Raw genomic sequence first — 57,671 nt, 5'->3', positions numbered from 1 at the left:
TTGGGAAGATCTTCGAACAACTTTATCCTAACTCAGAGCTATATACTCAGGGAAGGGAAGCAATCAAAGACCTGTACAAGATTCAGGCAAATGACACACTCACCTGGGAGTTTGCCAAAGTAGAGGGAGTGATCAAAGTAGGGGAGAGCCATGCCGCTATTCCAGCTTTGCGCAAGCGGTTGATCTTTTGGGATGTTTTGAAACCGTACGACGCAATGGAATCGACAAGGTTTGATTCCACGATGTTTGAAGGACTTCAAAAGTATCAAGAATCCAACGGAATGAATCCCGATGGGGTTATCGGTTCTTTGGTGGCCGAGTCACTGAATAATTCCCCGCAAAATCTGATAGATATCGCATCGATCAACATGGAGCGACTGAGATGGATGCCGGTGATGGATTGGAATCAGGAGATGGTATTGGTCAATATTGCAAACTACCAGTTGGACTATGTGCAGAGGGGGGATACGGCTTTTACGGCTAAGGTTATTGTGGGAAAGGAATACAGCGAATCCCCGGCTTTCACAGCACCGATGAGCTACATTGTGTTTAGCCCTTATTGGAATATTCCGCCGTCAATTACTCTAGATGAAATCATTCCAGCTGTGCAGAAAAACCCTGATTACCTTACACAGAAGAATATGGAAGTCGTCAATAGTCAAGGAGAGCCCGTGAACGCATCGAAGGTCAAATGGTCAGAAGAAAAGAATTATCGAGTTCGTCAAAAGCCGGGAGGTGATAATTCTTTGGGCTTGGTGAAATTCATGTTTCCCAATGAATACAACATCTACATCCATGATACGCCGGCCAGAAGTCTTTTTGCTAAGGAAACAAGAGCGCTGAGTCACGGCTGTATCCGAATTCAAAACCCGGATCAGTTCGCAAAAATATTATTGGATGATGAGGTATGGGATGACGACAAAATTCAGGAAGCCATGCACCAAGAAAAGGAAGAGACAGTGAAACTAGATCGCGAGATTCCGGTAGTACTACTTTACATGACTTTCTGGGCTGATAAAGACGGGAAAGCCAACTTCAGATCGGATGTTTACAATCGGGATATCGCGCTTTTAAAAGCGCTGCGAAAAACAAAATCAGGCCTTGATCAGGCTTGATTTTTCAAGATAGTTTGGGTCATTTCCAAAGATGAACAGCAAAGATCCATCTTTGATTAGGTCAATAGCTTCTGCAGAAAGTTCACTTGGCAGGGCTGGGCAGCCCAAGCTTCTACCCAGTCTTCCTACTGACGCGGCGAATTCTTCCCGCGCATAATCTGCGCCGTGAATGACGATGGCGCGATTCCTTGCCTGATCGTTGAAACCTTTTTCCAATCCATCCAATCTCAGCGAGTAGCCATGTTTTCCCGAGTAAGTTTCGGCAGTTGTATAGAAACCGAGACTGCTTTTAAAAGATTCTGGCTGATTGGAAAAGGATTTTGCCATTAGTTCTCCCGAATTTCTACCGTGAGACACCACGGAATTGAGCAGAATAAGGCCGTTTTCGGGATCGATGATCCACATCCGTTTTGCCGTGGAAGGAAGACTGAAATCAATCACAGTCAGTACTTTAGATTTGAGTTTGCCCTTCATCTTGGACCAACCCTGGATGGCCATTGTGAAGACTTCCTTGGACGGAAGTGCGTCACCGCTTCCATGCAATCCGCCGTAAATCAGGGTGACTGGATCAGTGGATTTCAGGGTGTTTGGACTGTTTTCTTTGAAATTTGCATTAGAGAAAGTTCCTATAAACAATAGGATGGTAAGCGCAATGGTTTGGGTAAGCATAAGCGTTTCGGTGAACGTGCAAAGTTAAGGTGATATCCTAAGAGTACAAACGTCCTTTCCTTCAGTATCTTATGAATTGTCGCTAAAAAAAAGTGAAAATATCTGGGGAACCTTCGCAGGGCCAATGTTCGTTGGGATGAATGCACGAGTATCGGATGTGATTTTAATACCAATAGATTATTCTGTAATTTCGCGTTTCGAAAATAATTCCACGGTAGGCGACGGTACTTCGAGTGCTGGATCACGTTAAAGTGAAAACTATTCGAACAAATTTGCAAACCCGCTGTTTTAGCATTTCATGAGAGTATCAGTTTATAGAAAAGAGCATTTCAACGCAGCTCACCGTTTGTTTAACCAAAACTGGTCCGACGAAAAAAATGAGCAGGTGTTTGGCAAGTGCAACAATCCCAGTTTTCATGGGCACAATTACGAATTGATTGTACAGCTAAAAGGCGAAATAGACCCGGAAACAGGGTATGTTTACGATATGAAGGTGCTGAGCGAGCTGATCAAAAAGCACGTTTTGAATAAGTTTGACCATAGAAATTTAAATCTGGATACCGATGAATTCAAGAATCTCAACCCGTCCGCTGAAAACATTGCAGTGGTTATTTGGAATATTTTGAGGGAAAAAATTGATCGACGATTCGAATTAACGATTCGACTTTATGAAACGGAAAGAAACTTTGTTGAATACGATGGGAATTAATATCGCCCGGGCATCTTTTGAGGATATCGGAGATGAACACGTAGGAACTTCCCTGGAAACACCCCTTCGCGAGGACGCTTTCGAGATGGAGGACACCCTGAAGATCGAGCTGATCGAGAAGCACTTTCGCGAAATCATGCATATCATGGGCTTGGATCTCACAGATGACAGTCTCAAAGGCACCCCCCATCGTGTGGCAAAGATGTATGTGAAGGAAGTTTTTAGCGGATTGGATCCGAAGAACAAGCCGATCGCAAAGCTTTTTGAAAACAAATACAAGTACAATGAAATGCTCGTGGAAAAGAATATCACCTTCTTTTCGCATTGCGAGCATCACTTCGTGCCGATTCATGGCAAAGCGCATGTTGCTTACATTTCCAACGGAAATGTGATCGGACTGTCCAAAATCAACCGTATCGTCCAGTATTTTTCACAGCGGCCACAAGTGCAGGAAAGACTGACGATGCAGATTGGAAACGAACTGAAAGAGGCACTGGGGACGGACGATGTAGCGGTAATCATGGACGCAGACCACATGTGTGTAAGCTCAAGAGGCGTGAAGGACACAACAAGTTCCACCCTGACGTCGTTCTATTCGGGTAAGTTTGAAAAAGACGAGCAAACTCGAATTGAGTTTATCAAATACATCAGTTTAGAGAGATGATTTGAAAGACTAAACCAACTGGAAACCGGGCTGAAAAGTCCGGTTTTTTTATTTTTACCAAAGAGACTAGGAGAGAAAAGCCAGACTACCCTGCTTTTCCCGGCGCAATATTCTCCTTTCCCATTGTCATGTAAAGAGAAATATCAGCAGAAGGCCTCCCTCGGACGAATAGCCTACTATTTTTTAACCAGCCGATACTGATCTATATAGGTATCTGAAGTGGCAGAGCGTGTGTCATGAGAAAACTCTAAAGTTTTGTCAGATTTAGTTAGATCATATTCGCCTGATAAAACCAACGTCCAATCAAAATCCGCCGTCCAAGGACATTCATTCTGAAACGTAATCTTATCTCCCTCAATAGAATAGTTGCCCCGGCATAGAGCAGGATATTTGGCGATGTTACTGGTTCCGCTCCAGCGATTGCCTTCAAAAGTAAGGGTGATGTTGGCAATGCTGTCTTCTCCCCAAACCCAATCTCTTTGAAACGTCCCTTCGTAGGTGCCGATTGGTATTCTCCGGTTAGAAAGATTACCATCTCCGCAGCCAGTTAATAAAAATAGGGAGAGGAAGTATAGTTTTAGGTTCATTGATTCTTGAAAATAGGGTCTGATTTTAAGACGCAGGTATTTTGGGCAACGCTACTGATGTCGGCTAGATTTATTGTCTCTGATGAATTAGGTAGATTTACATATGAAGCTCATTTATTCTGTTTCGGTTTTTATGGTTCTTGCGTTTTCCTGCACCAAGCCTGATTCCAATATTTCCTATTTCAACTCCGTTACAGGCGCTTTTCCAATGGATTCCATAGGTTTGACCCTGATTCACGAACATATGCTGGTGGATTTTATTGGAGCAGATTCGGTGTCTCCGGAGCGGTATGAGCGAGAGGACGTCATAGCCAAAGTCTTGCCCTATCTTCTGGATGTGAAGGAATATGGCGTGAAAACCATCTTCGATTGCACCCCTTCCTACTTGGCGAAGGATCCGATTCTGCTCAAAGAACTCAGCGAAAAGTCGGGAATCCGGATCGTGACCAACACCGGCTACTATGGGGCAGTGGGAGGGAAGTACCTGCCTGATTTTGTATTGGTCGAATCAGCGGAACAACTCGCAAATCGCTGGATTGGTGAATTCGAAAAAGGAATCGAGGGAACCGGCATCAAGCCTGGTTTCATCAAGATTTCCGTAAATGAATCGAATCCGCTTTCGGAAGTCGACGGGAAGCTGGTTCGGGCGGCGGGCGTCACATATCAAAAGACAGGTCTGAAAATTGCCTCACATACTGGAACTTGGGTTACCGCCAAGCAGGAAGTCGCCATTCTGCAAAGGATGGGGATTGCTCCGTCGGCCTTTGTCTGGGTTCATGCGCAGGCGGAGCGAGACTTTCAGAATTACCTGGAAGCTGCCAAACTCGGCGTCTGGATCAGTTTGGATGGAATCGGCTGGAGCGTGGAGGAATATGTGGAGCGTTTGGTTTTTGCGAAGCAAAATGAAATCCTGGATCAGGTGCTGATCTCTCACGATGCGGGCTGGTACGATCCTGCGAAAGCCGGAGGAGGAGAATTTGTGCCCTTCACGAATATCTTCGAAAAGCTGATCCCGGCCTTGAAAACCGGAGGATTTGATGATTCCGACTTTGAGCTTTTGTTGATTGAAAACCCAAAACAGGCATTTGGGCTCAATCAATAGCAAGTTGTTTTTTTCTCGCAGAGCCGGAAAGACGCAGAGAAGCAGTGGGAGGTTGAGATAGAGATCGCGCAGAAACTTTGCGTTTTTTCGCCGTTGTGAGTGCCACTCACGACATTTTCGGCGCTCACAAACCCCAATTAGCGAAGAGTTTTTTTCTCGCGGAGCCGGAAAGGCGTAGAGGGGAAGAATGATTTAGCATGTGTTGCAATTCAGAATTTTCTGAAATCTAAAAAAATGTGAGCGAGGGCAATCACATGGGCGACAGAAGTAGCAGTCGAGGTGTGCACAGAAACTTTGCGTCTCCTGCGTCTTGGCGAGCAATCAGAATAGGTGAGTGATACTCACAGCAGCGAATTTCCATCTATTACGTGGTAGGCAGTATTCGTTTTTCGATGAAGGGATTATAAAAGGCTAAACCTTAAATTTGCTGCCTAGGCCTATTATTTCTATTATGTCAATTTTCACAACCCAAAAACTGGCGAAACTAACCCTTGTCGTCGGACTAAGCGTCGCTACCCAGATTTCCTTTGCTCAATCCAATGATACCATTCCCGAGACCCAACTTGGCGAAGTGATGGTGACTGCGCAAAAGGAGACCGAAAACCTTCAAAAGGTGCCTTTTTCGGTATCCAATATTGATGATCGCAAGGTAGAGGAGATGAACCTTTGGCAAACCAAAGATCTTCGGGGCTACATCCCAAACCTATACACGGCTAATCCCGGCGACAACAGAAACGTGATCTCCGTCCGGGGCATCACTACCACATCCTATGAGCCGGCGGTGGCCACCTATGTGGATGGCGTGAATCAATTTGGACTGGATACCTATTTCTTTCTGCTCAATGATGTGGAGCGGATCGAAGTCCTCCGTGGTCCGCAAGGGACACTCTACGGCCGCAATGCCATGGGAGGAGTGATGAATGTCATCTCCAAACCAAAGTCAGATGAACTCTCCGGGTTTGTCCGAACAGATATAGGAAACTATGGCTTCAACCGATTGGCTGCCGGTGTGAAGACCATGTTGCTTCCGCAAAAGCTGTATTTCGGCGTTTCCGTTTTGTCTGACAGACTGGATGGATACTACACCAATTTGTATAACAACAGTGATTTTGACACACAAAAGAACTTCTTGATTGCCGGCAATATCAATTACCTTTTTGCAAAAAACTGGGAGGCAATTCTCAATGTGAAAAGTAATGCCGGAAGAAATGGCGGGCCGTTCTCCTTGGCACCAGATCCGGATTCGGCTTTGGAAAATCCTTTCGAAGTCAATCAAAATGTCATTACCGAAATGGTGGACAACAGCCAAAACATTTCTTTAGTCCTCAAGAACTCAGGGCCGAGATTTAACTTTTCGTCGCAGACGGCATACCAGAATAACTACCGCTTTTACAAGACTCCGATTGATGGGGATTTCTCGCCAATTGACGGTGTTTCTATCGTAAACGATTATGGGAAAGATTGGAATACCGTTTCCGTTTGGACGCAAGAATTTAGATTGGCTTCCGCAAATACAGGTCAAAAGCTGAATTGGCAGGTTGGTTTCTTTGGTTTCACCTCAGATGCTCCAACTAGGCAGGGCGTCTACTTTGGAGATGATGCTGAATTGGTCGGTTCGCCGATTTCCAATTTCACTACGATCAATACAAACATAGCGGAAGGATACGGCTACGCATTTTTTGGGCAAGCAACTTACAGTTTGACTCAGAAACTTAAAATGACGGTCGGCTTGAGATCCGATTATGAAAAAAAGGAATTGACTGTCGGGCAGGAGCTGGACTTCGGGCAGGGAGATCCAATCGTGACGCAGCCGGATACCTTGGGAAGGGTTGACTATACTGCCGTCTCTCCCAAAGTTGCTTTGGCTTACCAGCTCGCCAACACGAATGAAATATATGGAAGCTATAGCCGCGGTTTCCGGCCGGGAGGTTTGACGCAGATCGGCTCAGACCCCAGCAACCCGCCCTTGTTTGCCTATGAACCTGAGTTTTCCAACAACTTCGAAATCGGGAGCAAGAACTACTTTTTTGACCGAAGGATGCGAGTGAATGTATCCGCTTTCATCACGAAGATCTCGGATGTGCAGGTACCCGGATTGATCCTGCCGGATGCGATCGTAGTGACGCAGAATGCGGGTGATCTGACCAGCACAGGAGTGGAGTGGGAGATCAATACGATTCCGACGAGGAATCTGAGCATAGACTGGAGCTTTGGCTATACGCATGCGACCTTTGACAAGCTTTCCCTTCCGGGTGAAGATGGAGAAGTTGACTACGCTGGCAATAGACAGATCTTTACCCCAGATATGACCTCGATGCTTGCCGCGCAGTGGACGCCACAGTTTTTTAATTCCAAAGATCTAAGCTGGATAGTAAGAGGCGAATGGCTGTACTTCGGCGAGCAGTTTTTCAACCTGGAAAACACCATCAGTCAGGATGCGTATCAAATCGCCAATGCCAAGTTTGGGGTGGTCTCCGAGCAAATGGAATTGACCGTCTGGGCTAAAAACATCTTCGATACCACTTACATCGACTATGCGTACAGCTTTGGCCCGTCTCACTTGGGAAATCCGGCTACTTTCGGCTTGACGGCGATGTATAAGTTTTGACTAAGAAAAAACTAACGGAAGTAAAAGTAAAAAAGAGCTTGGTTGGCCAAGCTCTTTTTTTGATGCCTGGGTAGTGTCACATCTTTATATACTGGCAAAAATAGGGAGTTTACCACTCACTGTGCAGCAAGAACCAGATTTTACTTCAGCTTAAACCCGATCCGATAAGTCGCCATTAAATACCAAGGCCAATAGCCGTCGAAGGAAGACATGCTCACTACAGCGGAATTTCTGCGGTTTTCATTTTTGCTTTTCCAATCGAATGCAATTTGCTGAGTGTAACCTAATCTGGAGAATCGTTCGATACTGTAGCGATGATCAGGCTGGTCATTTTCCCCATAAACTGTGCTAACCCAATAGTTTTCACTTCCAATTTGGAACGAGGGGCCGACAGCCAAGGAAATTCTGAAATTCTTTTTGGTCTTTAACAGATCGTATTTGAAGGTTGCATTGGTGAAAAGTCCAGAAGAGTTGTCCTGCTCCAGATTTTTGTCATCGTAATTGTCAAATGATTTTATGGATTGGTAAAAGGTCAGGGACGGATTCACAGAAGTTCTCTCGCCGAGTTTAAAGCTCAGTTCATTACTGAAGTTAAGTCCGTACAAACCGATGTCCCCATCGATAGCTGGGCCTACGCCTACATAGTAGGTCAGTTTTGCGTCGCCTTGGGCAAAGGCAGTTGATTGTGCAAAGAATGTCACAAGGAAAGCGAGAGCCAGTACTGATTTTTTCATATAGTTGGATTTGAATAAGCGCGCAAAACTGTCGAAAAATCCGCAAAAAAAAACGCTTAGTTGAAAAATTGTCCTTGCTCTGCAATAGGCATCAAATTGTTGCCTAAGCTTCGTTTGGCCAGCCTCTTAGGAGATTTAGGAGTGATCTGTCGCAGAGGCGGAAAAATGGGAGGAATAAGATGGAAGACTGGTGTTTTGCAGGTTCGAACGTTTTCGGCTTATTGATAGGTCTCCAACACCTTTGCGTCAATCGCGTCTCAACAAACAATTTAACTTTACTTAGGTAGCTGCTCTTTTGCCAACTTGATCCTGGTCAATGTCTTTTCATCTCCGCTAGGAACTAAATCTTGGACGGTATCTAGTGTCTTCTGATAATAATCCAGCCAACCGTCTAGAATCTTTTGTTGGTCTTCCGCAGATCCTCCAGCCGCGATTGTCTGTTTGCTTAGCCGTCTCTCAATGGATAGGCGGTTCATCGCCTCCGCTGTCAGCATTTCGAGCATCTTTTCAGCGGTTTTTGCATCAGCATTCAGTAAGGTAAAAGCCGAAACCATCGCTGCTGTGCCCACGTTTTGCATGGTTTTTTGAGAGACCTTGTCGAGCCGGTCATTGTCCGTGTGGTAAAACTGGTCCGTAAAGTGCCAGAGTAAGAGCCCGGGAATATCCGCCTGCAGGAATGGCGTGTGATCGGAACCTCCTTCGAAGGGGTTGGTTTTCACCACCCAGTTCGCATGTTCTCCTTGCGCTTCAAAGACATCGATGATGTAATCATTCAGGTAGTGCGGTTTCATGTCCTCCAAGTTAAGTGGCTTACCGCCCCATTCGCTGTGCTTGTCCTCGCCACGTGTCCAGATCGCACTTGGATCGGGCATCTTTTCGATGAGGAAAGTGCCTCCCGTCAGGTCGGTATTTTCTCCCACCATATCCAGGGAGATGCCCCATTTGATTTCAGCTTCTCTTTTTTCTTTTTCCTCGATATAGCGACGGGTAGAGATGATCTCGTCTCCCCACAAGAAAGTCAGCGTACGCTTCAGATCCAGCTTTTTCTCCCGCATCAGTTTGGCGCTGAGCATGGCCATCTCCAGTTGGGTGCCGACTCCGGTAGCATTGTCGTTGGCTCCGGGTTCTTGGATGTGGGCGGAGAGGACGAGGCTCTCCAGCGGCAGTTCGCTGCCCTTGATATTGGCGACGACGGTCAGCTCCTCGGAGTCGTAGATCTTGGTTTGGATCTTGACTTGGACTTCCACGTTGCCTTTTTCCAGGGCTGATTTGAGTTTTTCTTTGGCTTCGAAAGACATCGCAACCGCCCAGGCTGGATGCTCCGGGTTGTATCGCAAGCCCCGAAATTGGATGGACGTGGCGTTTTTCTCAGGTTGCAGGTATTCGGGGTTGTCGTAGGTGAGCGTACCGATGGCTCCGCCTTCGCTGATCCCTTTTTCATAGGTTCGGTAGCTGCCCTCGGCAAAGATGATCTTGCCTCTGAGGTCGGTGGTTTGCAGCTCCTCTTTGTTTCGCAGAAAGACCACTTCAGCCGTCACTCCCTCAGCCGGAGTAGAGCTGGAATTCAGGTAAGTCATATTCCGGTTGGTCTCCGAAGAAAGTAAAAACTCCTCGCTTCCGACGATTTTCAGGGAAGCCGAGACGGGCTCCCAAGTCGGGCGGTCCATGGTGCGGGTTTCGATCCGATAGGTGAAGCGATCCGCAGCTTTCGCCTTTTCCTCCAGCACATAGCCCGCCGTTTCCAACTTTTCGGCGATGCGATAGACCGTTTCGTTGAAGCCTGTATTCCCGGCGATCCTCCAATATTGCTCTACAAAAGCCACTGTCTCATAGGCCACATCGCCCTTGAACTCAGGCCTGATCAGCTTGAAATAGGGATCGGTGATTTTTGCCAGCGGAGCTTTTTGGGCGAAAGAAATATAGCTCAGGCTAAATGACAAAAGGGTCAAGACTGCTTTAATTTTCATGTTGAGTCTGTGGAGATCTGCTTGGTTATCGGCTGCTAGTTAGTATTTCGCAGGGAAAATGGAAAGCTAGACTTTTGATCTTTTAAGATTAAGTGAAACACGATGCCTGCCCATCATTGACGATAGCCTACACCAAAAAAGTTGATCACTACTCGGAATGGCTGTCGGTATCTGGCTGCTATTACAGTTGCCCAGTGACACATAGTTCATTGAATAGTGCCATAGAATTCTGTTTTTTTGACCGCCAGCGACCAATCAGTCCTTTTGCGGACAGAATAGAAGATGCGCAAAAGGCCTCTGAGCTACTCCCAAACCTTTTTTTTGTGCTGGCACTTTCTATGCAACCATTCCGATAAAACCTGCATCTAAAAATTGAAGCTAAGCCAACTCTTCTTTTTCTCCTGACTTTCCCCCTTCCAACTATGCTGAAAAACCACCTCCTCATTGCGCTCCGGAATCTCAAAAAGCATAAGTTTTACTCCGCGATCAATATCCTTGGTCTCTCAGTTGGGGTGGCGGTTTGCATGATCATCTCCCTCTTTGTAGTCAATGAGATTTCGTATGACCGACACTTTGCCAATGCCGAGCGGATCTATCGGGTTCACAGTGACATCATTTTTGGTGGCAACCACTGGGATATGGTGCTCGCACCCGCACCGATGGCGGAGGTGCTGCCGGAGGATTTTCCCGAAGTGGAGGCGGCAGTGCATTTTCGCTCTCGCGGCTCTTACCTGGTCAGAAAGCAAAACGAAAGCAACAATATCAAAGAGGACGGCGTCATCTGGGCCGGAAAGGATTTTTTCAAAGTCTTTGACCTCGCTGTTCTTCAGGGTACTGCCGACGGCGCGTTGTCCGAACCCAATACTATGGCGATCAGCCAAAAAGCCGCGGACAAGTATTTTCCTGGGCAGGAAGCTGTCGGCAAATCCCTGACCTTGGATCATGACCAAGAATTCAGGATCACGGCGGTCTATGAGGATATTCCTGAAAACAGCCATTTTCATTTTGACTTTTTGCTGGCAGCAGCGGGACTCGACGAGGCCAAGCGGATCGTCTGGCTGAGCAACAATTTCCAGACCTATCTGCTTCTTCGAGAGGGGGCCAATGCTGCAGCTTTGGAGGAAAAGTTTGACCACTTGATCAAAAAACACATCGAACCGGAGATCGCCCAGCTGTTTGGAGAGGGAGCAGGGGTGAATGACTTGGTGAATGCCGGTGGCAAGCTGGAGTTCAGCCTACAGCCGCTTCTTGATATTCATTTAAAAAGCGACCTGATGGGTGAGTTTGAGCCTAATTTCAATATCACTTATGTCTATCTTTTTATAGCAATTGCCCTGTTTATCCTGGTGATCGCCTGTATTAATTTTATGAACCTGTCAACTGCCCGTTCGGCCAACCGAGCCAAGGAAGTGGGGATTCGAAAGGTAATGGGTTCCTTTAAGTTTCATCTGATCCGACAGTTTTTGATGGAGTCTATGGTGATCAGCAGCGTGGCTTTCATTCTGGCGATTCCCGCAGTTGCATTAGCTTTGCCTGTGTTTAATGAGCTGGCAGGCAGAAACCTGAGTGTGCCTTTTTCCGAAGTGGCATTCTATGGAGTTCTGCTGATGGGAGCCGTTGTGACGGGCGTTTTGGCTGGGATCTATCCGGCTTTTTACCTGTCGGGATTCAAGCCGATTGAGATTTTGAAAGGAAAAGTGTCTCTCGGAATGCGGAGTGGTATGATCCGCAGTTCGCTGGTGGTATTTCAGTTTTCTATCTCCATCATCCTGATCATCGCGACGATGATGGTGTTCAAGCAACTGGACTACATCCAAAACAAGAAAATTGGCTTCAACAAGGAGCAGGTCATCACGGTGGATGATGTCTATGCGCTGCAGGACAACAGGCAGGCGTTTAAAGACGAAGTGCTCAAGAACAGCATGATGGAGAGTGGTACGCTGACGGGCTATTTGCCGGTCTCCGGTACTTGGAGGAGCGATTCTCCTTGGTGGTCTGAAGGGAAAGACCCCAAGCAAACCGAAAATCTGGTCAGCACCCAAAACTGGGAGGTGGACTACGATTACATCAAAACCCTTGGAATGAACATCATCGAAGGCAGGGATTTTTCCCTTGAATTCCCGTCTGATTCCAATGCGGTCATCCTCAATGAAACTGCCGTTCGCAATCTGAACTTTGTGGGAAATCCCATTGGCCAAAAGATCTATTCTCTGGCAGATGGAGAGCAGTTGAACATGGATGCCACTACCGCGAAAACCGTAGTCGGCATTGTGGAGAATTTTCACTTTGAATCGCTGAAGGAAAACATCGGCGCGGTGATGATCTTTTTGAGTGAGAAACCAACGGGGATAGCCTCTTTCCGCTTCCATTCTCAGGATACGGAAGCGGTGACTGCCCATTTGGAAGCTACCTGGAATCGTTTTGCTCCCGGTCAACCGTTTAACTATTCATTTTTGGATGATCGGTTTGGGAATATGTATGCCTCAGAGGTTCGCTTGGGGAAAGTGTTCGGAATATTTGCAGGCTTTGCCATCCTGATTGCCTGCCTGGGATTGTTTGCATTGGCGGCATTTACTGCCGAGCAGCGAACCAAGGAAATCGGGATCCGAAAAGTGCTCGGTTCCAGCGTCGGCAGTATCGTGGTTTTGCTCTCCAAGGAGTTTACCAAGCTCGTGTTGATCGCCTTTGTAATCGCAAGTCCACTGGCTTGGTGGGCGGTTCAAAGTTGGCTCGCGGACTATGAGTTCAAGACCGAAATCGGCTGGGCGGTATTCCTTGGTGCAGGGCTCTTTGCCTTGGTGATCGCTTTGGCGACCATCAGTTTTCAGTCGGTGAAAGCAGCGACTTCCAATCCGGTCAATTCGCTGAAGTCGGAGTAAGAGAGTATCAAGTAGCTAGTAGCAAGAGCCAAGAATTTACGATATACGAAATACGATTTACGAGGTGAATAGGCGAGGAGACGTATGAACAAGGCTTGACGCCTGAAGTACCGATCTTTACCACTTTCCCACTTTACAACCTTCCGACTGTCCGTCACCCCAATTTTACAATTTTAGAATTTTCAAATTTTCCAATCCGTCATGCTCCAAAACTACCTGAAAATCGCGCTCCGAGGCTTTGCAAAGCATAAACTCACTTTTTTCATCAATTTGTTTGGCTTATCACTCGGCTTGTGGGCTGCGATCCTGATCGGCCTTTGGGTGGATTCCGAGCTGAAGATAAACCGAGAATTTGCGGATCTGGATCGGCTTTATCGGGTCATGGAGCATCAGAGCTACGGAGCGGATATTTTCACGACCAACTCCACTCCGGGAATTTTGGCAGAAAGCATGAAAGCGTCGCTCTCGGAGGTGGAATATGCCTCTACCTATACCTGGAGCCAAACCCAGCTTTTTATCCAAGGTGAGAAAAGGATCAGACTGGAAGGAATCTATGCCATGCCGGATCTGCTGAAGATCTACCAATTCGAGGCAGTCCAAGGAGACCCAAATCGCATGCTGACAGAAAACAATCACGTGGTGCTGACCGAAAAAGGAGCAATTTCTCTCTTTGGGCGGACGGATGTCGTGGGTGAAGATGTGGAGATCCGGCAGGGTACGGATTCCAAAAACTTCATTGTGCAGGGTGTCTTAAAGGATCTGCCCAAAAGCTCTTCGCTACAGTTCGACTACCTGCTGCCATATTCACTGTTTTTTGCGGAAAATGACTGGCTGGCAGACTGGGGAAACAACGGGCCGAGTACGATTTTGAAGTTAAGAGATGGGACTGACGGAGAGGCTTTTTCCAAAAGCATAGCCCACTATATCGCAGACAAAAATGAGGAATCCAATGTGGAGTTATTCGCCTATCCGCTGGGCGACCTGTATCTCTATGGACAATGGAAAGATGGACAAGCGGTCGAGGGCAGGATCAAGAATGTAAAGCTTTTTGCTATGATCGGGGTATTTGTTCTAATCATCGCCTGCATCAACTTCATGAACCTCAGCACGGCCAAGTCGCAGAAACGGGCAAAAGAAGTAGGGGTGAGGAAAGTGGCCGGAGCGGACAAGCAATCGCTGGTATTCCAGTTTCTGAGTGAATCCATTCTGATCAGCCTGTTTGCGGCTTTTCTTGCCGTGATTCTGGTGGCACTGACTTTGCCGATTTTCAATAGCCTAACGGGAAAGGAAATGAACGTGCCGTTTTTCTCCGGAATCTTCTGGCTTCAACTGATGGCGGTTTTGCTGGTCACGGGCTTGGTGGCGGGCAGCTATCCGGCTTTTTACCTCTCGGCGACCAAAGTTGTGTCTGTGTTTCGCTCTTTTACCAAAGCAGGAAAAGGAGTGGTCATTGCGCGTAAGACGCTCGTACTTTTCCAGTTTATCTTAGCTACTATCCTGATCGTTTCCACGCTGGTGGTCTATCAGCAGATAAGTTTTGCGATGAATCAGGACCTGGGCTACTCCAAGGATCAGCTGATTCAGATCAGGCTGGAAGGTGAGCTTCTGGACAGATTTGACATCTTCAAGACTGAGCTGGAAAAAAATGAGGACATAATCGCGGTAAGCCGATCCTCCTTTGGTTTTCAGGGGAGAAATTCCAATACCGGAGGAGTTTCTTGGGAGGGAAAAGACCCAGAAAATGCAGCGCTCTTTGAGGTTATTCGTGTGGATTACGACTTTCTGAAGGCGTCAGGAATTCAGCTGGTGAAAGGGCGGGAATTTGATCGGGCGAATGGATCAGATTCGATCACTGGTACGATCCTGAACGAAACCGCCTATCAATTGATGGAACAGGATCACGAAGGAGCTGAGTTTTTCAGGATGTGGGACGTCGAGCGCTCGATCACCGGCGTAGTTAAAGATTTTCATTTTGAGAGCTTTCGCCAAAATGTAGCTCCGGCCATCTTTCTCTTGGATCCTGAAAATACCTGGCAGGGCTATGTAAAAGTAAATACAGGTAAGATCCGCGAAACGGTCGCTTTTCTGGAGGCCACAGCCCAAAGGCTAAACCCCGAGTTTCCGTTTGACTACAGCTTTATGGACGAAAACTACGCCCGGATGTACCAGGAAGATGTGCGATTGCGGGATTTGGCGCAGTACTTTAGCATCCTGACGATCCTGATTTCCTGCCTGGGACTCTTGGGCTTGTCTGCCCATATCGCGGAGCAAAAGACCAAGGAAATCGGCATCCGCAAGGTGCTCGGCGCATCCACGCTCTCCATCCTGCAGGTGATCAACCGGGAATTTATCCTGATCGTGCTGCTGTCGGTGACGATAGGTTCGGGGATCGCCTTTTGGCTGATGCAGGATTGGCTTTCCGGCTATGAATATAAGATCAGTTTTGAGTGGTGGTTTATCCCCGCAGCCGCGCTCTTGATCCTAGGAATCGCGCTGTTGACGGTGTGCCTGCAGTCTCTGGGAGCGGCCAAATCCAATCCCGTACAGGCGATTAAGTCGGAGTAGAGGAAGTTCGGAAGGAAGTGGTCTGTGAGGACACAGACCAGGGTGATGGATGACGGTTGATTTTCACCCTGGCCTGTGTCACCACAGGCCAGTCAAATCTGCAACCTTAGTCCGTGGAAGAATGTTAGTCCGGATAGTTTTTATGGCGAATAAGAAGTGGTTTTTGAGGACACAGAACGGTGAGCAGGACTTCACCCGGGTTTGTGTCCCACAGACCCGCTACACGGCTCAGTATTCTTTCACATGTCACTGCATTGGGTTAGATATAGGATGGGGTGAAAACGAACTCGCTTTTTTAAATAGCTAGTCTATGGCAAATGGAGAATCTTTTCGCAATTCGCATATGGAGTTTGATGCCGTGTATTTTTGGACAGATACAGTTAAAGATTGGAAATGTCTGCTTGCCAGCGACAGATACAAAGAAATCGTAGTTAAGTCTTGGAGGGAATTGGTTTCAAGAGGGATGGTGATTGTCTATGGGTTTGTGATCATGCCCAACCATCTTCAGGTGATTTGGGAGATGAAGGAGCCAAATGGTAAAGAAATGCCTCACGCCAGTTTCAACAAATTTACCAGCCACATGATCGTGAAAGATTTGAAAGCGGTGAGCCAAGGGAGATTGTCGGACTTCAGGGTGGAAGAGGAGGATCGGGCGTTTCGGGTTTGGCAACGGGATCCGTTGGCGATCTTGATGGACTCGAGGGAAAAGTTGGAGCAAAAACTCAACTATCTCCACCAAAACCCGCTGCAAGCACATTGGAATCTTGCCGATAGACCCGAAAACTATCGCTGGTCTTCGGCTTTGTTCTATGAAAGGGGTATCGATGAATTCGGGTTTGTCACCCACTATATGGATAGGTTTTAATCGTTTTTTGAGAGGAATACTGGTGGTCTGTGGGGACACAGACCACGGTAGATTCGAAATCCCGAGGGCTTATCGCAGGATTTTCAATCCGCACTTAGCTTTGGTCGGATTGTAAATCCTAGAATACTGCTTCGGAATTGCAAATTCCGAAGAGCTGCGGTTCTCGAATACCTTTTCGGGATTACAAATTCCGAAGAGCGAAAATCCGACATCCGACTTCCCAAATTTTTTAAGAATCCTCCTGCAACCTTTTCCCCTGGACCAGCATCTCCTTTTCAGAAAGCTAAACCAACTTCTTTTTCCCAATCTGGATACAGCAATAACCCAACCATGGATCCCTGTGTTATCGTCCGCTGTCGGTCAAAATTGACTTTTCTCGGACAAAGTATTTGATAGAAATCCGCTTGAGATGCAGGAAAGGGGTGATTCTACCTTGGCACAATCTCTGGCACTTAATAAATCCGAAAACTAACCCAACTATTCCACATGAAAACATCTAAGATTTTCGCATTGGTTTTTGCCCTCTTCCTGATGGGATCGGCCACCATGGCCCAAAAGTCAGAAACCCGTACTCCAGGCAGGTTTACCCAAATCGAAAACAGCGGAAGCTGGGACGTGGAGATCGTCAAAGGCCCCAAGGATGAAGTGAGATTGGAGTCAAACGGCTTCGACCTAAGCAAAGTCATCACCGAAGTAGAGGGAGAGAAACTTGAAATTAAGCTCGAAAAAGGCAGCTACAAAAATGTGAATCTCAAAGTCTATATCACTGTGCGTGAACTCGAATCTGTCGGAAACGGCGGTTCAGGTCACATGAGGCTGGTTTCTGATTTTGGAGCCAATTCCTTCAACATCGGACAGTCTGGCTCCGGCAGCATTTCCGCAAAAAACATCAATACCGAAAAGCTGAATGTAGGCATGAGTGGATCCGGGAAATTGACCATTTCAGGTGGCCAAGCAGAAGAAGCGAATATCGGTCAGTCGGGTTCCGGTGACTTTGACGGAATCAACTTCACAGCAGATGCCGTGAAGATCGGTAAGTCAGGTTCCGGCTCCACTTCTATCGGGGTCAGTGAAGTGTTGACTGTCGGGGCGTCTGGTTCTGGGAATGTCTATTATCGAGGCGATCCGGAGAAGAAAAGCATCGGAGTATCTGGCTCTACTAAAGTGATTAAGCAGTAGAGGGAGTAGCGAGTAGCTAGTATCAAGTAGCTAGAATTGGGGATGTACGATTTACGAAATACGATATTCGAGGCTGTGAAGGAGTTGAGGCCGTAGTCAAAGGTAAGGTGATTGAAGCGCTGAACCTTGCCACTTTAACACTTTACCAAATTACAACAATAGCCTTCGATATCCGTGACTCTCGTCACTCCAGTGCTCAGCCTGACACCATAATTTTTCAATATTTCAATTTTCCAATTTTGAAATCTGATGCTCAAAAACTATCTGAAAATAGCCTACCGAAACCTGGTCAAAAACAAGGTCTATTCTTCGATCAATATTTTTGGATTGACGCTGGGCTTTGTCTGCTGCATCCTGATCATGCTTTTTGTGAAGGATGAATTGTCCTATGACCAATTTATCCCAAACAAGGAAAATATCCATCGGGTGGTTTTGGAGCGGATTTATCCAGATCATGTCAGCTTCTATGCGATCATTCCAGACAGCTATTCGGAGGTAATCGCCGATGAAATCAAAGGGGTGGAGGAGTCCACCCGACTTTTTGGTTTGGGAGATGGTTTTGTGATTGAGATTGGGGATGAAAAATTTGACGAACAACACGGAGCAGCCGCCGACTCCAATTTTTTTCAGGTATTCGACTTTGAGATCCTTCAGGGTGCGCCTCAGCAGCAGGCACTGGCCAAGCCCAATACACTCGTCGTAAGCCAAAGTGCCGGCAGGCGACTTTTTAAATCTGAAAACCCGGTGGGGAAGGCTGTCAAGATCTTCGGGTTGGATTTTGAGGTTTCGGCTGTGATGGCGGATCTGCCTGATAATTCCCACATGCAGCTGGATTTCCTTTTTGCCGCGGTGTCTTTTCCCGGACTGGACCAGGAAAATTTCACGGGATTCTCTGCCTATACCTATCTCAAACTAAGTCCCGGAGTAGATCCAAAACTTGTGGAAAACCAAATTCCGGCCCTGGTATCCAAGTATGCCGCCGGTCAGATAGAGCGGGACTTGGGAGTTTCCTTCGCTGACTACACGGCCGCAGGCAATGGCTACCGCTACTTTCTCCAGCCGGTGACTTCGATTCACTTGCACTCCAATCTGGAAGGTGAGATGAGGCCCAACGGAAACTCGCTTTACGTCTATATCTTCATATCCATCGCCATCTTTATCCTGGCGCTGGCTTGTATCAATTTCGTCAATCTGGCAACAGCCCGCTCGGCTGATCGCGCTCGCGAAGTGGGCGTGCGCAAGGCGATGGGTTCAGACCGCAGCCAGATCATTACCCAGTTCCTACTGGAGGCACTTGCTCTGACCTTTGTGTCCCTATTGTTGGGGATTTTACTGGTAAGTTTAGTCTTGCCCTTTTTCAATGATTTGGCAGAAAAGTCACTTACGGTTGATTTGAATTCCATCCTCTTTGCCCTGCCTGTCCTGTTGGGATTTGGCGTATTAGTCGGACTGTTAGCCGGTTATTACCCTGCTTTTCATATCTCCAAGCTCAACACCATCAGCATCCTGAAAGCGAAACTGGAAGTGAACGGCGGGGGCAATTGGCTGAGAAATGGCCTGGTCGTGTTTCAGTTTGGTATTGCAATCATGTTGATCGCCGGCACCCTGATTATCAATCGGCAGATCGATTTCATCCAGTCTACCAGTTTGGGCTTTCAGAAAGAAAATGTGCTGGTTTTGGAGCGATTTGGCAATCAGGAAAAGCGTGACATCATCAGAGATGAACTGGCCAAGATGCCCGAAGTGCTTTCTGTGGGAATTTCCAGCAGCTTGCCCGGCAAGGGTAGCAATGGAATTCAGTTCACCAAGCCTGGGCGGGGAGATGTGTTGACTACCAAGAGTTTTGCGGGAGATGACTTTTTCTTCCAAACCATCGGGATCAAACCCCTCCAAGGGCGTGTATTTGATGAGAATTTCAACGATTCACTCTCGCTGGTTCTCAATAAAGAAGCCGTCAAGGTATTCTTTGGAACAGAAGATCCCATCGGCCAAAAACTCAGGACGAATACGGACATCAATGGTCAAAATCAGGATGTTGAGCTCACCGTAATCGGGGTTGTGGATAATTTCAACTTTGAATCGCTTCATACCCCGGTCACCCCTTTGGCCATCTTTCACGTGGATAATCCCCGTGGTTTTCAAAATTTCCTGACCATCAAATTCAACTCCGGCCAACAGGAGGCTGTAGTCAAAGGGCTGGAGGCAAGATGGGCCGAGCTTTCGGACGGGACCGCTTTGTCGTTTTTCTTCCTGGACAATGATCTGGCCGAACTCTATCGCAGCGAGCAGGTGTCTGGTCAGATATTGGGAGTATTTTCCATACTGGCCATCTTGATCGCCTGCATCGGTTTGTTTGGATTGGCGGCTTACACTGCCTTTTTGAGAACAAAAGAGATCGGCGTGCGGAAAGTTCTGGGAGCAACTGTAGGCAGTATCGTATTTCTTCTCACTTTGAATTTTGCAAAATTGGTGGCAATTGCCTTCGTTTTTGCGATGCCCATCGCATGGTTTGCGATGGATTCCTGGTTGGGATCTTTTGCATTCCACACTCCTTTGGACCCCTTCATCTTTCTCTTGGCCGGGGGAATTACGCTTTTGATCGCCCTGCTGACTGTCAGCTACCAGGCCATCAGCGCAGCGATCGTCAATCCGGTGAAAAGCCTGAAAAGCGAATAGAAGTATCTAGACATTAGTATCAAGAGACTATAACCAAGAACCTAGAATTTATGATTTATGAAGTACGATTTACGAGGCTAAAAAACAGGTGAGGTTATGGTTCTAGTTTAGCCTCTGAAGTGTTGAACCTTACCACTTTGCCACTTTACAACCTTTCCACTCCCTGTCGCCCCAATTTTAAAATCTTCCAATCTTTCAATCTTCCAACCCAATAAACCATGTTCAAAAACTACTTCAAGATCGTCTTTCGCAATGCCAAAAAGCATCCGATGTATGTGCTGATCAATCTGATCGGACTTGCCATCGGTATGGCTGTGAGTATTGTGATTTTGCTTTATGTACAGTTTGAGCTGAGCTATGACAAATACCATCCGGATGCTGATCGGATCTACAGGGTTTCCCGCGCATGGTACAATCAGGATGGAGAGGAGAGTCTCCATCTCGGTCATTTGGCACCTCCGTTTGGACCGCTGATGAAAAGCGATTTTCCGGAGGAGGTAGAAGTGTCGGCCCGGCTATTCAATTTTGATGCGCTGATCAAGAATGGTGGAAATGCGATGGAGGAGAATCGGCTTTTCTTCGCTGATCCGGAAGCGTTTGATCTTTTCTCTTGGAAAATGATCGAAGGAGAGGCCCAAAAAGCGCTGACAGAAGCTGATGGAGTCATCCTGACCGCAAGTACCGCAAAGCGTTATTTTGGAAATGAGTCAGCCATCGGCAAGGAATTGCTCGCTGATCTCAACGGACAAGAGTTCACCTTCCAAGTGCGCGGCGTGATGGAGGATATGCCCGAAAACTCGCACTTCCATGTGGACTTTCTCGCTTCCATGGTTCCTGTGGTGCAGTTTTACGGAGGACAGGATGCCTTCATGTCCAACTTCGGTTCCAACAATTTCTCGACATTTATCAAGCTGGCCAAGGGAGTGGATTTCAAAAATTTTGAATCGAAGCTTCCCGGGATGATCGACCGCAGAATGGGCGAAAACCAGGCAGGAATCCCGATGTCAAAAGGCACGGCCCTCACGCTTTGGCCCATCACCGATGTCCATCTCCATTCCAATTTGGCTTCGGAGATCGAGGCTAACGGCAACATCGATTATGTCTTTGTCTATCTGGCAGTAGCCCTGTTTATACTGTTGATTGCCTGCATCAATTTCATGAATCTCTCCACGGCGAGGTCTTCCCTGCGATCGATGGAAGTGGGGCTTCGCAAAGTGATGGGTGCGGACAAGGTGATCCTGATCCGCCAGTTTATGGGGGAATCGTTCGTCATGACATTTTTTGCGATGATTATAGCCATCATCATGGTTTTCCTGTTTTTACCGGTGTTTTCTGACTTCACGGACAAGCCCCTCAGTCTCAATTTCATCACGCATCCGGAGTACCTGCTCTCGATATTCGGTCTGGCGCTTTTCGTGGGCTTGATTTCTGGAAGTTATCCAGCCCTATTTCTTTCCGGATTTATGCCTGCAAAAGTGCTGAAGGGCGCATTTAAGGCGGGTAAAGGTCACGAAAGCTTCCGCTCGCTGCTGGTGATTGGCCAGTTTGCGATCTCAGTGATGTTGATCGTGGCGGTGCTGGTGGTCGTGCGCCAGTTGGATTTTATGCAAAACAAAGACCTGGGCTTCCAAAAGGAAGATCTCATTGTCTTACCCAATAGCAATCAGATCAATGAAAATTACCTGATCATCAAAGACCGTCTGGAAAATCACCCGGGCATCCGGGAGGTGAGCATGTCAAGTCGGGTGCCTTCTGGTAGATTGTTGGATTCTCAGGGCACAACTGCCGAAGTCAACGGGGAATTGACCCAGCTGAATGTGCGAATTGCCGACATCCATGTGGCCCACAATTTCCTCGATACTTATGGGATTCCCTTGGAGGCTGGAAGGGATTTTGATTTTCAGAGGGCAAGTGATTCTACAGAGGCTTTTATACTGAATGAAGCGGCTATCCGCGCGGTGGGTTGGTCCAGTCCGGAGGATGCAGTCGGCAAGCAGTTTTTGTATGGTGGCAGACGTGGATATGTGACGGGGGTAATGAAGGACTTTCACTTCGAAAGCCTTCACCAGCCGATCGTTCCCATTGTGTTTATGATTTCCCAAGACAGAAACAATCTGGTCAGTATCAAGATCGATGCGGATCAGCGCGAGGAAGTCTTGGCATATCTGGAAGGGGAGTGGGCGCAATTGAGACCGGATTATCCGTTTGAACCCCAGTTTGTCGATGAGGGATTCAACCAGCAATATGAAGCGGAAGCGAGGGTGAAGACGATTTTCACCTTTTTCTCCGCATTGGCGATTCTCATTTCCATCCTTGGATTACTAGGCTTGGTGACGTTTGCCACCGAGCAGCGAACCCGAGAGATCGGAATCCGAAAAGTCATGGGAGCCGAAACGGGAAATATCTTGGTGCTGTTAGGTAAGGACTTCCTGAAGCTAGTTGCAATTGGTTTCCTGATTGCGATTCCGATTTCCTGGTTTGGGATGAGCAGTTGGCTGGAGGATTTTGCGTACAAAACTGGAATCACCTGGACGATTTTCCTCTGGGCGGGTGTGATCGCAGGGCTGATTGCAGCCATCACAGTAACCTCTCAGACGCTCAAAGCTGCCTGGGCCAATCCGGTGAAAAGCATTAAGAATGAGTAAGAAAGTACCAAGTATCGAGTACAAAGTACCAAGTAGAAAGACTTTGATGCTCCACTGATTTTCCAATTTTAAAATTTTCCAATCTTTCAATTTTACTACAATGAAACACTTAACAAAACTTTGGATGCTGGGCTTTGTCCTTGTAGCCGCATGTACATTTACTCAAGCGCAAGAGTCTGAGACGCGATCTCTGGGTTCATTCTCTGAAGTTCATTCCGGTGGAAGCTGGGACGTGATCTTGGTTGAACGTGACAAAGAAGAAGTCAAGATCGAAGCAAAAGGAATTGCGCTCAGCAAGGTGAAAACCGAAATAGACGGAGATGTGCTGAAACTGGGACTTGAAAGAGGAAACTACAACAACGTAAATCTGAAATTCTATGTGACCTATCGAAATCTTGAGGGCTTGAAATGTTCCGGTTTTGGCAGGATGACCGTCAAATCGGATGTAGTAGCCGATGATTTTTATATCTCGCTTTCTGGCTCAGGCGATGTCATCATGCAGAGTCTGCGAGCAGATGAACTTGAGGCGTCTATCTCCGGTTCGGCCAAGATTTCAATTGAGTCTGGCGCCGTGGGTGATGCCGAAATCAAGCAGTCGGGTTCTGGAGACTTTGTGGCCGAGGATCTAGCTATCGAGGATTTGGACGTGTCTAAATCCGGCTCTGGCAGTACGAAGGTTGGGGATTTGGGAGAAGTTTCGCTTCGTTCCTCCGGCTCAGGTGACTTGATCTATTCTGGTTCTCCTAGAATGGGCGAAATCAAAGTCTCAGGATCAAGCAGCATCAGGAAAAGATAGGTCGAACCTGTTTTCGATAGGTCCGGGGGACAAAGTTGGCAAGTCTTCTTATTCCCAGTGAAATCCCCCTTGAGATATTCAGGGGGGATTTTTCGTAGGGTTCTTGTTGAGGGATTATTGATGGCGAATTAGCTGAGTAGATTAAATGTCACCAGCAGTTTGTCATCACGCTCCCATTGAATCCAGCCTTTGCCTACTTTTTGAAAATTCGCATCAAGTAGCAGTACTTCCATTCAATCTCCTCTAATTGCTATGCCAGGCATGCACTCGTGGTCAAGATTGGTAGTTCCTGATTAAGCGAATTGTGTGAAGTGAATTTTTTCAGATTTTCCCGCTTTTACTCATCCCCGTATTGTTGGGCCTCACGAGGTTTTCATTCTATAATCTCTAAATCTGGTTACCTCTTGTGATCGCTGACATTTAGAATTTTGCAATGAATTACTAGTATTTAACCGCAATGATTCGCTGACAACAGACAGGAGCGTTTAAACTTTTGTTTTTTTTAGAACCAGCCAAAAAGTATCTTCGCGGAATTAAATTCCGAAAATTACCTAAAAAGGAAATTAAATTCTATTTACTGAGTACGAAATTCAAAAAACTCTATCCAAAAAAATGACGATGAAACGATTTAGTCTAGGTTTATTGGTGTCAATGCTGTTTTTGGCATCTTGTCAGGACACGGATTCCGATCCCCAAGCGATTTTGATTAATACGGACAGCGAAATGCTTAGCGAGCGGATTTCCTTGGACGGAAGCGGAGTGATTTCTCTGATCAATCCCGATGCGGCAGGGGGAAGAATTTTGGAGACTTCTTCAGAACTGCCCATTGTATTGATTTCCCAGGTTGATGCACCCGAATTTCAGGGGGTGAAACTTAGAGCTACTCACGTCGATATTGATGGTGACTACGCCTATGTAGGGTATAATATGGAAGGTCCGAGCTACTTGGGAGCGGTAGAGATATTTGACATTTCCGATGCCTACAATCCAAAGATTGTTTCCCAGGCCCTATTTACGGACGCTGAAGTGAGCTCTTTGGAGTACTCAGACGGTACACTTCAGCTGGCAATGGCTGTCGACATTGACGGTGATTTTGGGGTGAGCTCTCCTGCAAATCTTGGGAGAGTGTCTGTTTCTGGCGGTAAGTTCACTTCGGGCTTTTCGTTTACCTCTATGGATGGTTTTGTCGCGACCGATGTTACTATGGTTGGCAATTCTACGGCCGTATCTACTGGGAATCCCGGTATTTTGGGCCTCGTAGATATCGCTGGAAATGTATCTCAGCAGGTCGAGCTTGAAGATTTGAGAAGTGTTGCTTTTGGCAATGATAAACTTGCCGTATTGAGTGGAATCGAGGGTGCCATCATTTACAATCCATCCAACCTGAGCGAGTTGGCTAAAATCAGTCTTGGGAATTCAACTCCAGAGTCGAAACGAACAATAGCGATCGCTGACAATAACTTGTATGTGTCTGAAGGGGCAGCTGGTGCCGGAATCTACAATCTCAACGATGGTCAGTTGTTGAGCAAATTGCCTATCCCAATCAATCCGGAGGGGACAGATCCGGGAGATGTCGTGACGAATGCGGTTTCGGTTGACAAATCATTGCTTTTCATGGCAAACGGAGCTGCTGGGATCTCCGTAGCCGATGTGAAAAATCCCTCAGCGGCAAAAAGCATGGGAATACTTGATCTGGATGGATCTTCGAACTTTGTGAGAAATGAAGAGAATTTTGTCTTTGTAGCGACAGGTGCAGGTGGATTGCAGATCTTGAAGTACAGCATTCCCGTCGGGAATCCAACCGAAGCACTTTGCAAGGATTTGCCTACTTATTCCGGAAACAGTAACCTAAATGTGAATTCGAATGAAAAGATGGCATTCACAGGTGCAGTATCTCTGAAAAATGTGAATGTGGGTGGAGAACTATTGTTCTGCGGATCCATGGCGATCGAAAATAGCCTGAATGTCAACAGCAATGGGGTAATGCAGGTCGTGGGTAGTTTTGCCTTTGGTCAGTATAAGAAGAACACTAGCTTGAATGTAAATAGTAATTCCTACCTGAAACTGACTGGAAGTACGGTAATCTGGGGAGATCTAAAATTGAATAGCGGTGCAACGCTGGAATTTGTGGGGGAAGGCAACACGATTCACGTTTACGGTGACGTTACCATCAACAGTGGTGCGAAAATTATCGGCAACTACACGGATTCATCAGGGAAATTGAAATAACGAGGTTTCGTTTGCTGAAATTCAATAAAAAAGAGAGCCAACACGGTTCTCTTTTTTATTGCAAAAATGGATCTGGAAGAAGCCCTCTTCTCTGTTTTTTAACGAATTACCAAGTTGGATGTCTCTTCATCCAGTTGTCAACAGAAAACTTACCGGATCCATAAATCAAAAAGACGATCAATAGTATCAGCACGATCAGCGAAATCCCAAACTCCAGATTGTTGGTGACTGATACAAAGCCTGGTTGAGCGTTCACCAGGAATACTGCTCCAAGCAAGATTGGAAGCTGAAACAGTATCGCAAAACGGGTGACCAAGCCCATTGCAATCAGAATCCCGCCCACCAGATGTGCGAAAGCCACGTAGTGTGCGAGGCCAAGGTTTACAAACTGCAGATCTGCTCCTTTCATAATAGCCAACAATGCATTGGTGTCAGAGATAAACAGAATTCCTTTGTAGAGGATAAATAGTCCGAGAATGATTCGGACGAAGTCTATCCATTGCGGATGATGGGTGTCAGCCCAGTGTTCGATTTTGGAGAGGGTATTCATGGCTTTTGGGTTTTGATTTCCAATAATTTACAAAAAATATTGCTAAAAATGCTGATGTTCAGTAGTGTGCTTTCTGGGGCAAGGTGCGTCAAGCGTCTTTGAGTTGAAGGGATAAAATCCATCGGACCAATGTGAAGCTGAGAGACCTTAGGAGATTTCTCTGTCTTGACTCAGCATTACGTGTTGTGAAATCAACTTTAATTGTTTGTTTTGGAGTAGGTCTGAAAAATATGGCAAGCGAATTTGGCGTACATCCCCATCAACAACTGGTCTTTGAGCTTTCCAAGGGCGATGAGAAGGCCTTTGAAAAACTGTATGGCCTGTTTTCGGAAAAAATCTACCACGTATCCAGACGCATGCATCTCAGCCATGAAGATGCGGAAGGGATAGTCCAGGAGGTTTTTCTGAAGATTTGGAAAAAACGGGAAAAGCTCGATCCGCAGCTGTCCATCAATGCCTACATGATTTCCATCGTGAGATCTTTGGTGATCAAAAAGGCCAAGAAGGAGGCCCGGTTTTTTGCTTTTCAGCACTATGGAGTCCCTTTCTACGAGATTGAGCGAAACAACGGCCCCGAGGAGGAGCTGATTTTTTCTGAGTTTCACAATATCTCCAAAGAGATTATTGATCAACTTCCCGCTGGACAGAAGCAGATCTTCGCCCTGCGGCATTTTGAGAATCTATCGGTAGACGAAATCGCCGAAAGACTGAATATCTCCCGGAGGACAGTCGAAAACCAGATCTTCAGATCCACAAAGGCCGTAAGAGAGAAGCTGGTCAAGCTGAAAATTATTTCGGCGAGCGTTTTCACAATGATACTGAATTCGGTATTAATGCAGGTCTTGGACTAAGTATTCCATAGGATTTTCCGGCTTTTTGAAAAAAGAACAAATTTCTTTCAAAAGGACGTGAGTATTTTTTCCGCCTTGGGGCTATAGGTGGTAGTAATTAGCCCCAGATGGATCACAAGAAACGAATAGATGATTTTTTTGCAGGAAAACTGACCAAAGAACAGGCCCAGGAACTCCTAGATTGGCTCGAGTCTTCCGAAGCGGAGGAATTTTTGTCTGCGGAAATTCTGCAGGTGTGGTCCGAAAAGATCCGCAGCCAGCATGCCGAAAACTGGGATTCTAAGCCGCTTTGGGAGAAGATCAACCAGGCGAAGGAAGGCTACTCCAAGCCGTACCTCTTGGTTGATGCGAAGCCTGCCCGAAAACTCTTCCCAAGTTGGCTCAAAGCCGCCGTTGTGCTGTTGGTGGTTGGCATCTCGGCGGTTTTCTATTTTGAACTCCAGACGACCGGGGAGCTGCCTCGGGAAATTTCATTTGAGATTCCGGCGAAGATTGTGCGGGAAAACCCGGCCGGCCAAAAAACCAGGATCAACCTTCCGGACGGGTCCACAGTCTTTCTCAACTCAGAGAGTAAGATCACCTATTCGGAGGATTTCCTGACCAACCGTCAAATAGAGCTGGAAGGGGAAGGCTTTTTTAAAGTAGCCAGAGATGAAGCACATCCGTTCACGGTCGATGCGAAGGGGATTTTGACCACTGCCCTCGGCACCTCATTCAACATTTCGACCTTCAATCAGGAGGAGAAAGTAGCGGTCACTCTGGTGACAGGCAAGGTTCGCCTTAATCAAAAAAACACCCAAAACTTCTTGGACTTGAACCCGGGGGAAGAGTCTATCCTCTCTTTGCAGGAGTCATCATTGACCAAACACTCGGTCGAAGTAGCAGATAGAATCAGCTGGACAGAGGGAGTACTGCGGTTTTCGGATACTCCTTTCGAAGAACTGATTCCCACACTGGAGCGATGGTATGGAGTCCAGATCCAGATTCTGGGCAACCCTGGAAAAATCAACGCCACGGGGACATTTGACAGTAATGAAAGCCTGAGAAATGTACTTCATGTACTGAGTGCTTCCATGGATTTTGAGTATCAGTTGCGTGAGAAAGAAGTCGTCATCAATTTCAATAAGAGGCCTATGTGAGATCCAAAAGACATAAAAAAAGAACAGGAACGTACTGCGAATACGCTCCTGTGAAAATCAAAACACGGCACCCACGGACTAAAGCTTAGCGGTCTGTCATCCGGGGGTATTTCAATGTTTCAACTTACAACCCTAAAATATGAAAAAAACGATACCATTAATAGTCATGTCTATTAAGCTATTGGTCAGAGGTGTGGCGATCCTTTGTCTGACATTGAGCCCCCTGATGGCCAGCACCACTACTGCCCAGGTGAAAAGCATCGATGAGGTTCACCTCAGACTGGAGAGAAAAAACTATTCTCTCATGGAGCTATTCCGTGAAATTGAAAACAAAACCGACTTTAGCTTTTTCTACACCGAGACGGCGGTCAGTGGACTGGCAGGTCTGAGCATCGCCAAGTCATCGGGAACCGTCGAGGAGCATCTCTACCAGATCGCTACGCAGACCAACCTCCGGTTTAAGCAGGTCAACAACACCATCAGCGTGATCGCCAACAGCGGTAGTTTAAGTTTGGTGGAGACTGAAGCGCAGCGGGCCAAAATCTCCGGCACGGTAAAAGACGATACAGGAATGCCCTTGCCCGGAGTTACGGTCTTGGTGGAGGGCACTACTACTGGTACGGTTACGGATGTGGATGGGAATTTTACCATTGAGGCATCCGAAGGACAGGCATTGATTTTTTCATTTATCGGATTGCAAAAGCAGCGAATCACTGTCGGATCGGCTACGATCGTGGACGTCGTGATGGTAACTGAAGAAAACAATCTGGATGAATTTGTAGTGGTGGGATATGGAACGCTACAGAAAAAAGACATCACAGGAGCTGTGAGCGCCATCAGCAGTGAAGAGATCAAAGATCAGCCCGTAGCAAGCATCGACCAGGCCATCGCAGGTCGAATGGCCGGTGTGGTAGTCACTCAGGCGACCGGTGCGCCGGGGGGAGGAGCATCCGTGAGAATCCGTGGGGCAGGTTCACTCAGTGCCGGAAACGAACCGCTTTATGTGGTGGATGGCTTTCCGGTCACCAATGACTTTGACCAAAGGAACAACCCACTCAACACGATCAATCCCAACGATATCGACAACATTCAGGTACTGAAAGACGCGTCTGCGACAGCGATCTACGGTTCCAGAGGTTCGAATGGCGTGATCCTGATCACCACCAAATCCGGGAAGTCCGGCATGTCCAAGATCGACTTTAGCATCAGCACCGGCGTGCAGCAGGTAGAGAAAACCCTGGATGTCCTGAATGCAACTGAATTTGCCCGGTATGTCAACGAATCCCGCAACAATGCCTGGGTAAATTCTGGTCCCGGTCGCTCGGCTTCCGACCCGAATTCAGTCCGACTGAACAATGTCATGTATCTGTTGCCGGAGTCTCTCAGTGACCCGGAGTCTTTGGGCGAAGGCACCGACTGGCAGGATGAAATCTTCCGAACTGCCCAGATGAGCAACTACCAATTGAATTTTTCCGGAGGAAATGAGAAGACAAAATACTTTGTCTCCGGCGGATATCTGAGTCAAGATGGGGTCATCCTCAATTCTGATTTGAAAAGATATTCCTTCCGTGTCAATGTGGAATCGCAGATGAACAAGCGGGTGAAAGTCGGGGCAAACCTGACGCCTTCCTACACCTTCTCCAACCAATCTCTTGCCGAAGGCAACTGGCAGGGTGGGGGAATCATCCAATCTGCGATCACGGCCAATCCCGTCTTGACGCCGTACGATGAGTTTGGTAACTATACGAAGATAACCGGTCAGGGAATCGGCCTCTCTGAAGTCGACAATCCGGTAAAAATCGCCAAAGAGTACTTCCACGAGCAACAAAATCTCAGGCTTCTGGGGACCTCTTTCGCAGAATTCCTTTTGGTGGACAATCTGAAGTTCAAAGCGCTCGTAGGTGCGGACATCCGAAATTTCCGCGAAGACATCTTCAGCTCTTCGATCATCAATCCAAACAGTGTGAACCCGACCAAGCCTGCCGTCGGCACCAATGGTACTTCGCAAACGAGAAACTGGCTTTCTGAATTTACACTCAGCTACAACAAGAGCATCGGCAAACATAATTTTGACGCTGTCTTGGGCTACACCGTCCAGCAGGAATCGCTGGATATCAACCGGATCACCGGTACCAACTTTGCCAATGACAACATCAAAACTATCAACGCGGCGGGATTGATCTCCAGCGCCACTTCTACCAAAGAAGAATGGTCATTGATTTCGTATCTGGCGAGGGTCAACTATAATTATGACGACCGATACCTGGTGACAGCGACTTTCCGCAGGGACGGTTCCTCCAGATTTGGAGAGGACAACCGTTGGGGGTCATTCCCCTCTGTTTCCTTGGGCTGGAGGATTTCTGAGGAGGAATTCATGAGTGAGGTCGATTGGTTGTCGGAGTTGAGACTGCGAACCAGCTATGGCTTGACGGGTAACAATTTCATCACCAATTATGGCTCTATAGGTCTTACCGGGATCGAAAATTATCCCTTGGGAATGAATGGAGGTACCGTCAGCAACGGGATTCGCCTGACCAATATCCCAAACAGTAAGTTGGGCTGGGAAAAAAACAGCCAGACGGATATCGGAATCGAGATCGGACTGCTGCAAAACAGAATCTACGCCTCTGCGGATTATTACAACAAGCGTACTTCTGATCTATTGCTCAACGTACCCGTGCCTACCTTGACCGGCTATGCTACTGCACTTCAAAACATCGGTGAGATCCAAAACAAAGGCTTTGAATTCACAGTGACCAGCCGAAATACCGTCGGCGAGTTTAAGTGGACCACGGACCTGAACTTCTCGACCAACAATATAGAGGTACTGGCCTTAGGCCCTGACGGCTCGCCGATCATCTCCAGACAGGCTACTTCAGCAAGTGCCCCTACGCACATTACCGAGATTGGCTCTGCTCCGGGCAGCTTCTTTGGATACAATGTGATCGGTGTCTATCAAAATCAGGAAGAGATCGACAGCAGTCCGGTGATCAAAAATGGCAACGGTACTGTCCAGTCCAAGCCTGGCCAACTGAGATTTGAGGATGTCAACGGGGATGGCGTAATCACCGCAGATGACCGGACGGTGCTGGGAAGTCCTTTCCCTGATTTCACCTGGGGCATGACCAATAGCTTTACTTACAGAAACATCGATTTTGCTTTCACCCTCCAGGGCGTGCAGGGATTTGAAGTTCTAAATGCCGCCAGACGATATTACGGCAACTATGCGGGTTCGTACAATGTACTCTCCAGTGCTTCGGACGGATGGATGTCTGAGACGGATCGCGGTGACGGTGTTTCTCCGATGATAGACAGAAACTTCAATGCGTATGCGGGAAGCAACGTCGTGAATAACATCACCTCGCTTTTCGTCGAAGATGGCTCTTTCCTGAGAATCAGAAACATCACCCTCGGCTACAACCTGTCGACTTCTCTGTTGGAAAAAGCAAAGCTTTCCAGCCTGAGACTGAGCTTCACGGTACAAAATGCCTACACCTTCACAGACTATGAGGGCTACAATCCCGAGGTAAGTGCGCAGGGCGGTAGTCCGCTGGTGCCCGGTGTGGACGCAGGCGGCTATCCACTCGCTCGCACGTATATGTTCGGTTTAAATGTTGGCTTCTAATCAGAAAATAGGTATGAAAAACATAAAGATATTAATCGCAGCTGGTGCCGTTGTCATGCTTTCAGCAGGGGCTTGCAACAGTGATTTTCTGGATCTGGCACCGATTTCACAGGAAAACAGCAATAACTTCTATAAGACCGACGAGGATATGAAAAATGCCCTCACGGCGGTCTATGGGTCCTTGCAGTATGGAGGACAGTACTATTCTTCCATCCATGTGATGGGGGATCTACGATCGGACAATACCGAAATCACCAACCCGAATGCCGGGGCAGATCTACAGGCCATCGACAACTTTACCAATACGCCGGTGACTTCGATCAGCAATACGACCTGGTCGGGACACTATCAGGGGATTCAAGCAGCCAATATCGTCATCGAAAAGATCGAAGCCGTCAACATGGATGCTGCGACCAAAGCCCGCTACATCGGTGAAGCCAAGTTTTTGAGAGCGCTGATGTATTTCAACCTCGTGCGGATTTACGGGGATGTTCCTTTGGTGACCAAAGTGATCAACAACCCCCAAGAGGGCTATGAGTACGGTCGCAACGCGACTGAGGAAGTCTATCAGCAGATCATCGCCGATTTGATGGCGGCGGAAGGCTCCCTTCCTTACACCTATGCCGCGGCAGAGGTTGGTCGAGCAACCAAAGGAGCCGCGATGGCTTTGCTCGGCAAAGTATATCTGACCAGAAAGAAATGGACACTGGCAGGCCAAAAGCTGAAGCAGGTGATCGACGAGGCCGCGCAGACCAAATACAAACTGATGCCTACGTATGCGGGTGTTTTCGGAATTCCAGCTGAAAACAACGCCGAGTCCATCTTCGAAGTACAGTTCAAGAGCGGTTCAAACGGGGAGGGAAGTCCTTTTGCCAACCAGTTTGCGCCGATTGGATCAGGGACTGCCGTGGTCGCAGTTGGGAATCCTTTGGGGCAAAATATTCCGACCGCTGAAATGGACGCAACCTATGAGGCCAATGACCTGCGAAAGGCCGCTTCCATGAAAAACAGCTATGTTCTCAGCGGAAAAACAACGCTGCACAACTACGTCGTGAAATACTCCGGAACTCCCGCCGCCAACTTGGACAGCGACAACAACTGGATCGTACTGCGGTATGCCGACGTGCTGCTGATGTACGCAGAAGTACTCAATGAGCAGGGATTTGTGGCTGATGGGCCTGCATTTGACTATTTGAATCAGATCAGAACCAGAGCCGGTTTGCCTGTGAAGACTTTCTCCAATGAGAATCCTTCCCTTCAAATTACCTCTCAGGCCGAGTTTCGACTGGCAGTGGAGCAGGAGCGAAGGGTCGAACTCGCCTTTGAGGGGCACCGCTGGTTTGATCTGGTGAGAACCGACCGGGCACTTACCGTGCTTGCTGATAAGGGCATTCAGCCTCACCACGTCCTGTTGGCGATTCCCCAGAGCCAAGTGGACATCAATCCGGCCATGATTTCCCAGAATCCCGGCTATTAATTCATTGTAAAAGGGGCTAAAATCGCTTTCTGTTTTATCAAATGTGATTGACTTTTAAAGGATTTTTAGCCCCTTTTCTTTTCCTTGTCTTCAGTTAAAGACAACTTCATTTCTTTATGAAAAAGATCCTCTTACCTCTCTTTTTGGGGTGTATGCTACCTCTTTGCCTTTTTGCGCAGCAGCCCTTGACGCTCAATAAGCCGGATACCGGCTATCGGGGAATCTGGTACAGCAACGAGCCATCCAACGATGAGTATGTCTACAAATACAGCGGAGGATTGGCTACCTACCCTGCCAATCACTATCCTTTTTCGATCTATGTGCCCGAGGTGGACAAGACCTTTTTTTGCTATGGCGGAACGGACCCTTCAGGGAGTACCCTTTTGCACATGGTCTCCTATTTTGATCACAAGACAGGGCTGGTTCCTCGACCCACCATTGTCCTAGACAAGGAAACTGACAATGCCCACGACAATCCAGTCCTAAACATCGATGCAGAAGGCAATCTCTGGATCTTTTCGACGGCGCACGGCACGAGCAGTCCGTCCTACATCCACAAAAGTAAAAGACCCTACGACATCGCTGAATTTGAACAAATCCACGCGACTAAGACAGAGGCTGGGAAGCCGGTCGCTATGGACAATTTTTCCTATCTGCAGACTTGGTATCAGCCGGGGAATGGCTTTATCAACCTTTTTACCCACTACGACCGAAATGTAATCGCCGGGCAGCCCTCCAAGCCGAGGAGGACCATCGGATACATGACGAGCCCGGATGGGATCACCTACTCCGAATGGAAAGACCTCGCTGCCATCGAAGAAGGCCACTACCAGACGAGTGGCCAATCGGGGAATACGCTCGGCACTTCCTTCAATTTTCACCCAGTCAAGGAGGGGGAAAACGGCCTGAACTACCGAACCAACCTCTATTACATCCAGACGACCGATTTTGGTAAAAGCTGGCAGACCGCCAGTGGAGAGGATGTTCAAATTCCGCTGAACAAGATTCAAAACCCCGCTCTGGTCAAGGACTTCTTTTCCCAAGGACTGTTGGTGTACATCAATGATCTGGCTTTCGATCAAGATGAAAGACCGGTGATACTTTTTGTGACCAGCAGGGGCTATGAGGCTGGTCCACAAAACGAGCCCCGAACCTGGCATACCGCAAGATTTACCGGATCGGATTGGGAGATTCTCACAGTCACCGGTTCCGACAACAACTACGACATGGGCTCGCTATACATCGACGAAGAAGGCATCTGGCGGATCATCGGCCCGACAGCTACGGGACCCCAAGCTTATAACACGGGCGGAGAGATGGTGCTGTGGACCAGCCGTGACCAAGGCAAGACCTGGAAGAGCAAACCGATGACTGCCAACAGCCTCTTGAATCATTCCTACGCGCGTCGTCCGGTCCAGGTGCATGACGATTTCTACGCCTTTTGGGCGGATGGCAATGGTCGGGAGAAATCGATTTCCAGGCTGTATTTCTCCGACAAGAAGGGGAATGTATTCCAGCTTCCTACTGAGATGACCGAGGATTTTGCAAAGCCCGCTAAAGTCAAAAAAACCGCTAGAAAGGAATGAGAAACCTATATCTGCTGCTTTTCTCGATTTGTCTTTTGGGAGCTTGCCAAAGGAAAACGCCTCTTCAGCTTACTCAACTGGATACGGTTCGCTTGGCCGATTCTTGGCTCAAGGTGGAGGTGTTGGCAGATTCGCTGGTGGTACCCTGGGACTTAGAGGTGGACTCGGAGGGTTTCATTTGGGTAGCGGAGCAGGAAGGAAAAGTCTCCCGGATCAATCTGGAAACGGGAGAGAAGAAGGTCATGCTGGTCCTTACGGACGTCTGGCAGCATCGGACTTCCGGTCTTTTGGGAATGGCCGTCCATCCTGATTTTGACAAAAATCCTTTTGTCTATCTAAACTACACCGCCAGGCAGGACTCGGTGATTACGAGCAGGCTTTTCAGGTATACCTTGGATAAGGAGAAGCTGACTGACGGTCAGCTTTTGCTCGAGATCGAAGGCGGAACCTCGCACAACGGCTCCAGGCTCGCTTTTGGTCCGGATGGAAAGCTCTATTGGGCGACGGGAGACACCCACGATTTTGCCTACGCACAGGACGATCTAAAGCTGAACGGGAAGATTCTGAGGATGTATGCGGACGGCAGCATCCCCGCGGACAATCCCGATGCGAGCAGCTACGTCTGGGCCAAGGGCTTTCGAAATATGCAAGGACTTACATTTTCTGACAGGGGACTTCTCTATACTTCCGAGCATGGAGATGCAATCGAGGATGAAATAAACCTGATCGAGCGCGCGGGCAACTACGGCTGGCCGAAGATCGAAGGAAAGCACGACCTGCCGACTGAAAGGACGTTTGCCGCCGCAAATCAGGCCATCGAACCGATCCGCTCTTGGACGCCGGTCATAGCTCCTGCTGGCCTGACTTTTTATGGAAAAAAGGAAATTGCCGAATGGACCAATTCCCTGCTGCTGACCACGCTCAAAGGAAAAAGCCTCAGAATCCTTCAGCTCAACAAGGATGGCAAATCCATCTTGGAGGAGGAAATTCTTTTTGAAAATCACTATGGCCGCCTTCGCGATGTAGCGGTTGGCCCAAGCGGCGAGATCTACCTCAGCACGAGCAATAGAGACTGGAATCCCCAGCCGGGATTTCCACTGGATGGAGATGATAAGATATTAAAAATCAGTGTAACGGATCGTTTGAATTCCAGTGCTCTGGAAGTATCTGCAGCCCAAGAATCTCTTGTCTTAAGCGGAAAGCAATTGTACCAGAACTACTGTGCTTCCTGTCACAAAGAAGACGGGAGCGGAGTGCCGGGCGTATTTCCGGCTTTGGCAGGATCGGGGATAACAACGGGCGATGCCGGGCCCCTGGTGAGGTTGGTAGTAGAAGGAAAAGATCAAATGCCGGCCTTTGGCTTTCTCAGCAATGGAGAGACTGCCGAGATCTTGAGCTACATCCGACAAAACTGGGGGAACCGCCTGTCGGGAATTTCATCACAACAAGTAGAGGAAAACAGATAAGCATGTCAGAAAGCAGATTGATTAAACTTTTGAAGGGACTTGGACCCGGGATTATCACCGCCGCTTTGGTCTTTGGGCCGAGCAAGATGACCATCACCTCCAGGTTGGGAGCCGAATACGGCTACGCGACACTTTGGGTGGTGCTGATCGCCATCTTCTTCATGCTGGTATTCACGGACATGGGGGCTCGGATCGGTCTGAGCAGCTCTGAGAGCTTGCTTAGTCAGATCAGAAACAAGTGGGGAAAAGCCGCCGGGGTGGCGATCGGATTAGGTGTCTTTTTGGTAGCGACGTCTTTTCAGGCCGGCAATTCGATCGGAGTGGGGATTGCAGTTGCGGAAGCTACGGGTACTTCGACTTGGGTCTGGGTGCTGGTGTTTAACCTGCTCGGGATCAGTTTGCTGTTTTTCGGGAGTTTTTATAAGACGTTGGAGAAGCTCATGATCGCCCTGGTTGGGTTGATGCTGTTTTCATTTCTTACCACACTATTTCTGAGCAAGCCCTCCTTCAGTGGCATTGCAGCTGGTTTTGTTCCCACCATTCCTTCGGGTTCCACGGGTTTGCTGATCGCCTTCATGGCTTCCTGCTTTTCCATTGTGGGGGCTTTTTATCAATCCTATCTGGTACAGGAAAACAGGAAACCGGGAACGGGCGACGAGGCCAAAAATCGAAGTGCAACCGGGATTCTGATTCTCGGTGTGATGAGTTTGGTCGTCATCATCTGTGCCGCGGCGGTCCTGAATCCGCAGGGAATCAAGGTGAACAGCGCCTCGGAGATGTCCAAAGCACTCGAGCCGCTGTTCGGTTCATATGCTGCGCATCTCTTTTTGGCGGGGCTTTTTGGTGCTTCATTTTCCTCCCTTGTCGGAAATGCCACGGTCGGAGGAAGCCTGTTGGGAGATGCCCTGGGGTTTGGAAGCAGACTCAACTCCAAAGCTGTGCGGGGCTTCATCGCATTGGTCATGGTCTGTGGGGCGAGCATCTCGCTGATCTTTGGAAAGCTGCCTTTGGAGCTGATCATCTTTGCCCAGAGCGTGACTGTGTTTTTGGTTCCGTTTATCGGCATCGCGATGTATTTCATTGCCAGTGACCCCAAAATCATGGGCCGACGGGTCAATTCCCCCTTCGCAAAAATCGCCGGCGCAATCGGGCTGCTCTTGCTGACCGGACTGGCTGTTTGGAATTTTAACGAACTCTTTATCAAATAAATAGAATCGACGTATTCAAATCGATTAGAATAAGAAGCATTTGTGAAAAATTATAATCCTATGAAAGATTTATTTCAATTAGAGCAAGAACTCTCAGTACCGTCACCGGCGCTGATTGCAGATATGGCCAAGATCGAGGGCGATATCCTGCTGCTGGGAGTCGGAGGTAAGATGGGGCCGAGTATGGCCAAGCTGGCGGTAGCTGCCGCAAAAGCTGCCGGAGTGGACAAGAAGGTTATCGGAGTCTCGCGTTTTTCGGATGCCAAAGCAAAGGCTGAGCTGGAAGCGGCAGGGATCACGACCCTCTCCTGCGACTTGCTCAACGATTCGGAACTGCAGGCCTTGCCAGAGGTGGAAAATGTGATTTATCTGGCTGGAAACAAGTTTGGGACCACCGGAAATGAAAGTTTTACCTGGGCGATGAATGCCTACCTGCCGGGACGTGTGGCAGAAAAGTACAAGGATTCTAAGATCGTCGCTTTTTCCTCGGGCAACGTCCTTCCTTTTGTGCCCGTGACTTCGGGCGGACCATCTGAAGAGACTGCGCCAGAGCCGCTCGGCGAATACGCCCAGTCCTGTCTAGGTCGGGAGCGGATCTTTGAATATTTCTCCAAAAGGAACCAAACGCCCACGCTGATCTATCGCCTCAATTATGCGGTGGACTTCCGCTACGGGGTCATGCTGGAAATTGCAAAATCGGTTTTGGGTGGGAAAGAGATCGATCTCCGAACCGAAAACGTCAACGTGATATGGCAGGGGGACGCCAATGAGATTGCCATCCGCTCACTGCTCCATTGCGAGTCGCCGGCCAAGATCCTGAATGTAACTGGCCCGGAGATTCTTTCCGTGAGGTGGATTGCGAACCAGTTTGGAAGGATTTTCGGCATCGAACCCAAATTCATCCATGAACCTACAGGCACGGCACTGCTAAACAACGCTTCGGAGTGCCACCGGATCTTTGGCTACCCGCGGGTGACCGTGCGGGAGATCATCGATATCACGGCGACTTGGCTGTCCCATGGAGGTGACGAGTTTGGCAAGTCGACCCATTTTCAGGAGAGAGGAGGGAAATTCTGATGAAGCAGCTAAGCAACGAATTGAGGTACCACCTCCATGCAGGCACGGTGATTCCGGCACATCCCCTCGCACTCAAGGCTGACCGCACGATCGACGAAGCCAGACAGAGACAACTCAGCCGCTACTACATGGCCAGCGGTGCCGGAGGCATTGCTATTGGGGTTCATTCGACCCAGTTTGAGATCCGCGATTCGGGGGTCGATCTCTATGAGACGGTCCTGAAGTGGGCTGCTGAGGAGATCGCAGCGGCGGATTTGGATCGGCCATTTCTGAAGGTCGCAGGTATCTGTGGCCCTACGGACCAGGCCGAAAAAGAAGCCAAGCTGGCAGCGGACTACGGCTACGACATGGGTTTGCTGAGCATGGGAGGATTGCAGGATTGGTCCGAGCCGGAGATTTTGGAGCGGGTCGGGGCTGTGGCGGCGATCATTCCGGTCTTTGGGTTTTATCTCCAGCCCTCCGTCGGGGGGAGGATTTTTTCCTACGAATTCTGGAAGGAATTTGCGGAAATCGACAACGTCGAGGCAATCAAATGTGCCTCGTTCAACCGCTATCAGACCTTGGATGTGATGCGCGCTGTAGCGCAAAGCAGCCGCCGGGAGGCCATCGCCATGTACACCGGAAACGATGACAACATCGTCGCCGACCTGCTGACGACCTACCGGTTTGAAGTGGAGGGGAAAATCTTCCAAAAAGAGTTTGTGGGTGGCCTGCTGGGACACTGGGCGGTCTATACGCAAAAGGCGGTGGAGCTTTTGGCCGAGATCAAAGCCTGCAAAAAGGAAGGCACGGCGGCCGATTGGTCGAGGCTTTTGACCAAGGGGATAGAAGTGACGGATGTGAATGCAGCCATGTTTGACCCCGCGCACCATTTTCACGGCTGTATCCCCGGAATGCATGAGATGCTGAGAAGACAAGGCTTGCTCGAGGGTATCTGGTGTCTGAATCAGAAGGAAGTATTATCTCCTGGACAGTCGGACGAAATCAGCCGGGTGCATCGGGCCTATCCCCATCTCCATGACGATGCTTTTGTCGCCGAGTTTTTGAACCAAGAAAAATCCAAAAAATGAAAATTTTTAAATCGCTTATAGTCTATCTCTTAATTTGTCTTTTCTCTTTACCAGGTTTAGCGCAATCAGACACGACCCGATTCACCAATCACGGTCCGCAGCTGTTTGCATCTATGATTCAGGGAAGTGTCTTTGCCAAGGATAAAAACGGAAACGATTTGGTTTACACGGTGGTGCGGGGTGAACCGGCTCACCTACTGGGCTACGATATCAAGACCAAAGAATTGATCCTGGACAGGGCGCTTCCCAAAGCGGATGGCGCTTGGGACCTGGCACAGTCCAGCGATGGGACGCTCTACGCTCCTGGTGCAAACGGAAGTCTATTTGCTCATACGCCCGGAACGCAGGAGGTCACCGATCTGGGCGTGGCGTTGGAGGGAGAAACTTACCTGTGGAGTTTGACTCCGGGTGAAGCGGGAGAGGTTTTCGGAGCGACCTATCCAGGTTGCAGGGTTTTCAGATACCATCCCAAGGACGGCTTTTCGGATGTCGGGAGAGGCGCTTTGGTGGAGAAAGAAAACTACGTGCGGAGCTTGGCCTTTTATCCCAAGACCGGAATGCTCTATGCTGGAGTAGGTTCCCAGGCTCATCTGATTGAGATCGATCCCAAAACGGGGGCAAAGACGGAAATTTTGCCCGAAAAATTCAAGAACTATGAGTTCGTCTATGGCCTGGAGATCGTGCCGGGAAAAGACGGGAATGATCGCCTGTTCGCCCTGATCACCAACGGAAGTATTACCCTGGTATACAATTTGAAAACCCGTGGGTTTGAGCAGGAGATCGAGGGGATGGACATGCGGGCGATTGCAGGGGATCAGGACGGAAAGGCGGTTTATTACACTTCGAAGTCAACTTTAAGATCTTTTGATCCAGCTGAAAACGAAACTACTTCTCAAGTGTTCGGCGAAGAGGTCGGGACTGCCAATGCATTTAAGATAGCCGAGGATGGGCAGGTTTACTTCCTTACTTCGGGCGCAAACCTTTTCGCCTTTGATCCATCGGATAATTCATTGGAAAAAACGAAACTTAAAATTCCTGCTCAACCGATTCCCATTCATTCCTTGCTCACAGCTCCGGATGGCAAAATCTGGTCGGGTGGCTATTTGGCCGGAGGCAACGCTACTTTTGATCCCGCGACGGCGACCCATACCTTCTTGCCGGGATTGGATCAGACCGAGGCGATGACCGTGCAGGGGGATCAACTCTTTTTCGGGGTCTATCCCAAGGGAAAATTCTATGTTTTTGACACGAAACAGGAGTGGAAACCGAAAGAGGGCAATCCCAAGTTTCTCGGGCAGACCGAGGGACAAAGTCGCTCCTTTGCGCAGGTGAGCATCCCCGAGCGAAGGCTAATGGTCTTTGGGATGATTCCTGAATACGGCAAACTCGGTGGGGCGATGGCCACGTATGATTTGGCAAAAGAGGAATTGAAGTTCTTTGATAGCCCGGTGGCCAAGCAGTCGATCGCGTCCCTGATCTATACCGAGAATTACGTGCTGGGCGGCACGACCATCTCGGGCGGCTTGGGAAAAGCACCGGAGACCAAAGAGGCAGTCTTGTTTGGCTGGGATCCGGCGACTGGAGAGACTTTGTTCGACACCGTTCCTGTGCCAGGTGCCTCGGCGCTGACCGGCATGATCAAAGGACCGGATGGCAACATTTGGGGAATGGGTGATGGAACGCTGTTTATTTTTGATCCGGTGAAGAGAAAAGTACTGTCAGCGACCAAACTCTACGATTTTCCGGCATTTAAGAGCCACATCTGGAGAAGCGCATTTCTGGTGCTGCATCCCGATGGCAATATCTATGGGAGCGACTGGGAAAAGCTTTTTAAATTAGATCCGAATACACTTGAACTCACTCAACTGACCAAGGATGCGGCGCTGTTAATCATGGGCAAGGACGGTAAACTTTACTTTAAAAGGGGCACAGAGTTGTGGTCCTACCAGCCTTAAACTGGCAGTTGAAGCATAGCTACTAATTTTTTCTGGATTCGTATCAAACAGCGGTGAGTCCTCGCAACTTAGGTACCCGTCAAGGGATTGATCAGTCCTGTGGCGGGTACTTTCTGTTTCCGATTCCCGATTTTCTATATATTTGGTTTGTTGAGCTTAGTTCATATTGTTTTTATCCTAGTAAACCCAAACCAATGAAAACAGCAGCACTCATCCCAGCCCGGTATGCATCGACTCGTTTGCCAGCCAAATTGGTTCAGGATCTCGGGGGTATTTCGGTGATTCAACGGACCTATGTCAGTTCGGTGGCTACCGGGGTTTTTGATGAAGTGTGGGTGGTGACGGATCACAAAGAGATCGAGAAGCAAATCTTGGATTTGGGCGGCAATGTGTTCATGAGCAAGAAAATCCATCAGAGTGGTTCGGATCGAATCGCCGAGGCACTGGAGGCTGTAGATGCCGATTTGATTGTCAACGTTCAGGGCGACGAGCCGTTTCAGGATCCCGAGTCATTGCAGGATTTGGTGGCAGTTTTTGACAAACCCAAGGTGAAGATGGCTTCGCTCATGTGTAGGATTTCGGAAGATGAAGCTTATAATCCGAACACCGTTAAGGTGGTTTTGGATGACAAAATGCACGCGATCTACTTTTCCAGGTCTCCGATTCCTTTCAATAGAGAGCGGACAGAAGATATATTTTATTGGAAGCATGTCGGCGTTTACGCCTATACCAGAGAACTTTTGCTGGAGTTTACGTCCTGGCCCAAAGGCCGTCTGGAGCAGATCGAGATGCTCGAGCAACTGCGGCTGATAGAGCGCGGGGTGAAGATTAAGATGGTGGAGACTGAACACCAAGCCATTGCCATCGATACCAAAGAGGATCTTGACCGAGCAAGGAATTTCCTGAAGAGTATTTTGTAACTGCCTGAACTATGAAGAAACGAGTCACTGGAATTGGAGGGATTTTTTTTAAGGTAAAAGATCCCAATGCGACTAAATCCTGGTATCAGCAACACCTGGGACTGAATACGGATGCGTATGGAACTACCTTTGAATGGAGAAGCAGTGAGAATCCGGAGAAAATGGGTTTTTCTCAATGGTCTCCGATGAAGGATGATACGGACTATTTTAAGCCTTCTGAAAAGGATTTTATGGTTAACTATCGGGTGGAAAATCTGGTCGAATTGGTGGAGGAGTTGAAGGCAGAAGGTGTCACAGTCTTAGATGAAATAGCTGTCTACGACTACGGGAAGTTTGTTCATATCCTGGATCCCGACGGACACGCTATTGAACTTTGGGAGCCTGTCGATGACGTCTACGACGGAATTGTCGAAGGCAGAACGAGAAGTTGATATTGAAATAAGTATCAAGTGACAACCATTTTCAGGCATAGTCAAAGAATCAAGAACTGAGTATCAAGAACCAAATGATGGTGAGACTGCTGTCTGCGAACGATTAACAACTAATTTTCAACCCTTTACTTTTCCCATGAATATCCAGCATCAATCAGACGGCCACCGCGGATCTTTCTTTTTCGGAGAAGCCACCAATCCGCTGGCAGAAATGGTCTACGTGATGGCGGGGCCAAAGAAGATGATCATCGAACATACCGAAGTGGACGAAAGCCTGAAAGGACAGGGAGTCGGTGCGAAATTATTGGAGGCGCTGGTGGACTTTGCCAGAAAAGAAGAAATCAAAGTCATTCCGCTCTGTCCTTTTGCAAACGCTACATTCAAAAAAAGGAAGGATTTGCAAGATGTGTTAAACTGAATTTGAATTTAGTTTCAAACCCTATCAACCTATGATCAGGATTCAGGCAGAGCAGGCCGTTACGCTGGAGGAATTTGTTTTTATCCTTCAGGACTCCGGACTTGGGAAGCGGAGACCCATGAACGATCCCGATCATCTAAAGCGTATGCTTGTCGGCTCAAACCTGCTGGTGACAGCGCGACAAGACGGGCAATTGGTCGGGTTTCTCAGAGGACTTTCTGATCACTGCTACCGTTGTTTTATTGCTGATTTGGCGGTCGCCAAAGCCCACCAAGGAAAAGGTATTGGCAGAAAAATGCTTCAATTCACCCGCGACTTGGAGCCGGATGCCCGGCTGATTTTGTTTGCAGCGGAGGATGCTGAAGCTTTTTACCAAAAGCTCGGGTTCAAAACCCATGTGCGGTGCTATCAGCTGCGGCCCGGAGAGCCACTTTTCTGATTAATCTTTTATCTTGAGGGTATCAACCACCAATCAAATACCCTATGAAGAAGATTTTGCTCTCAGGCGTTGTCCTGATGCTATCCTTTACTGCATTTGCGCAGAAAACCTACATCCATGCAGGTCGCCTGATTGATGTGAAATCCAAGAAAGTCCTGACTGAGCAGACCATTGTGGTCGAAGGAGATAAAATCCTTTCGGTGTCAGCCGGGTATCAAAATAGCGGTACTGGTGACACTGCAATAGATTTAAAAAATGCGACCGTAATGCCGGGATTGATGGATATGCACGTGCACATCGAGAGTCAAACCAGCCCCACTAGATACGTGGATGGGTTTCGTGACAACGAAGCTGACGTTGCATACAAAGCACTTCCCTACGCCCATATTACTTTGATGTCCGGTTTTACCACGGTTCGTGATCTGGGTGGATCTGGCGTCAATATCGCCCTCCGAAATGCCATCAACAGCGGTTTGGTCCTTGGACCAAGGATTTATACTGCCGGAAAATCCATTGCTCCGACGGGCGGTCATGCAGACCCTACCAATGGCGTAAGGCGCGACCTGATGCGTGATCCTGGCCCTGATGAAGGGGTGATCAATGGAGATGACGACGCTCGGAAGGCCGTCCGTCAGGCTGTCAAATATGGCTCAGATCTCATCAAGGTGACTGCAACCGGTGGGGTCTTATCGGTGGCCCGTGATGGCTCGGCACCGCAGTTTCAGCAGGATGAGTTGGATGCGGTGGTACGGACTGCGAAGGACTTTGGTATCACGGTGGCTGCACATGCCCATGGAGATGAGGGGATGAAACGAGCCGTGAAGGCCGGAATTCATTCGATAGAACACGGAACTATGATGACCGAGGAAACCATGGATATGATGATTGCTGCTGGCACTTGGTATGTGCCTACAGTGACAGCTGGAATGTCGGCTGCCGAATACGCTAAAATTCCGGGTTATTACCCTCCAGTAGTCAGAGACAAAGCCATGAACATCGGTGCTCAGATTCAGGAGACTTTTGGGAAAGCTTATAAAAGAGGGGTCAAGATAGCCTTCGGAACGGATGCCGGCGTTTTTCCGCACGGCGAAAATTACCGGGAGTTTCTCTATATGACCGAAGTCGGGATGCCCAATCTGGAAGCTATCCAATCCGCCACGCTCAACGCCGCGCAGCTGCTGGGTATCGAGGCAAAACTCGGAACCATCGAAGTAGGTAAAATCGCCGATATCATCGCAGTATCCGGGAATCCCGACGAGGACATCAAAGTCATGAAGGATGTGACCTTTGTGATGAAAGAGGGAAAAGTATATAAACAATGAGGAATTGTCATTGCTCACGTACCAAAATTCTTGAAAGTTGAACATTGAGTTTGAACCTTGAAAATTTAACTTCCGACTTTCGAGCCTCCTAAACTCCAAAGCAGCATTAAATCCAGAATTGAACAACTATCAAATAATCATTGCTCAATGCTCAAGTACCAAAACCTTGAAAATTAAATAATGAATTTGAACATTGGGAAATTAACTCCCGACTTCCAACTTCCGAACCTACTAACATTCAAAGCATTATGAAAATCAGATTTTTACTTGTCTTCTTATTCTTGGGGACTTTTTCTTTGGCACAAGAAAACAAAGAAACTCCTCAGGCTCCACAGCCTATCGCGCAGGTATTTGAATCCAAGCAATCCGTCACGATCGACGGGAAAGTGATCAACCTCAATGCGAAAGCCGGTACGATGGAGCTGCGCGATGAAAACAATAAGCCTATTGCACTTTTTGGTTTCACGGCGTACTTCAAGGAGAATTCAGAGAAAAACAGGCCGATTGTTTTTGCTTTCAACGGCGGTCCTGGCTCATCCTCTTATTGGCTGCACATGGGGATCATGGGGCCAAAGCGGATCGTGGTGGACGATCCCAACTACAATCAGGCTGCTCCGTATGAGTTGGTAAACAACGAGTACTCCATCTTGGATGTGGCAGATGTCGTAATGATGGATCCTGTGGGCACAGGATTAAGTGTGCCAATAGGAGAGTCCAAGGGCGCTGATTTCTGGGGAGTGGATCAAGACATCCGAAGCGTCAGTTTGTTTGTCATGCAGTTTTTGAAAACTCATAACCGACTAAATTCTCCAAAGTACATCCTTGGCGAAAGCTATGGAACGTTCCGAAATGCCGGCGTGATGAGCTATCTCCTAGACCGGGGATATGCACTAAATGGAGTCATCATGGTGTCGGCGGTACTCGACCTTCGCACCTTGTTTTTCGCTCCCAATGAAGATATGTCCTACATCGCCTACCTCCCCACGATGGCCGCCACTAGCTGGTACCATGACAAGGTTGCCAATAAAGGAGCAGACTTGCCTTCTTTTGTCCAAGAGATGAGGACTTTCACCGAAAACGAGTACGCTCCGGCCCTGTTCAAGGGAAATCGAATCTCCGAAGCAGAGGAAGAGGCAGTCGCGCAGAAATTGGAAGACTACACCGGGATTTCTACGGAAATTTGGAAGAGAGCTGATCTGAAGATCAATGCGGGGGAATATTTTCAGGAATTGCTCCGGTCTACAGGCGAGACGGTGGGTCGTCTCGATTCCAGATACAAAGGAATCAACCTCGATCCCATGTCAATGCAGTCCTTTACAGATCCGCAAAGCGACGCGATCTCGTCCGCCTATACTATGGGGTTTCTGGACTACTTCCATGGAAGTTTGGGAGTGAGCAAGGACTTGTTGTACGCAACCTCAGCTTATTCCAAAGAAGGCTTCAAATGGGACTGGAAGCATCAAGGAAACAATTTTTGGGGGGCAGACGCGGCTGTGACTACTGTGCCGGATATGACCGATGCCTTGAGTAAAGATCCGAATGTAAAGGTTTTGATCATGAACGGTTACTACGATTTAGCGACGGTGTTCTATGGGGTTGAGCATTCGATCTCCCATATCGACCTGCCCAAGTCTGCTACAGATCGCATCATCATGACCTATTACGAAGCTGGACATATGATGTACACGCACCTTCCTTCGGCAAAGCTGTTTCGGGAGGACTTAAAAAAATTCATAGAAGACACCTTAAGGAAATAGTACATAAAACCTGCATCTCAGCTGATAGACTTACCGCATTTAACGGCAGGTTGCTGGGATGCTGGATTTTTCTTGCCTTTAGTTCTGAAAATGAATTGAAGGCTCACCAGACTTGCGAGCTTTATTTTTCGCTTAATGAAACGGTTGCCTAGAGGAGAAAACTTCGCTGCCAGAACTCGGCATGACTCGGTGATCAACAGAGAGCTATTGGCTGTATTTTTCGAGCTGACTGTGGATTTTGTCCAGTGTTAGCGGCTTTTCCAGAAAACCCGAGACTATAGCGTATTCATCGGCTTTTTGCCTGTCTTGGAAATCTATGGAGCTGGAAAGAATTACGATTTTGTCATTTCGGTCTGGATAGACTTTCATGTATTTGTTTAAAAACTCCCAGCCGTTCAAAACCGGCATGTTGATGTCTAAAAAAATGATCAGGCTGTGATTAGGGTTCAGCTCACTGATTTTCAAAAGCGCATCTTCTCCTCCCAGAAATTCTTCGACACGATCGCTTATCCCTGTTTTTGCTAAAAGGCGCCGGTTGATGAGGTTATTGATGGGGTCGTCATCCACTAAAAAGACAGCGTCAAAGTAAACCATTAAATCGATTGTCGGGCGTTAAGGTTGTAAGTATGCCAAAATACAATTATTCCTTAGCCATATAAAAGGATTTACTTCCTTTTTATTTTCGACGCATTCCAACTACTCAAAATCAGGCAAATAAAAAAGGAGGCCTCAAGACCTCCTTTCTATTAGCTGGGTGATGAATTACATCATGCCACCCATTCCGCCGCCACCCATAGGAGGCATAGCCGGAGCGTCTTCTTTCACATCAGCTACCACACACTCAGTGGTCAATAGCAATGCAGCAATAGAAGCGGCATTTTCAAGAGCCAATCGAGTCACTTTAGTAGGATCGATGACGCCTGCTGCAAACAGATCTTCGTAAACATCTGTTCTTGCATTGTAACCGTAATTACCAGAGTTTTCTCTGATCTTGTTGATCACTACTGATGGCTCACCACCAGCGTTAGCTACGATAGTTCTCAGCGGAGACTCGATCGCCAAGCGGATGATGTTGATACCTGTATCCTGATCTTCGTTTTCGCCTTTGAGGTCAGCAAGTGCGTCGGCAGCTCTTACCAACGCCACTCCACCACCTACTACTACGCCTTCTTGTACGGCCGCTCTAGTAGCGTGCAATGCATCATCTACACGGTCTTTCTTCTCTTTCATCTCTACTTCAGTGGCAGCACCGATGTAAAGAATCGCAACTCCGCCAGACAATTTGGCAAGTCTTTCCTGAAGCTTTTCTTTGTCGTAGTCAGAAGTAGTCTTTTCGATCTGAGCTTTGATCTCAGCGATTCTGCCTTTGATCGCGGCTGCATCACCCGCACCGTTTACGATAGTGGTGTTGTCCTTGTCGATGTTGATTTTCTCAGCTCTACCCAACATGTCAGTAGTAGCATTTTCCAATTTGAAACCTCTTTCTTCAGAGATTACTGTTCCGCCGGTCAAGATCGCGATGTCTTCCAACATTGCTTTTCTTCTGTCACCGAAACCTGGAGCTTTCACCGCGGCTACTTTCAAAGCGCCTCTGATCTTATTCACTACCAAAGTAGCCAACGCTTCACCGTCCACATCTTCAGAGATGATCAACAATGGCTTGCCAGACTGAGCAACTGGCTCCAATACCGGAAGCAATTCCTTCATCGAAGAGATCTTCTTGTCGTAGATCAAGATGTATGGTTGGTCCAGTTCAGCTTCCATTTTCTCCGTGTTAGTGACGAAGTAAGGAGACAGATAACCTCTGTCAAACTGCATACCTTCTACAGTCTTCACGTCAGTTTCAGTGCCTTTTGCTTCCTCTACCGTGATGACACCGTCTTTGCCGACTTTGTCCATCGCGTCGGAGATCATATTACCGATTTCTTCGTCGTTGTTTGCGGATACAGTAGCTACCTGAGCGATCTCCTTAGAAGTGGAGATTTGCTTGGAGTCTGCTTTCAGTTTAGCAACTACGGCAGCGACAGCCTTGTCAATGCCTCTTTTCAGATCCATTGGGTTCGCACCGGCAGCTACGTTTTTAATGCCCACGTTGAAGATAGATTGAGCCAATACCGTTGCCGTGGTAGTTCCGTCACCAGCATTGTCAGCTGTCTTGGAAGCCACTTCTTTCACGAGCTGAGCGCCCATGTTTTCGATTGGTTCTGACAGTTCGATTTCTTTTGCCACGGATACACCATCTTTGGTGATCGTAGGAGCACCGAATTTTTTGTCAATGATGACGTTACGGCCTTTAGGACCCAAAGTAACTTTTACTGCGTCTGCCAATGCATCCACGCCTTTTTTCAGACGGTCTCTAGCATCAGTATCGAAATACAATTGTTTTGCCATGATATTTTAGATTTTCAGTTTGTTGATTTTGCTTGATTGATTAAAGGATCGCAAAGATGTCAGACTCTCTCATGATGAGGAAATCCTTGCCTTCTACGCTCAGTTCAGTGCCGGAATACTTTCCGTACAAAACAGTATCGCCCACTTTCACAGTCAATGGCTCATCTTTTTTGCCGTTTCCAACTGCTACGACAGTTCCTTTTTGAGGCTTTTCTTTAGCAGTGTCAGGGATATAAAGTCCTGAAGCAGTCTTCTCTTCCGCTGCAGCAGGTTGTACCAAAACTCGGTCTGCAAGAGGTTTGATGTTCACGTTTGACATAGTATTAAATTGTTTAAGGTTAATTTTTAGATTAAAATGCTATAGCCCTCTTATCACTTCCTGTGCCAAGGGATGTTTCATGGCGAAAGGCTGACAAATCGGCTGTAAAAATCGCCGGGCTAACGCTCGTTAGCTTTTAATAAGGCACTTGAAACCTGTCAAATTTTCGCCTGCTTCGATAAAAAATGTCAGAATTGCGTATTTTGATACAAACCTTAAAACCTTTTGAGCCTATGAGAACATTGCCTAAAAATTGGATCACCGACGGATTGATCGATTTTGAATACAAAAAATATCAACTGCTTGCCTACTTGCAGGAAGCTGAACGGGAATTTCAGGCAGTCAAATTGTATCCCATGCTGTCAGACCTGATCGACCATCATCGGCTATTGCAAGAGCTGAACTCGGGAAAAACGGAGTTGAACAAGCTCTTTCCAAAAGCACTCAATGGCATAGACTTTCAAAATGCACAACTCCAGTTTGAGAAAAAGGTCGAAGACGGGGAGGTCATGAAGGAAATCTCCCAAATCACTGCCTATGCCTTGCCTCGGCTTGCAACTCAGATCGAAGAGGGTAAATCCATCTATGATTTTGTAGAGGAGCAGGTGGAGTTTGAACCGGTGGGCATTCAGCCGATTTACAATCGCGAAGGTTTTATCCTAGTGACGCAGGAAAATGCCAGTGATGTACATACCTATCGCTACAAGTCCAATTTTCTTCAGCTCGCCGGTGAAAAGTTTCGAAGTATTACCTTTTGGTTTATGGGAGTATTCCAGAAAACCCTGGTCAACACGCTGGAAAAGCTAAAAATGCAACTGATACGCGAAGTGAAGGAGCTTCCGAATCCCGCTACGTGGCGCCTGCATAGTCACCATACCTTTCCGATCGAGGAGACGCTTATACCTATTTCCAAGCGGCTGGTGTTGCAGCAGATAAAATGAAAAAATCCCGCTTTTGGCGGGATTTTTCACTTGGGTTCAATTGAAATTAATTTCCTGTAGAGTCTGGAGCTGGTGTAGCCTCAGGTTCTGCCGCTGGAAGCAAACTTTCGTCACCGAATGCCGGCGCTACTACTTGCTGTTTGGCACTTTCAATGTTAGGAGAGGAGAATTGGTTTGGCTGGCTGTTGGTGTAGAAAGCGGAAGAAGCCAAAGACAAAGCTAAGATAGAAATTGCCAGAATCCAGGTCGCTTTTTCCAGTACATTTCCGGTCTTGGTTACGCCCATAATCTGAGAAGCACTGCCTCCGAAAGCCGCTCCGGCTCCGCCTTTTGAGTTTTGGCCTAGGATCACCAGGATCAGTAGCACCGCCAAAATCAAAATAATAGTAATCAATACTGTAAACATATCTGTTAAATTATTCCTTCAGTTTTTCGATCAAGTCCGCAAAGTAAGCCCTTTTCTCGGGAAACTTCAAAATCAGCTTCTCATATATTTCTTTGGCCTTGACTTTTTTCCCTTGATTGATCAATATTCTGGCAAATGTCTCCGACAGGAGATTTTCATTGAGCTTAGTGCTGGCTTCGGCCAGATTTTCGGTATTTTGATTGGCCTCGATTTCCTTGATCGTAGCCAGTTTGATGTCCTTTTTGCTAAACGCCTTAATCAGGTCAATTTGCTCTTTTTTCTTGGCATCCAGAATAGCCTTTTTTTCTTTTCGCTTGATGGTTTCGAGCAGATCATCTTTTGGTGGTTGACGCCGTCTAAGTTTCGATTTATCAGTATCGATACCCTCTGGCTTTGCTGCCGTACCGTTCTGCTGTTCATCCAGATTATTTGGGGCCTCGGTTTGATTTTCTGAATTCTTTATTTCAGGACTTTCAGGAAGCAGGTCTTTTTGAGTTTCCGTGGGTTGAAAATCCTGGGTAGCCGGACTTTCCACCAAGGTTTTCAGCCAAATTCGGTCTGGACTGGTAATGGCTGCCTGAGCCAAAATATTACTTTTTATTCGGCCGTTTTTTAAAAAGTCGTGCCGAGCCGCCAGTACATGCGGAATCTGGAAATAAGGGAAATTCTCCTGAATCTTTGTGAGTTGGAGTAGATCGTCCCTTTCCAGGTGATCGGTTTTTTGAATTAAATCTAGGAATTGAGCTGCGTTCACGTTCCGGGTTTTGATTTCAAGTTAGCAAAATTACCAGTTGGCAACTGTCGCTGTGAAGATATCCTGGATGATCACCTCAAATATTTCTTCCACCAGTTGATTTTCCACATCGAGCAAAGTGACGTTTCGGGGATCATAATCCTTGAAAAAAGTAAAGGGTTGATTTTTACTTTCCTCTTCATTGCTGAGGTTGATGTATTCTACATTGACCGTAATGGTCAATCTCATTTGGCCAGCCCGGTCGGGAAGGTTGGGGTCGCCACTGGAGACGGCCGCCTGAGGGGTCAGCGAATATCGGCTAATTGCCCCAGAAAACTGGAGGTCTCCGTTGTTTCGAACGAGCTCCAGCTGCGTATTTCGTTGGTAGTATTCTTTGATTGCTTCGGTAAATCGCTGCTCCATGTTGGCTGGTCCTCCGCCTGAATCATTGAAGAAGTTCTCTACTGAGAAGGTCTTTACAAATTCGTAATTGATATTGGTGCCGGTGAAGCTGTACTTCACTGCGCATCCCTGTAGTCCTAGCAAAGCGACGATTATAAAGGAGAAAAAGCGCCTACTCAATTTCATATTGTTTGATCTTGCGGTAAAGTGTTCGCTCCGAGATTCCTAGGTCACCGGCTGCATACTTTCTCTTGTTATTATGCTTGCGCAAAGCTCTGAGGATCATCTCCCTTTCCTTTTTTTCCAATGAAAGGGAATTGTCGTCTTCCTCATGGATGATGTCTTCAATCACTTCCTCTTCGTATTCGTCGTTGCTGAGGGAAGTGTTTTTCTGCGATTCCAAAACCAATGGAAAAGAACTACCGCTGTCCATGTTTTCCTTTTGAGAAAATCCGGAATCCAAATCTTCAAAAAGTCCTTGGTGCTTTTGCATGATTGTGGAGTTGATTCCGCCGTTTTGATAGGATTCGAGCACGAGTTTTTTCAAGTCATTCATGTCCTTTTTCATATCAAAAAGGACTTTGTAGAGGAGGTCTCGCTCTGAGAAATCATGCTGTTCACCGGAGGTCGTGGAAGGCAATGCCATCGGCAGGCGGGAGGTTTCAGCAGGTAAATATTTCGCAAGCGTCGGGGCATTGACTTCTCTGTTTTCCTCCAAAAGAGAGATTTGCTCTGCGATGTTTTTGAGCTGTCGGATATTGCCAGGGAATCCGTAGCGCATCAATGCAGCCTGCGCATCTGGATCGAGGCTAATGGGCCTGACGTGGTACTTTTCGGAGAAATCTCCCGTGAATTTGCGAAAAAGCAGCACGACATCTTCCCCTCGTTCCCGCAAGGGTGGAACGTATATTGGAACGGTATTCAGACGGTAATAGAGGTCTTCGCGAAACTTCCCTTTTTCGACTGCCTTGAGTAAGTTGACATTAGTAGCCGTGATGACTCGGACATTGGTCTTTTGAACTTTGGAGGAACCCACTTTGATAAACTCGCCATTTTCCAAAACCCGCAGCAGGCGTGCTTGCGTGCCCAAAGGCATTTCCCCGATTTCATCGAGGAAAATCGAACCTCCATCGGTGACTTCAAAATACCCTTTCCGGGCTTCGTGCGCACCGGTGAAAGAGCCTTTCTCGTGACCAAATAGCTCCGAGTCTATTGTGCCTTCGGGGATCGCCCCGCAGTTGATCGCGATAAACTTGCCGTGCTTTCGCAGGGAAAGTGAGTGGATGATCTTGGAGAAGCTTTCCTTGCCGCTCCCGCTTTCTCCGGTGATCAGCACCGTCATATCGGTCGGCGCCGCTTGCATGGCCACCAAGATAGCCTGATTGAGTAAAGGGCTAAATCCAATTATCCCAAAGCGTTGCTTGACGCTGTGAATTTCCTGAGGAGTGATCATACCCAATTTGGTTTTTCGACAGATAGATTGCTTCGCTTCCCTAGCAATGAATTTGGGGTCATCATACCAGGATTGGATTTACTTCCAAAACCTCCCCAAACAACGTCGCCTGGGATACTTCGGTGATTTTTACCCGGACGTAATCACCCTTTTTGGCATGCCCTGCCGGGATGATCACGACTTTGTTGGCCGAATTCCTTCCTTTCAATTGCTGGTCAGATTTCTTGGCTGTTCCCTCAATCAGGATCAGTTGCTCCTGGCCAAAGTCAAGCTTATTTCGCTCTGACGAAAGATGCGCTTGCTTGGTGATTACCTCAGCTAGTCTTCTCTTCTTAGTTTCGAGGGGGATATCGTCTTCGTATTTCTTTGCGGCCAAAGTGCCCGGGCGCTCGGAATAGAAGAACATGTAGGAGAAATCGTACTTGACGATGTCCATCAGCGACAAGGTGTCCTGATGCTCTTCCTCTGTTTCGGTACAGAATCCCGTGATCATGTCGGATGAGATTCCGCATTCTTCGCCGAGGATTTCCCGAATGGCATTCACGCGATTGAGGTACCACTCACGGTCGTAGGTTCGGTTCATCAGCTCCAGCACTCGGCTGTTGCCGCTTTGGACTGGAAGGTGGATGTATTTGCAGATGTTGTCGTACTTCTTCATGGTGTGAAGAACCTCATCCGTAATGTCCTTGGGATGGGAGGTAGAAAAGCGAACCCGCAAGTAAGGGCTCACCTGCGCGACCATCTCCAGGAGGTGGGCGAAGTTCACCACGTGAGTCACCTCTTCCTCCTTTTTGTTGAGTCGGGCTTTGTTGTTTTCCTCAGGCGACCACTTGTAGCTGTCCACGTTTTGGCCTAGAAGTGTGACTTCCTTATAGCCTTTGGCAAAGAGATCCTGGGCTTCTGCTACGATCGAGTGTGGATCGCGGCTTCTCTCTCTGCCTCGTGTGAAAGGCACCACGCAAAACGAACACATGTTGTCACAGCCACGCATGATGGAGATGAAGGCCGTGACTCCATTGGAGTTTAGCCGGACGGGTGCGATGTCGGCGTAGGTCTCTTCACGGGAAAGAAAGGTGTTGACACCTTTTTCACCCTCTTCGGCGGCGGAGATCAGGTTGGGAAGGTCACGATAGGCATCTGGCCCTACGACCAAGTCCACGATTTTTTCCTCGGCAAGCAGGTTTTCCTTCAGCCGCTCTGCCATGCAGCCAAGTACTCCGATAGTCAGTTCTGGTTTTGCTTTTTTCGCCCGTTGGAAATCCGACAGGCGCTTCCTGACGGTCAATTCTGCTTTTTCACGGATCGAACAGGTATTCAAAAAGATCACATCCGCTTGCTGAAAGTCAGCGGTCGTGTCAAAACCGTTATCCTTCATGATGGAGGCGACGATCTCCGAGTCCGCAAAGTTCATCTGACAGCCGTAGCTCTCGATGTAGAGTTTTTTGGACTTGCCGGTGTTTTCGTCTGGCGTGGTTTTGAAATCGCAAGCCTGGGCTTCCTCCCCAGAGATGATGTCAATGTCTGCAATTAAATTATTCATTTACTTCTTTTTTCCTTCTTTCGGATCGCGAAATTACGAAAATGCGGACAAAATGGCAGGGAGTTTCGAGATTTAGTTTTTCAAAGATTTCGAATATTACTTTTTGAATTCACACTGGATCTATCGTTTCAGTAGTAAAAGTGTTTCTTGTATTTTTTTTTAAACGCTTTTAGTTGTAGGTTAAAAATTAAACTTTTAAAAAACCTATATGAAAGTGACGAAGAAAATTACACTCGTATACATCATTGTCATTTTCTCAACCGCATTTTTTCAATCATGCAACTCCAAAGAAGGGGATGACCAGAATCCACAAAATCTAAATGACAAATATTTTGAAGGAAAGGATATTCGAGGCAGGATCCTATTGCCGGAGGGAATGTCATCGGAAGATCTCGAGGTAATGAATGTAATGTCTAACACAGATGCTTCACCGTATAGTGAGGGGGAATTTGGGCTGGATCTGGATGGTACTTATACTGCTTTTTTTGCGAGATATTCGAACTCTGAGGTCGCCTTAATGGGCTATTTTTATCCAGGAGCTGCGGATTTCAATATCACTCCCAGATCTACTGCGCTTGCAATGGTGATGATGACTCCGGCAGTTGTTTCCCTTTCGGATGAAGGGAAAAAGTCCTTTATAGCATAAGCTATGGCGGACCCTGCTTTTGCTCTTTTAGAATCCGAAATACTTAAAAACCTTAAATTGAATAAGCCACTTTTTGACGAAACCAACACTGGAATCGCAGCGGCTTTGGTTGAGCTTTTTAGTTCCGCATCGGCGAGGATGGCGGCCGAAGAAAAAGAACTTCCTGTCAATACATTTAAAGCGGGGAATAATTTTACTTTCAACAATAAAGGCTCAGCGGTAACCACCGTTATCGGGATTTACAAAGGTTCAGACCGGGTTGGGAAGGTGGTAGTGGAAGGACTGAAAATCGTTCCGGCTTCTATTCAGGAACTAATAAGTGGCAAAGGTGAAATTGTGAGCGAATCAGGAGATCAACAATTTTTGGTTGAAGGAGAAGGGAATTTCACTTTTAAATATCGAACCGGGCGACCAGGGTCTTCCAGCGGGGCTGAACACGATGAGGCATTCTATGAAAATCTTGGACAGTTTTCATATAATCTATTGCAAACGTTGATTCCAGTTTTGGATCCAAAACAAAGCTGTAAGAAGACTGTAATATTCAATCTGATTGGTTTGATACACTCCTCTACCAATTTTAACAGCAGCACAAGTATTTCGGAGATTTTATATACGGTTCGAAACATCACGATGTCCAATGTAGAGGGACTGATAAAGAATTGCACTTTGGATGGGTTTCTTAATATAGAGTGGTTTGGGTATATGGTCAAGAATTGGAATTTTATTGATAAGGCCTTTGCAGTCATTGCCAATGGTGCAAATACCACGGCCATAGGTGTAGCCTGGATTGCTGCTGAACCTGAGATTGATGTTTGCTATCTTGCCAACGGAAATCAAGTAGAACTAAATGAAAATTGCTTGGGGACTTTCACAGATCCGCGTGATGGCAATGTCTATAAAACAGTTAAGATCGGTGATCAAACTTGGTTTGCGGACAACCTGCGTTATGAGGGGGATATATCTCAAGTCATCTCACAGCAAGTCTGGGCTGCGATATGGAATAACAATAGGCCAACCGAAAAGCCGGCTTGGTCTTATTATAGTAATAGTGCTACTAACGATTCTGACTTCGGAAAACTATACAATTGGTTTGCTGTAAATAAAACTAAATTGTGTCCCGAAGGATGGCATATACCCTCTAGTAATGAGTGGAAAATACTTTCTGATTATTTAGGAGGCGCTGCCGTCGCTGGAGGTAAAATGAAAACAACGACAATCTGGAAAGGTGAAAATGTCGGAGCAACCAATGAGTCAAATTTCTCTGCACTTCCAGGTGGTGACAGGACGGTAGATAAGGGTTTTGGTAATGGGGGGTATTGGGGTAGCTGGTGGAGCTCTACTTCAGTTAATGATTTGAGTGCAATTGGGTATTATTTGGAAAGCAGTAAAGCTTCATTGGGAAAAGACGGTAATATAAAGGGAGACGGATTTTCATGCCGCTGCATCAAGGATTGATAAGGGTTGTAATAACTTATTATGGGATAGTTCATTAAACTGTGTCTAGGGTTTAAACTTTGTATCAACCCATTCCCTTAGTTGGCCTAGGCCAACTAAGGGAAT

The 57,671-nt window shown here is 47.6% G+C and carries 45 protein-coding genes (1 of these 45 running past the window's edge); 32 read left to right on the top strand and 13 right to left on the bottom strand.

The genetic code is table 11. The annotated features are described in order from the left end of the window. On the top strand, positions 1 to 1,115 hold the 3' portion of the coding sequence (locus ABD031_RS08115) for a L,D-transpeptidase family protein (protein WP_343850182.1). The gene continues 541 nt to the left of window position 1, outside the view; 1,115 of the gene's 1,656 nt are visible here — the last part of the coding sequence; the start codon falls outside the window, past its left edge; it ends in the stop codon at positions 1,113 to 1,115. Here the strand turns inward: ABD031_RS08115 and ABD031_RS08110 are convergent. Then, positions 1,095 to 1,784 carry a murein L,D-transpeptidase catalytic domain family protein gene (locus ABD031_RS08110; protein ID WP_343850181.1) on the bottom strand — a complete coding sequence of 230 codons (690 nt, stop codon included), beginning with the start codon at positions 1,782 to 1,784 and terminating at the stop codon, positions 1,095 to 1,097. The two genes, ABD031_RS08115 and ABD031_RS08110, sit on opposite strands and share 21 nt — an antisense overlap. Before the next feature lie 298 nt (positions 1,785 to 2,082). Here ABD031_RS08110 and ABD031_RS08105 point away from each other — a divergent pair, with 298 nt between their 5' ends. Together ABD031_RS08105 and folE are read left to right on the top strand one after the other, a co-directional pair. Next, positions 2,083 to 2,493, top strand: a complete 411-nt coding sequence (locus ABD031_RS08105; protein WP_343850180.1) for a 6-pyruvoyl trahydropterin synthase family protein — start codon at positions 2,083 to 2,085, stop codon at positions 2,491 to 2,493. After that, positions 2,453 to 3,157, top strand: a complete 705-nt coding sequence (gene folE, locus ABD031_RS08100) for a GTP cyclohydrolase I FolE (protein WP_343850178.1) — start codon at positions 2,453 to 2,455, stop codon at positions 3,155 to 3,157. The genes ABD031_RS08105 and folE overlap by 41 nt, the downstream gene beginning before the upstream one ends. A 176-nt stretch (positions 3,158 to 3,333) precedes the next feature. Here the strand turns inward: folE and ABD031_RS08095 are convergent, their stop codons facing one another. After that, positions 3,334 to 3,744, bottom strand: coding sequence for a hypothetical protein (locus ABD031_RS08095; RefSeq protein WP_343850177.1), 411 nt, complete (start codon positions 3,742 to 3,744; stop codon positions 3,334 to 3,336). Between the two features lie 103 nt (positions 3,745 to 3,847). Here ABD031_RS08095 and ABD031_RS08090 point away from each other — a divergent pair, with 103 nt between their 5' ends. Then, complete coding sequence (locus ABD031_RS08090) at positions 3,848 to 4,846, top strand: phosphotriesterase family protein (protein WP_343850176.1); 999 nt, start codon at positions 3,848 to 3,850, stop codon at positions 4,844 to 4,846. Positions 4,847 to 5,297: 451 nt separating this feature from the next. Then, a complete protein-coding gene (locus ABD031_RS08085) occupies positions 5,298 to 7,454 on the top strand; it encodes a TonB-dependent receptor (protein WP_343850175.1) in 2,157 nt (718 codons plus the stop codon). A 140-nt stretch (positions 7,455 to 7,594) separates the two neighbouring features. Here the strand turns inward: ABD031_RS08085 and ABD031_RS08080 are convergent, their stop codons facing one another. Together ABD031_RS08080 and ABD031_RS08075 are read right to left on the bottom strand one after the other, a co-directional pair. After that, positions 7,595 to 8,188 (bottom strand): hypothetical protein, encoded by a 594-nt coding sequence (locus ABD031_RS08080; RefSeq protein ID WP_343850173.1) that lies wholly within the window; start codon positions 8,186 to 8,188, stop codon positions 7,595 to 7,597. Between the two features lie 275 nt (positions 8,189 to 8,463). Beyond that, positions 8,464 to 10,155 (bottom strand): M28 family peptidase, encoded by a 1,692-nt coding sequence (locus ABD031_RS08075; RefSeq protein ID WP_343850172.1) that lies wholly within the window; start codon positions 10,153 to 10,155, stop codon positions 8,464 to 8,466. A gap of 422 nt (positions 10,156 to 10,577) precedes the next feature. Between ABD031_RS08075 and ABD031_RS08070 the strand changes: the two genes are divergently transcribed. The 8 genes from ABD031_RS08070 to ABD031_RS08035 all read left to right on the top strand — a co-directional run bounded on the left by ABD031_RS08070 (position 10,578) and on the right by ABD031_RS08035 (position 25,989). After that, positions 10,578 to 13,034: an ABC transporter permease gene (locus ABD031_RS08070; RefSeq protein ID WP_343850171.1), complete on the top strand. Its 2,457-nt coding sequence runs from the start codon at positions 10,578 to 10,580 to the stop codon at positions 13,032 to 13,034. A gap of 201 nt (positions 13,035 to 13,235) precedes the next feature. Then, the gene (locus ABD031_RS08065) at positions 13,236 to 15,599 is read left to right on the top strand and encodes an ABC transporter permease (protein WP_343850169.1); all 2,364 of its coding nucleotides are present in this window, start codon (positions 13,236 to 13,238) and stop codon (positions 15,597 to 15,599) included. 310 nt (positions 15,600 to 15,909) lie between these two features. Continuing rightward, positions 15,910 to 16,464, top strand: a complete 555-nt coding sequence (locus ABD031_RS08060; RefSeq protein WP_343850167.1) for a transposase — start codon at positions 15,910 to 15,912, stop codon at positions 16,462 to 16,464. Positions 16,465 to 16,950: 486 nt separating this feature from the next. After that, a complete protein-coding gene (locus ABD031_RS08055) occupies positions 16,951 to 17,643 on the top strand; it encodes a head GIN domain-containing protein (protein WP_343850165.1) in 693 nt (230 codons plus the stop codon). 249 nt (positions 17,644 to 17,892) lie between these two features. Continuing rightward, the gene (locus tag ABD031_RS08050; protein WP_343850164.1) at positions 17,893 to 20,319 is read left to right on the top strand and encodes an ABC transporter permease; all 2,427 of its coding nucleotides are present in this window, start codon (positions 17,893 to 17,895) and stop codon (positions 20,317 to 20,319) included. Between the two features lie 218 nt (positions 20,320 to 20,537). Next, positions 20,538 to 22,964 carry an ABC transporter permease gene (locus tag ABD031_RS08045; RefSeq protein ID WP_343850162.1) on the top strand — a complete coding sequence of 809 codons (2,427 nt, stop codon included), beginning with the start codon at positions 20,538 to 20,540 and terminating at the stop codon, positions 22,962 to 22,964. Positions 22,965 to 23,064: 100 nt separating this feature from the next. Then, positions 23,065 to 23,760 carry a head GIN domain-containing protein gene (locus ABD031_RS08040; protein WP_343850159.1) on the top strand — a complete coding sequence of 232 codons (696 nt, stop codon included), beginning with the start codon at positions 23,065 to 23,067 and terminating at the stop codon, positions 23,758 to 23,760. Positions 23,761 to 24,378: 618 nt separating this feature from the next. Beyond that, positions 24,379 to 25,989: an LVIVD repeat-containing protein gene (locus ABD031_RS08035; RefSeq protein ID WP_343850157.1), complete on the top strand. Its 1,611-nt coding sequence runs from the start codon at positions 24,379 to 24,381 to the stop codon at positions 25,987 to 25,989. Between the two features lie 106 nt (positions 25,990 to 26,095). Here ABD031_RS08035 and ABD031_RS08030 read toward each other — a convergent pair whose 3' ends face one another. After that, positions 26,096 to 26,539, bottom strand: coding sequence for a DoxX family protein (locus ABD031_RS08030; RefSeq protein WP_343850156.1), 444 nt, complete (start codon positions 26,537 to 26,539; stop codon positions 26,096 to 26,098). Between the two features lie 230 nt (positions 26,540 to 26,769). On the opposite strand from ABD031_RS08030, the gene ABD031_RS08025 reads away from it, so the two are divergent. From ABD031_RS08025 to ABD031_RS07950, 16 genes are all read left to right on the top strand, one after another. After that, positions 26,770 to 27,390 (top strand): RNA polymerase sigma factor, encoded by a 621-nt coding sequence (locus ABD031_RS08025; RefSeq protein ID WP_343850155.1) that lies wholly within the window; start codon positions 26,770 to 26,772, stop codon positions 27,388 to 27,390. Between the two features lie 107 nt (positions 27,391 to 27,497). Further along, entirely contained in the window at positions 27,498 to 28,529 is a 1,032-nt protein-coding gene (locus ABD031_RS08020) for a FecR family protein (RefSeq protein WP_343850154.1), read from the top strand. A 139-nt stretch (positions 28,530 to 28,668) separates the two neighbouring features. Next, positions 28,669 to 32,154: a SusC/RagA family TonB-linked outer membrane protein gene (locus ABD031_RS08015; protein WP_343850152.1), complete on the top strand. Its 3,486-nt coding sequence runs from the start codon at positions 28,669 to 28,671 to the stop codon at positions 32,152 to 32,154. Positions 32,155 to 32,167: 13 nt separating this feature from the next. Beyond that, positions 32,168 to 33,631, top strand: a complete 1,464-nt coding sequence (locus ABD031_RS08010) for a RagB/SusD family nutrient uptake outer membrane protein (RefSeq protein ID WP_343850150.1) — start codon at positions 32,168 to 32,170, stop codon at positions 33,629 to 33,631. A gap of 116 nt (positions 33,632 to 33,747) precedes the next feature. Then, positions 33,748 to 35,217, top strand: a complete 1,470-nt coding sequence (locus tag ABD031_RS08005) for a BNR-4 repeat-containing protein (protein ID WP_343850148.1) — start codon at positions 33,748 to 33,750, stop codon at positions 35,215 to 35,217. Further along, on the top strand, positions 35,214 to 36,683 hold the full coding sequence (locus ABD031_RS08000; protein ID WP_343850146.1) for a PQQ-dependent sugar dehydrogenase: 1,470 nt from the start codon (positions 35,214 to 35,216) through the stop codon (positions 36,681 to 36,683). The genes ABD031_RS08005 and ABD031_RS08000 overlap by 4 nt, the downstream gene beginning before the upstream one ends. Positions 36,684 to 36,685: 2 nt before the next feature. Then, positions 36,686 to 37,891: an Nramp family divalent metal transporter gene (locus tag ABD031_RS07995; protein WP_343850144.1), complete on the top strand. Its 1,206-nt coding sequence runs from the start codon at positions 36,686 to 36,688 to the stop codon at positions 37,889 to 37,891. A gap of 60 nt (positions 37,892 to 37,951) precedes the next feature. Continuing rightward, positions 37,952 to 38,968 (top strand): NAD-dependent epimerase/dehydratase family protein, encoded by a 1,017-nt coding sequence (locus ABD031_RS07990; protein WP_343850143.1) that lies wholly within the window; start codon positions 37,952 to 37,954, stop codon positions 38,966 to 38,968. Then, a complete protein-coding gene (locus tag ABD031_RS07985; RefSeq protein WP_343850141.1) occupies positions 38,968 to 40,038 on the top strand; it encodes a dihydrodipicolinate synthase family protein in 1,071 nt (356 codons plus the stop codon). Before ABD031_RS07990 ends, ABD031_RS07985 begins: the two co-directional genes overlap by 1 nt. After that, positions 40,035 to 41,993 (top strand): ligand-binding sensor domain-containing protein, encoded by a 1,959-nt coding sequence (locus ABD031_RS07980; RefSeq protein WP_343850139.1) that lies wholly within the window; start codon positions 40,035 to 40,037, stop codon positions 41,991 to 41,993. Before ABD031_RS07985 ends, ABD031_RS07980 begins: the two co-directional genes overlap by 4 nt. A gap of 194 nt (positions 41,994 to 42,187) precedes the next feature. Continuing rightward, the gene (kdsB, locus tag ABD031_RS07975; RefSeq protein WP_343850137.1) at positions 42,188 to 42,913 is read left to right on the top strand and encodes a 3-deoxy-manno-octulosonate cytidylyltransferase; all 726 of its coding nucleotides are present in this window, start codon (positions 42,188 to 42,190) and stop codon (positions 42,911 to 42,913) included. Positions 42,914 to 42,924: 11 nt separating this feature from the next. Further along, positions 42,925 to 43,344 carry a VOC family protein gene (locus ABD031_RS07970; protein WP_343850135.1) on the top strand — a complete coding sequence of 140 codons (420 nt, stop codon included), beginning with the start codon at positions 42,925 to 42,927 and terminating at the stop codon, positions 43,342 to 43,344. 136 nt (positions 43,345 to 43,480) lie between these two features. Next, entirely contained in the window at positions 43,481 to 43,762 is a 282-nt protein-coding gene (locus ABD031_RS07965; protein ID WP_343850133.1) for a GNAT family N-acetyltransferase, read from the top strand. 31 nt (positions 43,763 to 43,793) lie between these two features. Then, on the top strand, positions 43,794 to 44,201 hold the full coding sequence (locus ABD031_RS07960; RefSeq protein WP_343850131.1) for a GNAT family N-acetyltransferase: 408 nt from the start codon (positions 43,794 to 43,796) through the stop codon (positions 44,199 to 44,201). A 44-nt stretch (positions 44,202 to 44,245) separates the two neighbouring features. Further along, entirely contained in the window at positions 44,246 to 45,523 is a 1,278-nt protein-coding gene (locus ABD031_RS07955) for a metal-dependent hydrolase family protein (RefSeq protein WP_343850129.1), read from the top strand. 248 nt (positions 45,524 to 45,771) lie between these two features. Further along, complete coding sequence (locus ABD031_RS07950; protein WP_343850127.1) at positions 45,772 to 47,280, top strand: S10 family peptidase; 1,509 nt, start codon at positions 45,772 to 45,774, stop codon at positions 47,278 to 47,280. 204 nt (positions 47,281 to 47,484) lie between these two features. Here the strand turns inward: ABD031_RS07950 and ABD031_RS07945 are convergent, their stop codons facing one another. The 3 genes from ABD031_RS07945 to ABD031_RS07935 form a co-directional block, all read right to left on the bottom strand. Beyond that, entirely contained in the window at positions 47,485 to 47,874 is a 390-nt protein-coding gene (locus ABD031_RS07945; protein WP_343850125.1) for a response regulator, read from the bottom strand. A gap of 168 nt (positions 47,875 to 48,042) precedes the next feature. Further along, complete coding sequence (gene groL / locus ABD031_RS07940) at positions 48,043 to 49,671, bottom strand: chaperonin GroEL (RefSeq protein WP_343850123.1); 1,629 nt, start codon at positions 49,669 to 49,671, stop codon at positions 48,043 to 48,045. Positions 49,672 to 49,711: 40 nt separating this feature from the next. Further along, positions 49,712 to 49,990 carry a co-chaperone GroES gene (locus ABD031_RS07935; protein ID WP_026970168.1) on the bottom strand — a complete coding sequence of 93 codons (279 nt, stop codon included), beginning with the start codon at positions 49,988 to 49,990 and terminating at the stop codon, positions 49,712 to 49,714. 233 nt (positions 49,991 to 50,223) lie between these two features. On the opposite strand from ABD031_RS07935, the gene ABD031_RS07930 reads away from it, so the two are divergent. Continuing rightward, positions 50,224 to 50,931 carry a hypothetical protein gene (locus ABD031_RS07930; protein ID WP_343850119.1) on the top strand — a complete coding sequence of 236 codons (708 nt, stop codon included), beginning with the start codon at positions 50,224 to 50,226 and terminating at the stop codon, positions 50,929 to 50,931. A gap of 46 nt (positions 50,932 to 50,977) precedes the next feature. On the opposite strand, the gene secG is transcribed toward ABD031_RS07930, so the two are convergent. The 5 genes from secG to miaB form a co-directional block, all read right to left on the bottom strand. Then, positions 50,978 to 51,337 (bottom strand): preprotein translocase subunit SecG, encoded by a 360-nt coding sequence (secG, locus tag ABD031_RS07925; protein WP_343850117.1) that lies wholly within the window; start codon positions 51,335 to 51,337, stop codon positions 50,978 to 50,980. A gap of 10 nt (positions 51,338 to 51,347) precedes the next feature. Beyond that, complete coding sequence (locus ABD031_RS07920) at positions 51,348 to 52,091, bottom strand: hypothetical protein (RefSeq protein ID WP_343850115.1); 744 nt, start codon at positions 52,089 to 52,091, stop codon at positions 51,348 to 51,350. A gap of 30 nt (positions 52,092 to 52,121) precedes the next feature. Beyond that, a complete protein-coding gene (locus ABD031_RS07915; protein WP_343850113.1) occupies positions 52,122 to 52,658 on the bottom strand; it encodes an LptE family protein in 537 nt (178 codons plus the stop codon). Continuing rightward, complete coding sequence (locus ABD031_RS07910) at positions 52,645 to 53,925, bottom strand: sigma-54 interaction domain-containing protein (protein ID WP_343850111.1); 1,281 nt, start codon at positions 53,923 to 53,925, stop codon at positions 52,645 to 52,647. Before ABD031_RS07910 ends, ABD031_RS07915 begins: the two co-directional genes overlap by 14 nt. A 61-nt stretch (positions 53,926 to 53,986) precedes the next feature. Further along, complete coding sequence (gene miaB / locus ABD031_RS07905) at positions 53,987 to 55,465, bottom strand: tRNA (N6-isopentenyl adenosine(37)-C2)-methylthiotransferase MiaB (protein WP_343850109.1); 1,479 nt, start codon at positions 55,463 to 55,465, stop codon at positions 53,987 to 53,989. A 214-nt stretch (positions 55,466 to 55,679) separates the two neighbouring features. Between miaB and ABD031_RS07900 the strand changes: the two genes are divergently transcribed. Together ABD031_RS07900 and ABD031_RS07895 are read left to right on the top strand one after the other, a co-directional pair. Then, positions 55,680 to 56,111 carry a hypothetical protein gene (locus ABD031_RS07900; protein WP_343850107.1) on the top strand — a complete coding sequence of 144 codons (432 nt, stop codon included), beginning with the start codon at positions 55,680 to 55,682 and terminating at the stop codon, positions 56,109 to 56,111. 3 nt (positions 56,112 to 56,114) lie between these two features. Next, positions 56,115 to 57,566 (top strand): FISUMP domain-containing protein, encoded by a 1,452-nt coding sequence (locus ABD031_RS07895; protein ID WP_343850105.1) that lies wholly within the window; start codon positions 56,115 to 56,117, stop codon positions 57,564 to 57,566. Positions 57,567 to 57,671 lie beyond the last annotated feature (105 nt).

The sequence above is a fragment of the Algoriphagus jejuensis genome (assembly GCF_039523455.1).
GTDB classification, from domain to species: domain Bacteria; phylum Bacteroidota; class Bacteroidia; order Cytophagales; family Cyclobacteriaceae; genus Algoriphagus; species Algoriphagus jejuensis.
This window is presented reverse-complemented; position numbering and strand designations above follow the sequence as displayed.

Coding starts and splice junctions, on each gene's coding strand:
- ABD031_RS08045 (WP_343850162.1), top strand. CDS start 20,538: ATGTTCAAAAACTACTTCAAGATCGTCTTTCGCAATGCCAAAAAGCAT.
- ABD031_RS08000 (WP_343850146.1), top strand. CDS start 35,214: ATGAGAAACCTATATCTGCTGCTTTTCTCGATTTGTCTTTTGGGAGCT.
- ABD031_RS07950 (WP_343850127.1), top strand. CDS start 45,772: ATGAAAATCAGATTTTTACTTGTCTTCTTATTCTTGGGGACTTTTTCT.
- ABD031_RS08050 (WP_343850164.1), top strand. CDS start 17,893: ATGCTCAAAAACTATCTGAAAATAGCCTACCGAAACCTGGTCAAAAAC.
- ABD031_RS07945 (WP_343850125.1), bottom strand. CDS start 47,874: ATGGTTTACTTTGACGCTGTCTTTTTAGTGGATGACGACCCCATCAAT.
- ABD031_RS08010 (WP_343850150.1), top strand. CDS start 32,168: ATGAAAAACATAAAGATATTAATCGCAGCTGGTGCCGTTGTCATGCTT.
- ABD031_RS07955 (WP_343850129.1), top strand. CDS start 44,246: ATGAAGAAGATTTTGCTCTCAGGCGTTGTCCTGATGCTATCCTTTACT.
- ABD031_RS07895 (WP_343850105.1), top strand. CDS start 56,115: ATGGCGGACCCTGCTTTTGCTCTTTTAGAATCCGAAATACTTAAAAAC.
- ABD031_RS07935 (WP_026970168.1), bottom strand. CDS start 49,990: ATGTCAAACGTGAACATCAAACCTCTTGCAGACCGAGTTTTGGTACAA.
- ABD031_RS08015 (WP_343850152.1), top strand. CDS start 28,669: ATGAAAAAAACGATACCATTAATAGTCATGTCTATTAAGCTATTGGTC.
- ABD031_RS07995 (WP_343850144.1), top strand. CDS start 36,686: ATGTCAGAAAGCAGATTGATTAAACTTTTGAAGGGACTTGGACCCGGG.
- ABD031_RS08040 (WP_343850159.1), top strand. CDS start 23,065: ATGAAACACTTAACAAAACTTTGGATGCTGGGCTTTGTCCTTGTAGCC.
- ABD031_RS08025 (WP_343850155.1), top strand. CDS start 26,770: ATGGCAAGCGAATTTGGCGTACATCCCCATCAACAACTGGTCTTTGAG.
- ABD031_RS08020 (WP_343850154.1), top strand. CDS start 27,498: ATGGATCACAAGAAACGAATAGATGATTTTTTTGCAGGAAAACTGACC.
- ABD031_RS08110 (WP_343850181.1), bottom strand. CDS start 1,784: ATGCTTACCCAAACCATTGCGCTTACCATCCTATTGTTTATAGGAACT.
- ABD031_RS08055 (WP_343850165.1), top strand. CDS start 16,951: ATGAAAACATCTAAGATTTTCGCATTGGTTTTTGCCCTCTTCCTGATG.
- groL (WP_343850123.1), bottom strand. CDS start 49,671: ATGGCAAAACAATTGTATTTCGATACTGATGCTAGAGACCGTCTGAAA.
- ABD031_RS07985 (WP_343850141.1), top strand. CDS start 38,968: ATGAAGCAGCTAAGCAACGAATTGAGGTACCACCTCCATGCAGGCACG.
- ABD031_RS07910 (WP_343850111.1), bottom strand. CDS start 53,925: ATGATCACTCCTCAGGAAATTCACAGCGTCAAGCAACGCTTTGGGATA.
- ABD031_RS08075 (WP_343850172.1), bottom strand. CDS start 10,155: ATGAAAATTAAAGCAGTCTTGACCCTTTTGTCATTTAGCCTGAGCTAT.
- ABD031_RS08005 (WP_343850148.1), top strand. CDS start 33,748: ATGAAAAAGATCCTCTTACCTCTCTTTTTGGGGTGTATGCTACCTCTT.
- ABD031_RS08060 (WP_343850167.1), top strand. CDS start 15,910: ATGGCAAATGGAGAATCTTTTCGCAATTCGCATATGGAGTTTGATGCC.
- ABD031_RS08095 (WP_343850177.1), bottom strand. CDS start 3,744: ATGAACCTAAAACTATACTTCCTCTCCCTATTTTTATTAACTGGCTGC.
- ABD031_RS07930 (WP_343850119.1), top strand. CDS start 50,224: ATGAGAACATTGCCTAAAAATTGGATCACCGACGGATTGATCGATTTT.
- ABD031_RS08080 (WP_343850173.1), bottom strand. CDS start 8,188: ATGAAAAAATCAGTACTGGCTCTCGCTTTCCTTGTGACATTCTTTGCA.
- ABD031_RS08030 (WP_343850156.1), bottom strand. CDS start 26,539: ATGAATACCCTCTCCAAAATCGAACACTGGGCTGACACCCATCATCCG.
- ABD031_RS07970 (WP_343850135.1), top strand. CDS start 42,925: ATGAAGAAACGAGTCACTGGAATTGGAGGGATTTTTTTTAAGGTAAAA.
- secG (WP_343850117.1), bottom strand. CDS start 51,337: ATGTTTACAGTATTGATTACTATTATTTTGATTTTGGCGGTGCTACTG.
- ABD031_RS08105 (WP_343850180.1), top strand. CDS start 2,083: ATGAGAGTATCAGTTTATAGAAAAGAGCATTTCAACGCAGCTCACCGT.
- ABD031_RS08090 (WP_343850176.1), top strand. CDS start 3,848: ATGAAGCTCATTTATTCTGTTTCGGTTTTTATGGTTCTTGCGTTTTCC.
- ABD031_RS07965 (WP_343850133.1), top strand. CDS start 43,481: ATGAATATCCAGCATCAATCAGACGGCCACCGCGGATCTTTCTTTTTC.
- ABD031_RS08035 (WP_343850157.1), top strand. CDS start 24,379: ATGAAACGATTTAGTCTAGGTTTATTGGTGTCAATGCTGTTTTTGGCA.
- folE (WP_343850178.1), top strand. CDS start 2,453: ATGAAACGGAAAGAAACTTTGTTGAATACGATGGGAATTAATATCGCC.
- ABD031_RS07980 (WP_343850139.1), top strand. CDS start 40,035: ATGAAAATTTTTAAATCGCTTATAGTCTATCTCTTAATTTGTCTTTTC.
- kdsB (WP_343850137.1), top strand. CDS start 42,188: ATGAAAACAGCAGCACTCATCCCAGCCCGGTATGCATCGACTCGTTTG.
- ABD031_RS08085 (WP_343850175.1), top strand. CDS start 5,298: ATGTCAATTTTCACAACCCAAAAACTGGCGAAACTAACCCTTGTCGTC.
- miaB (WP_343850109.1), bottom strand. CDS start 55,465: ATGAATAATTTAATTGCAGACATTGACATCATCTCTGGGGAGGAAGCC.
- ABD031_RS08065 (WP_343850169.1), top strand. CDS start 13,236: ATGCTCCAAAACTACCTGAAAATCGCGCTCCGAGGCTTTGCAAAGCAT.
- ABD031_RS07915 (WP_343850113.1), bottom strand. CDS start 52,658: ATGAAATTGAGTAGGCGCTTTTTCTCCTTTATAATCGTCGCTTTGCTA.
- ABD031_RS07960 (WP_343850131.1), top strand. CDS start 43,794: ATGATCAGGATTCAGGCAGAGCAGGCCGTTACGCTGGAGGAATTTGTT.
- ABD031_RS08070 (WP_343850171.1), top strand. CDS start 10,578: ATGCTGAAAAACCACCTCCTCATTGCGCTCCGGAATCTCAAAAAGCAT.
- ABD031_RS07990 (WP_343850143.1), top strand. CDS start 37,952: ATGAAAGATTTATTTCAATTAGAGCAAGAACTCTCAGTACCGTCACCG.